Origin of the sequence: Pseudomonas sp. I8001 (genome assembly GCF_013385345.1) — a bacterium.
Classification (GTDB): Bacteria; Pseudomonadota; Gammaproteobacteria; order Pseudomonadales; family Pseudomonadaceae; genus Aquipseudomonas.
The window spans coordinates 56,397-114,067 of the sequence record NZ_JACAQC010000012.1 but is presented as its reverse complement, the minus strand read 5'-3'; the positions used below and the strand labels follow the sequence as shown (position 1 = coordinate 114,067).

At 60.7% G+C, this 57,671-nt stretch carries 49 protein-coding genes, 2 tRNA genes and 1 pseudogene (1 of these 52 only partly in view); 24 read left to right on the top strand and 28 right to left on the bottom strand.

Translation table 11 applies throughout. The annotated features are described in order from the left end of the window. Positions 1-246: 246 nt before the first annotated feature. Positions 247-1,332 (top strand): nitrogen regulation protein NR(II), encoded by a 1,086-nt coding sequence (gene glnL, locus HX839_RS12890; RefSeq protein ID WP_003218001.1) that lies wholly within the window; start codon positions 247-249, stop codon positions 1,330-1,332. After that, the gene (ntrC, locus tag HX839_RS12885) at positions 1,329-2,765 is read left to right on the top strand and encodes a nitrogen regulation protein NR(I) (protein WP_003218003.1); all 1,437 of its coding nucleotides are present in this window, start codon (positions 1,329-1,331) and stop codon (positions 2,763-2,765) included. Before glnL ends, ntrC begins: the two co-directional genes overlap by 4 nt. A gap of 624 nt (positions 2,766-3,389) precedes the next feature. On the opposite strand, the gene HX839_RS12880 is transcribed toward ntrC, so the two are convergent. Next, positions 3,390-3,830 (bottom strand): hypothetical protein, encoded by a 441-nt coding sequence (locus HX839_RS12880; RefSeq protein ID WP_003218005.1) that lies wholly within the window; start codon positions 3,828-3,830, stop codon positions 3,390-3,392. Between HX839_RS12880 and HX839_RS12875 the strand changes: the two genes are divergently transcribed. After that, positions 3,829-4,284 carry a tRNA (cytidine(34)-2'-O)-methyltransferase gene (locus tag HX839_RS12875; RefSeq protein WP_003218007.1) on the top strand — a complete coding sequence of 152 codons (456 nt, stop codon included), beginning with the start codon at positions 3,829-3,831 and terminating at the stop codon, positions 4,282-4,284. The genes HX839_RS12880 and HX839_RS12875 overlap by 2 nt on opposite strands. A gap of 132 nt (positions 4,285-4,416) precedes the next feature. On the opposite strand, the gene secB is transcribed toward HX839_RS12875, so the two are convergent. Genes secB through HX839_RS12860 form a run of 3 tightly spaced genes read right to left on the bottom strand, consistent with a single transcriptional unit; the run spans position 4,417 to position 5,614 of the window. Continuing rightward, positions 4,417-4,902 (bottom strand): protein-export chaperone SecB, encoded by a 486-nt coding sequence (secB, locus tag HX839_RS12870; RefSeq protein WP_003218009.1) that lies wholly within the window; start codon positions 4,900-4,902, stop codon positions 4,417-4,419. Positions 4,903-4,944: 42 nt separating this feature from the next. After that, positions 4,945-5,199, bottom strand: coding sequence for a glutaredoxin 3 (gene grxC / locus HX839_RS12865; protein ID WP_003218011.1), 255 nt, complete (start codon positions 5,197-5,199; stop codon positions 4,945-4,947). Position 5,200: 1 nt separating this feature from the next. After that, positions 5,201-5,614, bottom strand: a complete 414-nt coding sequence (locus HX839_RS12860; protein WP_003218014.1) for a rhodanese-like domain-containing protein — start codon at positions 5,612-5,614, stop codon at positions 5,201-5,203. Between the two features lie 151 nt (positions 5,615-5,765). On the opposite strand from HX839_RS12860, the gene gpmI reads away from it, so the two are divergent. Further along, positions 5,766-7,292 (top strand): 2,3-bisphosphoglycerate-independent phosphoglycerate mutase, encoded by a 1,527-nt coding sequence (gene gpmI / locus HX839_RS12855; RefSeq protein ID WP_003218015.1) that lies wholly within the window; start codon positions 5,766-5,768, stop codon positions 7,290-7,292. Positions 7,293-7,509: 217 nt separating this feature from the next. On the opposite strand, the gene HX839_RS12850 is transcribed toward gpmI, so the two are convergent. After that, the gene (locus tag HX839_RS12850) at positions 7,510-7,941 is read right to left on the bottom strand and encodes a PBECR2 nuclease fold domain-containing protein (RefSeq protein WP_256344182.1); all 432 of its coding nucleotides are present in this window, start codon (positions 7,939-7,941) and stop codon (positions 7,510-7,512) included. Positions 7,942-8,318: 377 nt separating this feature from the next. On the opposite strand from HX839_RS12850, the gene HX839_RS12845 reads away from it, so the two are divergent. From HX839_RS12845 to HX839_RS12830, 4 genes are all read left to right on the top strand, one after another. Continuing rightward, positions 8,319-9,623, top strand: a complete 1,305-nt coding sequence (locus HX839_RS12845; RefSeq protein WP_177067131.1) for a murein hydrolase activator EnvC — start codon at positions 8,319-8,321, stop codon at positions 9,621-9,623. A 31-nt stretch (positions 9,624-9,654) separates the two neighbouring features. Beyond that, on the top strand, positions 9,655-10,962 hold the full coding sequence (locus HX839_RS12840; protein WP_003218023.1) for a S41 family peptidase: 1,308 nt from the start codon (positions 9,655-9,657) through the stop codon (positions 10,960-10,962). 1 nt (position 10,963) lies between these two features. Then, positions 10,964-11,746 carry a divergent polysaccharide deacetylase family protein gene (locus HX839_RS12835; protein ID WP_008435686.1) on the top strand — a complete coding sequence of 261 codons (783 nt, stop codon included), beginning with the start codon at positions 10,964-10,966 and terminating at the stop codon, positions 11,744-11,746. 74 nt (positions 11,747-11,820) lie between these two features. Beyond that, positions 11,821-13,125, top strand: coding sequence for a Vps62-related protein (locus tag HX839_RS12830; RefSeq protein ID WP_177067130.1), 1,305 nt, complete (start codon positions 11,821-11,823; stop codon positions 13,123-13,125). On the opposite strand, the gene HX839_RS12825 is transcribed toward HX839_RS12830, so the two are convergent. The 7 genes from HX839_RS12825 to HX839_RS12795 form a co-directional block, all read right to left on the bottom strand. Continuing rightward, positions 13,078-13,836 carry an ABC transporter substrate-binding protein gene (locus tag HX839_RS12825; RefSeq protein WP_003218028.1) on the bottom strand — a complete coding sequence of 253 codons (759 nt, stop codon included), beginning with the start codon at positions 13,834-13,836 and terminating at the stop codon, positions 13,078-13,080. The genes HX839_RS12830 and HX839_RS12825 overlap by 48 nt on opposite strands. 66 nt (positions 13,837-13,902) lie before the next feature. Next, positions 13,903-14,673 (bottom strand): imidazole glycerol phosphate synthase subunit HisF, encoded by a 771-nt coding sequence (gene hisF / locus HX839_RS12820; protein WP_003218030.1) that lies wholly within the window; start codon positions 14,671-14,673, stop codon positions 13,903-13,905. Between the two features lie 9 nt (positions 14,674-14,682). Beyond that, on the bottom strand, positions 14,683-15,420 hold the full coding sequence (gene hisA, locus HX839_RS12815; RefSeq protein ID WP_008435688.1) for a 1-(5-phosphoribosyl)-5-[(5-phosphoribosylamino)methylideneamino]imidazole-4-carboxamide isomerase: 738 nt from the start codon (positions 15,418-15,420) through the stop codon (positions 14,683-14,685). 39 nt (positions 15,421-15,459) lie between these two features. Then, positions 15,460-15,717 carry a DUF2164 domain-containing protein gene (locus tag HX839_RS12810; protein WP_003218033.1) on the bottom strand — a complete coding sequence of 86 codons (258 nt, stop codon included), beginning with the start codon at positions 15,715-15,717 and terminating at the stop codon, positions 15,460-15,462. Beyond that, positions 15,717-16,355, bottom strand: a complete 639-nt coding sequence (gene hisH, locus HX839_RS12805; RefSeq protein ID WP_003218034.1) for an imidazole glycerol phosphate synthase subunit HisH — start codon at positions 16,353-16,355, stop codon at positions 15,717-15,719. The genes HX839_RS12810 and hisH overlap by 1 nt, the downstream gene beginning before the upstream one ends. After that, positions 16,355-16,948 (bottom strand): imidazoleglycerol-phosphate dehydratase HisB, encoded by a 594-nt coding sequence (gene hisB, locus HX839_RS12800; protein ID WP_003218037.1) that lies wholly within the window; start codon positions 16,946-16,948, stop codon positions 16,355-16,357. The genes hisH and hisB overlap by 1 nt, the downstream gene beginning before the upstream one ends. 240 nt (positions 16,949-17,188) lie before the next feature. After that, positions 17,189-18,850, bottom strand: a complete 1,662-nt coding sequence (locus tag HX839_RS12795; RefSeq protein ID WP_003218039.1) for an OFA family MFS transporter — start codon at positions 18,848-18,850, stop codon at positions 17,189-17,191. Between the two features lie 295 nt (positions 18,851-19,145). Between HX839_RS12795 and HX839_RS12790 the strand changes: the two genes are divergently transcribed. The 4 genes from HX839_RS12790 (at position 19,146) to HX839_RS12775 (ending at position 22,874) form a co-directional block, all read left to right on the top strand. Next, positions 19,146-21,362 carry an AsmA family protein gene (locus tag HX839_RS12790; protein WP_177067129.1) on the top strand — a complete coding sequence of 739 codons (2,217 nt, stop codon included), beginning with the start codon at positions 19,146-19,148 and terminating at the stop codon, positions 21,360-21,362. Next, positions 21,359-22,426, top strand: a complete 1,068-nt coding sequence (mutY, locus tag HX839_RS12785; RefSeq protein ID WP_087693328.1) for an A/G-specific adenine glycosylase — start codon at positions 21,359-21,361, stop codon at positions 22,424-22,426. Before HX839_RS12790 ends, mutY begins: the two co-directional genes overlap by 4 nt. Next, complete coding sequence (locus HX839_RS12780) at positions 22,423-22,695, top strand: oxidative damage protection protein (protein WP_087693327.1); 273 nt, start codon at positions 22,423-22,425, stop codon at positions 22,693-22,695. Before mutY ends, HX839_RS12780 begins: the two co-directional genes overlap by 4 nt. A 103-nt stretch (positions 22,696-22,798) precedes the next feature. Then, positions 22,799-22,874 (top strand) — tRNA-Phe (locus tag HX839_RS12775). A gap of 91 nt (positions 22,875-22,965) precedes the next feature. On the opposite strand, the gene HX839_RS12770 is transcribed toward HX839_RS12775, so the two are convergent. From HX839_RS12770 to HX839_RS12760, 3 genes are all read right to left on the bottom strand, one after another. After that, positions 22,966-23,367 (bottom strand): hypothetical protein, encoded by a 402-nt coding sequence (locus HX839_RS12770; protein WP_256344708.1) that lies wholly within the window; start codon positions 23,365-23,367, stop codon positions 22,966-22,968. 126 nt (positions 23,368-23,493) lie between these two features. After that, a complete protein-coding gene (locus tag HX839_RS12765; RefSeq protein ID WP_177067128.1) occupies positions 23,494-25,134 on the bottom strand; it encodes a glycosyltransferase family 39 protein in 1,641 nt (546 codons plus the stop codon). Between the two features lie 87 nt (positions 25,135-25,221). Beyond that, positions 25,222-26,187 (bottom strand): arsenic resistance protein, encoded by a 966-nt coding sequence (locus tag HX839_RS12760; protein WP_177067127.1) that lies wholly within the window; start codon positions 26,185-26,187, stop codon positions 25,222-25,224. Positions 26,188-26,359: 172 nt separating this feature from the next. Between HX839_RS12760 and HX839_RS12755 the strand changes: the two genes are divergently transcribed. Further along, positions 26,360-27,280, top strand: coding sequence for an alpha/beta fold hydrolase (locus HX839_RS12755; RefSeq protein ID WP_177067126.1), 921 nt, complete (start codon positions 26,360-26,362; stop codon positions 27,278-27,280). 73 nt (positions 27,281-27,353) lie between these two features. Further along, the gene (locus HX839_RS12750; protein WP_008435696.1) at positions 27,354-27,767 is read left to right on the top strand and encodes a hypothetical protein; all 414 of its coding nucleotides are present in this window, start codon (positions 27,354-27,356) and stop codon (positions 27,765-27,767) included. 135 nt (positions 27,768-27,902) lie between these two features. On the opposite strand, the gene gabP is transcribed toward HX839_RS12750, so the two are convergent. Then, positions 27,903-29,294 (bottom strand): GABA permease, encoded by a 1,392-nt coding sequence (gabP, locus tag HX839_RS12745; RefSeq protein ID WP_003218057.1) that lies wholly within the window; start codon positions 29,292-29,294, stop codon positions 27,903-27,905. Between the two features lie 554 nt (positions 29,295-29,848). Here gabP and HX839_RS12740 point away from each other — a divergent pair. From HX839_RS12740 to HX839_RS12720, 5 genes are all read left to right on the top strand, one after another. Continuing rightward, a complete protein-coding gene (locus tag HX839_RS12740) occupies positions 29,849-30,622 on the top strand; it encodes an ABC transporter ATP-binding protein (protein ID WP_134325578.1) in 774 nt (257 codons plus the stop codon). A gap of 13 nt (positions 30,623-30,635) precedes the next feature. Further along, positions 30,636-31,388 carry an ABC transporter substrate-binding protein gene (locus HX839_RS12735; protein ID WP_003218061.1) on the top strand — a complete coding sequence of 251 codons (753 nt, stop codon included), beginning with the start codon at positions 30,636-30,638 and terminating at the stop codon, positions 31,386-31,388. A 73-nt stretch (positions 31,389-31,461) separates the two neighbouring features. Continuing rightward, positions 31,462-32,157 carry an ABC transporter permease gene (locus tag HX839_RS12730; RefSeq protein ID WP_003218063.1) on the top strand — a complete coding sequence of 232 codons (696 nt, stop codon included), beginning with the start codon at positions 31,462-31,464 and terminating at the stop codon, positions 32,155-32,157. 38 nt (positions 32,158-32,195) lie between these two features. Then, positions 32,196-32,885 (top strand): ABC transporter permease, encoded by a 690-nt coding sequence (locus HX839_RS12725; protein WP_032899447.1) that lies wholly within the window; start codon positions 32,196-32,198, stop codon positions 32,883-32,885. Next, a complete protein-coding gene (locus HX839_RS12720; protein WP_177067125.1) occupies positions 32,866-34,080 on the top strand; it encodes a methyltransferase in 1,215 nt (404 codons plus the stop codon). The genes HX839_RS12725 and HX839_RS12720 overlap by 20 nt, the downstream gene beginning before the upstream one ends. Before the next feature lie 242 nt (positions 34,081-34,322). On the opposite strand, the gene bcsQ (HX839_RS12715) is transcribed toward HX839_RS12720, so the two are convergent. The 10 genes from bcsQ (HX839_RS12715) to bcsQ (HX839_RS12670) all read right to left on the bottom strand — a co-directional run bounded on the left by bcsQ (HX839_RS12715) (position 34,323) and on the right by bcsQ (HX839_RS12670) (position 49,845). Then, positions 34,323-35,264, bottom strand: a complete 942-nt coding sequence (gene bcsQ, locus HX839_RS12715; protein ID WP_177067124.1) for a cellulose biosynthesis protein BcsQ — start codon at positions 35,262-35,264, stop codon at positions 34,323-34,325. Between the two features lie 173 nt (positions 35,265-35,437). After that, a complete protein-coding gene (locus tag HX839_RS12710) occupies positions 35,438-36,565 on the bottom strand; it encodes a cell division protein FtsQ (protein ID WP_008435708.1) in 1,128 nt (375 codons plus the stop codon). 12 nt (positions 36,566-36,577) lie between these two features. Further along, positions 36,578-37,993, bottom strand: coding sequence for an MBOAT family protein (locus tag HX839_RS12705; RefSeq protein WP_177067123.1), 1,416 nt, complete (start codon positions 37,991-37,993; stop codon positions 36,578-36,580). Between the two features lie 17 nt (positions 37,994-38,010). Continuing rightward, a complete protein-coding gene (locus HX839_RS12700; protein ID WP_177041013.1) occupies positions 38,011-38,676 on the bottom strand; it encodes an alginate O-acetyltransferase AlgF in 666 nt (221 codons plus the stop codon). Continuing rightward, on the bottom strand, positions 38,676-39,347 hold the full coding sequence (locus HX839_RS12695; RefSeq protein ID WP_003218072.1) for an SGNH/GDSL hydrolase family protein: 672 nt from the start codon (positions 39,345-39,347) through the stop codon (positions 38,676-38,678). Before HX839_RS12695 ends, HX839_RS12700 begins: the two co-directional genes overlap by 1 nt. A gap of 17 nt (positions 39,348-39,364) precedes the next feature. Next, complete coding sequence (locus HX839_RS12690; protein WP_177067122.1) at positions 39,365-43,216, bottom strand: cellulose biosynthesis protein BcsC; 3,852 nt, start codon at positions 43,214-43,216, stop codon at positions 39,365-39,367. Continuing rightward, the gene (bcsZ, locus tag HX839_RS12685) at positions 43,198-44,394 is read right to left on the bottom strand and encodes a cellulose synthase complex periplasmic endoglucanase BcsZ (protein ID WP_177040770.1); all 1,197 of its coding nucleotides are present in this window, start codon (positions 44,392-44,394) and stop codon (positions 43,198-43,200) included. The genes HX839_RS12690 and bcsZ overlap by 19 nt, the downstream gene beginning before the upstream one ends. Continuing rightward, positions 44,391-46,649: a cellulose biosynthesis cyclic di-GMP-binding regulatory protein BcsB gene (gene bcsB, locus HX839_RS12680; RefSeq protein ID WP_134325575.1), complete on the bottom strand. Its 2,259-nt coding sequence runs from the start codon at positions 46,647-46,649 to the stop codon at positions 44,391-44,393. The genes bcsZ and bcsB overlap by 4 nt, the downstream gene beginning before the upstream one ends. Then, on the bottom strand, positions 46,646-48,865 hold the full coding sequence (gene bcsA, locus HX839_RS12675) for a UDP-forming cellulose synthase catalytic subunit (protein ID WP_177067121.1): 2,220 nt from the start codon (positions 48,863-48,865) through the stop codon (positions 46,646-46,648). Before bcsA ends, bcsB begins: the two co-directional genes overlap by 4 nt. Beyond that, a complete protein-coding gene (gene bcsQ / locus HX839_RS12670) occupies positions 48,862-49,845 on the bottom strand; it encodes a cellulose biosynthesis protein BcsQ (RefSeq protein ID WP_177067120.1) in 984 nt (327 codons plus the stop codon). The genes bcsA and bcsQ (HX839_RS12670) overlap by 4 nt, the downstream gene beginning before the upstream one ends. 691 nt (positions 49,846-50,536) lie before the next feature. Between bcsQ (HX839_RS12670) and HX839_RS12665 the strand changes: the two genes are divergently transcribed. Next, a complete protein-coding gene (locus tag HX839_RS12665) occupies positions 50,537-50,767 on the top strand; it encodes a DUF2790 domain-containing protein (RefSeq protein ID WP_177067119.1) in 231 nt (76 codons plus the stop codon). 138 nt (positions 50,768-50,905) lie between these two features. On the opposite strand, the pseudogene HX839_RS31575 reads toward HX839_RS12665, so the two are convergent. Further along, positions 50,906-51,209, bottom strand: a pseudogene (locus HX839_RS31575) (hypothetical protein). A gap of 45 nt (positions 51,210-51,254) precedes the next feature. Here HX839_RS31575 and HX839_RS12655 point away from each other — a divergent pair. Both HX839_RS12655 and HX839_RS12650 read left to right on the top strand, forming a co-directional pair. Continuing rightward, a tRNA-Thr gene (locus HX839_RS12655) sits at positions 51,255-51,330 on the top strand. 172 nt (positions 51,331-51,502) lie between these two features. Next, positions 51,503-52,825, top strand: coding sequence for an integrase arm-type DNA-binding domain-containing protein (locus HX839_RS12650; RefSeq protein ID WP_177067117.1), 1,323 nt, complete (start codon positions 51,503-51,505; stop codon positions 52,823-52,825). Between the two features lie 9 nt (positions 52,826-52,834). Here the strand turns inward: HX839_RS12650 and HX839_RS12645 are convergent, their stop codons facing one another. Beyond that, positions 52,835-54,823: an RNA-binding domain-containing protein gene (locus tag HX839_RS12645; RefSeq protein WP_177067116.1), complete on the bottom strand. Its 1,989-nt coding sequence runs from the start codon at positions 54,821-54,823 to the stop codon at positions 52,835-52,837. Between the two features lie 1,138 nt (positions 54,824-55,961). On the opposite strand from HX839_RS12645, the gene HX839_RS12640 reads away from it, so the two are divergent. Next, positions 55,962-56,942 (top strand): integrase domain-containing protein, encoded by a 981-nt coding sequence (locus HX839_RS12640; protein WP_177067115.1) that lies wholly within the window; start codon positions 55,962-55,964, stop codon positions 56,940-56,942. A gap of 449 nt (positions 56,943-57,391) precedes the next feature. Then, on the top strand, positions 57,392-57,671 hold the start of the coding sequence (locus HX839_RS12635) for a hypothetical protein (RefSeq protein ID WP_177067114.1). Its footprint extends 554 nt past the window's final position; only the first 280 of its 834 coding nucleotides appear in the window; it begins with the start codon at positions 57,392-57,394; its stop codon lies beyond the right edge, outside the window.

Sequence of the window (57,671 nt, the reverse complement as noted above, 5' to 3'; positions counted from 1 at the left end):
CACCAGCTTCCTGAACAGACTTTTCAAAACCGCACTATATTGGTGCGATACGCTGCACCCTTCCCACTTACGCAACCCATTTTGGTTCGAAACTTCCCGTCCAAGCTGGCAGAACGCCACAGTTTCGCGCCTTAAGCCCCCATTTCAGGGCTTTAACGCTTCTTTTCGGAGCTTTGGTTTGGTTTTTGCATTTTCCTTGTATCAGCGTGTGCCTCAAGCCCGCGCCTTGCTCCAAAAGAGGTCCTAATGACCATCAGCGACGCACTGCACCGCCTGTTACTCGACAACCTGACCACCGCGACCATTCTGCTCAATGACGAACTGCGCCTTGAGTACATGAACCCGGCGGCGGAGATGCTGCTGGCCATCAGCGGGCAGCGCAGCCATGGGCAATTCATCAGTGAGCTGTTCACTGAGTCGGCCGAGGCCTTGAGCTCGTTGCGCCAGGCCGTGGAGCAGGCGCACCCGTTCACCAAGCGCGAAGCGATGCTCACCGCCCTCACCGGCCAGACCCTCACCGTCGACTACGCGGTAACACCGATCCTCAGCCACGGCGCCACCTTGTTGCTGCTGGAGGTGCATCCCCGCGATCGCCTGCTGCGCATCACCAAGGAAGAGGCGCAACTGTCCAAGCAGGAAACCAGCAAGATGCTGGTGCGCGGCCTGGCCCATGAGATCAAGAACCCCCTGGGCGGGATTCGCGGCGCCGCACAGCTGCTGGCTCGCGAGCTGCCGGACGAAAACCTCAAGGACTACACCAACGTCATCATCGAGGAAGCCGACCGCCTGCGTAACCTGGTAGACCGCATGCTCGGCTCCAACAAGCTGCCGTCTCTGGCAATGACCAACGTGCACGAAGTGCTGGAGCGGGTTTGCCAGTTGGTGGAGGCCGAAAGCCAGGGCTGCATCACCTTGGTGCGCGACTACGACCCAAGCATTCCCGACGTATTGATCGACCGCGAGCAGATGATCCAGGCGGTGCTCAATATCGTGCGTAACGCCATGCAGGCCATCAGCAGCCAGAACGAGCTGCGCCTGGGGCGCATCAGCCTGCGCACCCGTGCCCTGCGCCAGTTCACCATTGGCCACGTGCGCCATCGCCTGGTGACCAAGGTCGAGATCATCGACAACGGCCCCGGCATCCCTGCAGAACTGCAGGAAACCATCTTTTTCCCAATGGTCAGCGGCCGCCCGGACGGTACCGGGCTCGGCCTGGCCATTACCCAGAACATCATCAGCCAGCACCAGGGTTTGATCGAATGTGAGAGCCATCCCGGTCACACCACCTTCTCGATCTTTCTGCCACTGGAACAAGGAGCCCCATCGACATGAGCCGTAGTGAAACTGTCTGGATCGTCGATGACGACCGTTCTATCCGCTGGGTCCTGGAGAAAGCCTTGCAACAGGAAGGCATGACCACCCAGAGCTTCGACAGCGCCGACGGGGTGATGAGCCGCCTGGCTCGCCAGCAGCCCGACGTGATCATCTCCGACATCCGCATGCCCGGCGCCAGTGGCCTGGACTTGCTGGCGCGGATTCGCGAGCAGCACCCGCGCCTGCCGGTGATCATCATGACCGCGCACTCGGACCTGGACAGCGCTGTCGCGTCCTATCAGGGCGGCGCCTTTGAATACCTGCCAAAACCGTTCGACGTGGACGAAGCGGTGGCGCTGGTAAAACGCGCCAACCAGCACGCCCAGGAACAGCAGAACCAGGAAGCCCCGCCGGCCCTGACCCGTACCCCGGAAATCATCGGCGAAGCGCCGGCGATGCAGGAAGTGTTTCGCGCCATCGGGCGCTTGAGCCACTCCAACATCACCGTGCTGATCAACGGCGAGTCGGGTACCGGTAAAGAACTGGTGGCTCACGCCCTGCACCGTCACAGCCCACGGGCGGCGTCGCCGTTCATTGCGCTGAACATGGCGGCGATTCCGAAGGACTTGATGGAATCGGAACTGTTCGGCCATGAAAAAGGCGCGTTCACCGGTGCGGCCAACCTGCGCCGTGGCCGTTTTGAACAGGCCGACGGCGGCACGCTGTTCCTCGATGAAATCGGCGACATGCCGGCCGACACCCAGACGCGCTTGCTGCGGGTCCTGGCCGACGGCGAGTTTTATCGGGTAGGCGGGCACACGCCAGTCAAGGTCGACGTACGTATCATCGCGGCGACGCACCAGAACCTGGAAACCCTGGTGCACGCCGGGAAATTCCGTGAAGACTTGTTCCACCGCCTGAACGTGATCCGCATCCACATCCCACGGATGTCGGACCGTCGCGAGGACATCCCGACCCTGGCCCGTCACTTCCTCAGCCGCGCCGCCCAGGAGCTGGCCGTCGAGCCGAAGCTGCTGAAAAGCGAGACCGAGGAATACCTGAAGAACCTGCCATGGCCGGGCAACGTGCGTCAGCTGGAGAACACCTGCCGCTGGATCACGGTGATGGCTTCGGGGCGCGAAGTGCATATCAGCGACCTGCCGCCTGAGCTGCTGAGCCTGCCGCAGGATTCGGCACCGGTGACCAACTGGGAGCAGGCGCTGCGCCAATGGGCCGACCAGGCCCTGGCACGTGGCCAGTCGAACCTGCTGGACAGCGCTGTGCCGGCTTTCGAGCGGATCATGATCGAAACCGCCCTCAAGCATACCGCTGGACGTCGTCGCGACGCCGCCGTGCTGCTGGGCTGGGGCCGCAATACGCTGACACGCAAGATCAAGGAGCTGGGGATGAAGGTTGACGGTGGGGATGATGATGAGGGCGATGAAGGCTGATTGATCCCTCAAGTACACCGAAGATCCAGTGTGGGAGCGGGCTCGCTCGCGAAGGCGATGGTTCAGTCAACATACGTATCGACTGACGCGCCGCCTTCGCGAGCAAGCCCGCTCCCACATTTGGATCTCCACAAGGTTTCAGCACTGTGCACCGCTTCAATGCACCACGAACCGGCATCGCGCACTTATCCAACGCCTGAAACACATGCCTTGTTAAGAAAATATTAAAACCCAAAAAAGCCAAAGCCCCGTATTCCGGGGCTTTGCGCTTTCTGAAGAAATTTTTTGGCGCCACTTCGCAATTCTGGCACGCGCCCTGCAATAACCCTGTCACTACCCAGTTTCGGGGACCTTGGTACAGGCAGGCCGAGAATCCCCTCTTTAACACCCGGGGTGCTTGATGCGGATCGCGTCGCGCCCCACACCCGTTTCGGGAACCTCGGTACAGGCAGGCCGGGGATTCCCTCTTTAACACCGAAGCCTTTGGCTTCACCCCGTTTTGGGAGCCCTGGTACAGGCAGGCCGGGAACTCCCTTCTTTACACCCGGGGCTTATGAGGCAACGCGCCCATAGCCCCAGCCCGTTTTGGGAACCTTGGTACAGGCAGGCCGGGGATTCCCTCTTTTATTGCTCCTGGAGATGGATCTCCACCCGCCAGCGTCCATCGGCCTTCTCTCCCGACCACTCCCCGCGCAACGGCCGAGCCGCCACCAGGTTCAGCAGCAAGCCGCCATCGGTCTTGCGTACGCGCCAGTTCACATCCTTGTCATTGACCTTCAATTGGCCGCCCTGGGCCTTGCCAAGCGCATCGAACAGCAGCGCCACGGTGCCGTCGATATGCTCGCCGTGCAGCTTGGGTTCGCTGTTGAACCACACCACCAGGCCATCGGCGGCGGGCTCTACCTGCTGCAGCTCAACCGGGTCTGGCGTGGTCAGCCGGCCGATCATCAGGCCTACCATCAAGCCGACAATCGCCAACGAGCCTAAAACCCGTGGCAATAGCTTCGGCCTGGGGTCTTCTTCAGGGGTAGAATGCAGCGCATCTTTGCCTTCGGAGCCGTGCATGTTTCACGTCATCCTTTTTCAACCAGAAATTCCGCCGAATACCGGCAACGTTATCAGGCTGTGCGCCAACAGTGGCTGCCACCTGCATTTGATCGAGCCCCTGGGTTTCGACATGGACGACAAGCGCCTGCGCCGCGCCGGGCTGGACTACCACGAGTACGCCACCCTGCAACGCCATGCCGACCTTGCCAGCTGCCTGGAAAGCCTGAACCACCCACGGTTGTTCGCGTTTACCACCAAGGGTTCGCGGCCGTTCCATGATGCCAGCTTTGCCGAAGGCGACGCCTTCCTGTTCGGCCCGGAAAGCCGCGGCCTGCCGGCAGACGTGCTGGACGCCCTGCCCGACGGCCACCGCCTGCGCCTGCCGATGCGCGAAGGCTGCCGCAGCCTGAACCTGTCCAACACCGTGGCCGTCGCGGTTTACGAAGGTTGGCGGCAACTGGGGTTCAAGTAACACTGCATAACGAATGTGGGAGCGGGCTTGCTCGCGAAAGCGGAGTGCCAGTCAACGAAGATATCGACTGAAGTACCGCATTCGCGAGCAAGCCCGCTCCCACATTGGATCGGCGTCGTTGCTCAGAACAGCTTACTGAACCGTTGGCGAGCCTTCCTGTTGCATGCGCTGCAGCTCTTGCGCATACAGGGCATCGAAGTTCACCGGGGCCAGCATCAGCGCCGGGAACGAGCCACGGGTGACCAGGCTGTCCAGGGTCTCACGGGCATACGGGAACAGGATGTTCGGGCAGAACGCGCCCAGGGTGTGGCTCATGGACGCTTCGTCCAGGCCCTGGATCAGGAAGATACCGGCCTGTTGCACTTCAGCGATGAAGGCCACTTCTTCGCCGTTCTTGACGGTGACCGACAGGGTCAGCACGACCTCGTGGAAGTCACCTTCCAGGGCCTTCTGACGGGTGTTCAGGTCCAGCGCAACGCTCGGGGTCCATTCCTGACGGAAGATGGCCGGGCTTTTCGGCGCTTCGAACGACAAGTCACGTACGTAAATACGTTGCAGGGAAAATTGTGGGCCTTGAGCTTCTTCTGCTGCCGCTTCGGTGTTCTGTTGGTCAGTCATCGCAGATCCTTCGTGATCTTGGGGTCTTTTAGGGGTTAGGAGTCAGACGTGAAGCAGCGCATCCAGTTTACCGGCGCGCTCGAGTGCGAACAGGTCATCGCAACCACCGACATGCTTGTCACCGATCCAGATCTGCGGCACGGACGTGCGTCCCGCTTTCTTGGTCATCTCGGCGCGCACCTGGGGCTTGCCATCAACCTTGATCTCTTCGAAGACAACGCCCTTTTTCACAAGCAGGGCCTTGGCCCGCATGCAATAAGGGCAATAATCGCTGGAATAAACGACAACCTGGCTCATATCACTTCACCAGCGGCAGGTTATCGCCACGCCAGCTGGAAATACCACCCGACAGTTTGGCGGCGTTGAAGCCGGTTTTCAGCATCTCGCGGGCGTGGGTGCCGGAGTGCTGGCCCTGGGCGTCGACCAGGATAATGGTCTTGGCCTTGTGCTTTTCCAGCTCGGCCAGGCGCGAAATCAGTTTGTCCTGGGGAATGTTCAGCGCGCCGACAATGTGACCGGCGGCGAAATCCTTGGCGGGACGAATGTCCACCACTACGGCCTCATCCTTGTTGACCAGGGCGGTCAGCTCGGACGTGCTGAGGCTGCGGCCACCGCGGCTCAATTCGTGAGCGATCAGCAGCGCCAGCAGTACGACGAACGCACCAGCGAGCAAATAGTGGGTAGTGGCAAATGCAATCAGGTGATCAACCATCAAGGAGGTTCCAGGGCGTTAAAATGGCGGTAAGTATACACAGCCGTCATGGTCGGCCAACCCCCGTAAAGCGGTGACGTGGTCGGAACTTCGCTTTAAACTGCCACTCCCTTTTCTATTCCCTTCATTCATTACCGCCGCGAGAGGATCTATGACTACTACGCCTAAACCTTTGGTCCTGATAATTCTCGATGGCTTCGGACACAGTGAAAGCCACCACGACAACGCCGTGTACTCGGCCAGCAAGCCAGTACTGGACCGTCTGAGCGCTACCGTTCCGAACGGCCTGATCTCGGGCTCGGGCATGGATGTTGGCCTGCCGGACGGCCAAATGGGCAACTCGGAAGTCGGCCATATGAATCTCGGTGCCGGACGAGTGGTCTATCAAGACTTCACCCGCGTGACCAAAGCGATCCGCGACGGTGAGTTTTTCGAGAACCCAAACATCTGCGCGGCAGTGGATAAAGCGGTCAAGGCCGGCAAGGCCGTGCACTTCATGGGCCTGCTGTCGGACGGCGGCGTCCACAGCCACCAGGACCACCTGATCGCCATGGCCGAACTGGCCTTCAAGCGCGGCGCCGAGAAGATCTACCTGCACGCGTTCCTCGACGGCCGCGACACCCCGCCGAAAAGTGCCCAGTCCTCCATCGAACTGCTGGACGAAACCTTCAAGACCCTCGGCAAAGGCCGCATCGCCAGCCTGGTTGGCCGCTACTTCGCCATGGACCGCGACAACCGCTGGGACCGCGTGGCACAGGCCTACAACCTGATCGTCGACGGCCAGGCCGAATTCAACGCCGCCACCGCCCAGGAAGGCCTGGAGGCCGCCTACGCCCGTGGTGAGAGTGACGAGTTCGTCAAGGCCACCACCATCGGCGAACCGGTCAAGGTCGAAGATGGCGACGCCGTGGTGTTCATGAACTTCCGCGCCGACCGTGCCCGCGAGCTGAGCCACGTATTCGTCGATGCCGGCTTCAAGGACTTCGAGCGCGCCCGCCAGCCGAAAGTCGAATTCGTGATGCTGACCCAATACGCCGCCAACATCCCGGCCCCGTCGGCATTCGCCCCGGGCAGCCTGGAAAACGTGCTGGGGGATTACCTGGCGAAAAACGGCAAGACCCAACTGCGCATTGCCGAAACCGAGAAATACGCCCACGTCACCTTCTTCTTCTCCGGCGGTCGTGAAGAACCGTTCCCGGGTGAAGAACGCATCCTGATTCCGTCGCCGAAAGTCGCCACCTACGACCTGCAGCCGGAGATGAGTGCCCCGGAAGTCACGGACAAGATCGTCGACGCCATCGAACACCAGCGCTACGACGTGATCGTGGTCAACTACGCCAACGGTGACATGGTGGGCCACAGCGGCAACCTGGAAGCGGCGGTAAAAGCCGTGGAATGCCTGGACCTGTGCGTCGGCCGCATCGTCGACGCGCTGGAAAAGGTGGGCGGCGAAGCGCTGATCACCGCTGACCACGGCAACTGCGAGCAAATGTCCGACGAATCCACCGGCCAGGCCCACACCGCCCACACCACCGAGCCGGTGCCATTCATCTACGTCGGCAAACGTGACTTTAAAGTACGTGATGGCGGCGTGCTGGCCGACGTGGCACCGACCATGTTGATGCTGATGGGGCTGGAGAAGCCGAAAGAGATGACTGGCACTTCGATTCTGGTCTGACACAGTTCAGGGGTTGCTCAAAACAGGCAGCCCGTCAATAATGGACTCGAGCGCGAAACCAGTTGCCTCCAGCGGCGATAACTGGCGTAGGAACCCCGCAGATGGCTGGATATCCGCGTAGGGTGAGACCTCCACACCCCTGCTTGAGGGTGTGTATATGAATATCAAGCAAGCACTACTTAGGGCAGTTCGAAAGAGCTGCCCTTTTCTTTGGGCGTCACAAAAGCTCGTAACGCTTGTAGAGCAACTCACCATGACGATGCTTGTTCAAGGCCTTGGCGTCTGTCTGCATGAAGTTCCACAGCACATTGCCAGCCTGAATATTGACCACCACCAGCATCTGCCTCCTGGATTCATAAGCCCCAATGAATGCTAAACGAGCGGAGCAATCGCTATAAGCAACACGCCATATTTCCAGAGGCCCCGTCAATGTGTCCAAGGCGAACCTGACATAACGCTCTCTGGCGTCCTGCCGCTTTTCAACAATGTGCTGCAGACAGCTACGCCTGATCGCTATTTGCCCCAAAGGCGAGGCAACTTCCACTTCCGAACAGCTCGAATGGGCAATGCCAAAATGCATTGCGACTATATCGATGGCCGCTTCGACATCGTTGCCGGCAGCCACTTCCTCAAGTGGACGCGCTCGCAAGGCCCGATCCAGACTACGAAGGTCGGGAAGCCCATAATCAATCCACGTTTGCTGGCCTTTTGACTCGTGAATACAAGGCATTACTGACTATGCCGACCGTCGGATTAACAGGGCCGAAGAGTCTATTCCGAGCGCAAATGCACCGTCAGGGCGGAGCATTTCAAGGCATTTCGCGAAGCACACAAAACAACTGCAGAAGCACGACACGACGCTCTCTACCGCTCGTCGCCTTCAAAGGGCTATGGGACTTGCCCACAATTGCTTGCAGAATGCGGCCACTGGGCACCTAACTTGCCTGCCAAGCCGAATTGGGCGTTTTTTTTGCAGCGCTTGGCGGGCATACTAGGCCGTCCCTTTCCCTGGTGTCGCCCGCCTCTATGCTTCGCGCCTTGATTACCCTTGCTCTTGTCTGCCTGCTCCAACCGGCGTTTGCCGATGAGCGCGCACAAACCCAACAACAGTTGGACGCTACGCGTCAGGACATTACCGAGCTGAAGAAGCTGCTCGGCAAGCTCCAGGAAGAGAAGTCCGGCGTGCAGAAAGACCTGCGCGGCACGGAAACCGAGATGGGCAAGCTGGAGAAGCAGGTCCAGGAGCTGCAAAAAGAACTAAAGAAGAGCGAGTCGGAACTGGAGCGACTCGACGCTGAGAAAAAAAAACTCCAGAGCGCACGCGTTGAACAGCAACGCCTGATCGCGATCCAGGCCCGCGCCGCTTACCAGAACGGCCGCCAGGAATACCTCAAGCTGCTGCTCAACCAGCAGAACCCGGAAAAATTCGCCCGCACCCTTACCTATTACGACTACCTGAGCAAGGCCCGCCTGGAGCAACTGAAAAGCTTCAACGAGACCCTGCGCCAGTTGGCCAACGTCGAGCAGGAAATCGCCAACCAGCAGTCGCAGCTGCTCGACCGGAAAACCGCCCTCGACAGCCAGCGCGACGAGCTGGACAAGGTCCGCAAGGAGCGCCAGCAGGCGCTGGCCAAGCTGAATGACGACGTGAAGGCCCGTGACGCCAAGCTCCAGGCCCGCGAGCAAGACCAGGCTGACCTCGGTAAAGTCCTGAAAACCATCGAGGAAACCCTGGCGCGCCAGGCCCGTGAGGCAGAGCAGGCGCGGCAAAAAGCGCTGCTGGCCCAGCAGGAAGCCGAAAAAAAGCGCGAGCGTGAAGCCGCCGAGGCAGTCGCCAGCGCCACTACCGACGCCCCGGCCCCGCGTAAACCGGCGCGTGCAGCGCCTGGCCCGCTGGTTTCCAGCGCCGGCGAATCCTTCGGCGGACCTTTTGCTTCAGCTCGGGGCAAACTTCCATGGCCAGTTGATGGTCGATTACTGGCACGCTTTGGTGAAACCCGTGGCGATGACACCCGCGCCAAGTGGGACGGTGTGATGATCAGTGCCGGTGCCGGCACCCAGGTCCACGCTATCCACGGCGGCCGCGTGGTATTCGCCGATTGGCTGCGTGGCGCAGGCTTGCTGGTGATTCTTGACCACGGTAATGGCTATTTGAGCCTTTACGGCCACAATCAAACTTTGCTTAAAGCGGCAGGTGATGTTGTAAAAGCCGGTGAATCCATCTCCACTGTCGGTAACAGTGGTGGCCAGGACACCCCGGCGCTGTACTTCGCTATTCGTCAGCAGGGCCGCCCGAGCGACCCGGCACAATGGTGCCGTACCCAAGGATAAGGGTCGCATCTACATTAGGAGTTCGTTCGACATGCTGCATTTGTCCCGCCTCACATCGCTGGCCCTGACGATCGCTCTGGTGATCGGCGCGCCTTTGGCATTCGCCGACCAGACCGCCCAGTCGGCCACGGCCGCGACCACCAAGGCCCCGCTGCCGCTGGACGAGTTGCGCACCTTTGCCGAGGTCATGGACCGGATCAAGGCCGCTTATGTCGAACCTGTGGACGACAAGACCCTGCTGGAAAATGCCATCAAGGGCATGCTCAGCAACCTTGACCCGCACTCCGCCTACCTGGGCCCGGAAGATTTCGCCGAGCTGCAGGAGAGCACAAGTGGTGAATTCGGTGGCCTGGGCATTGAAGTCGGCGCCGACGACGGCAACATCAAGGTCGTTTCGCCGATCGATGACACCCCTGCGTCCAAGGCCGGCATCCAGGCCGGTGACTTTATCGTCAAGATCAACGGCCAGCCGACCCGCGGCCAGACCATGACCGAAGCCGTCGACAAGATGCGCGGCAAGATCGGCCAGAAAATCACCCTGACCCTGGTGCGCGACGGCGGCACGCCGTTCGACGTGACCCTGACCCGCGCTACCATCACGGTCAAGAGCGTGAAGAGCCAGCTGCTGGAGTCGGGCTACGGCTACATCCGTATCACCCAGTTCCAGGTCAAGACCGGCGACGAAGTGGCCAAGGCCCTCGCCAAGCTGCGCAAAGACAACGGCAAGAAACTCAGCGGCATCGTGCTCGACCTGCGCAACAACCCGGGCGGCGTGTTGCAGGCCGCTGTGGAGGTGGTCGACCACTTCATCACCAAGGGCCTGATCGTCTACACCAAGGGCCGTATCGCCAACTCCGAGCTGCGCTTCTCGGCCACCGGCAACGACCTCAGCGAAGGCGTGCCGATGGTTGTGCTGATCAACGGCGGCAGCGCCTCGGCTTCGGAAATCGTCGCCGGCGCCCTGCAAGACCAGAAACGCGGCGTGCTGATGGGCACCACCAGCTTCGGCAAAGGCTCGGTGCAAACCGTGCTGCCGCTGAACAACGAGCGTGCCTTGAAGATCACCACGGCGCTGTACTACACGCCGAACGGCCGCTCGATCCAGGCCCAGGGCATCGTGCCGGACATCGAAGTGCGCAAGGCCAAGATCACCAACGAAGCCGACAGCGAGTTCTACAAGGAAGCGGACCTGCAAGGCCACCTGGGCAATGGCAACGGCGGCGCCGACCAGCCGACCGGCAGCGGCTCGAAAGCCAAGCCGATGCCGCAGGACGACGATTATCAGTTGGCCCAGGCGCTGAGCCTGCTCAAGGGCCTGAGCATTACGCGCAGCCGTTGATATGCGCCGTGGACTGATCATCGCTTTGCTGTGCTGTCTGGCGGGAGTCGCCCAAGGCAACCCCGCCAGTGCAGCCCCCGCTGAACACAAAGCCTACCTGACCCTGATCATCGACGACCTTGGGCAAAACCTGCCCCGGGATCGTCGTGTGCTCGCCCTGCCCGGCCCGGTGACCACGGCGATCATGCCCGACACACCCCACGCCGCCGAATTCGCCCGCGAAGCCCACAAGGCCGGCAAGATCGTCATCCTGCACATGCCCATGGACCCGGCCACCGGCCCGTTCGCCTGGCACCCCGACCTGCCTATCGAAGAGCTGGGCAAACGCCTGGACGCGGCCTTCAAGGCCGTGCCCTACACCGCCGGCATCAACAACCACATGGGCAGCCGCATGACCGCCCAGCCGGAGGCCATGGCCTGGTTGATGGGTGAGCTGCAACGACGCCACAAGTTCTTCGTCGACAGCCGCACCAGCGCTAAAACCGTCGCCGCCGCCGAGGCGCAAAAGATTGGCCTGGCCAGCGTCTCGCGGGATGTGTTCCTCGACGACGAACGCACCGAAGCGGCCATCACCACCCAGCTGCAGACCGCGATCAAGCTGGCCCACAAACAGGGGTCGGCGGTGATGATCGGCCACCCTTATCCACAGACCCTGGCGGTACTCGAACGTGAGCTGCCCAAGCTCAAGGCCCAGGGCGTCGAGTGGATCGACATCAAGTTGATGATCAGCCTGCGCAGCAACCAGGCCATGGCCGGCCACGGAAAAAACGGCACTTACCGCTAGTGCTATATAGCTACCGCGCCTGACCGAGCGGACTCTTCGATAGTGGATCTTCGTATCCACTGGAGAGTCTGTAGATGAACTCACTGCAATACAAAGACCTGCTGATCAACTTCACCACCGAGTTCGTTCCTGTATGGAACGACAAAGGCACTCGCGCCGAGAAACCCGTGACCTTCTGGCGCCCGAGCACATCCTCCGACGCGCTGGGCAACTTCGTCCCGCTGGGTGATGTGGCGGTGGCGGGTTACCACAACATCAATCAACTGAACATCGTCGCTGTTGTCAGCGAAGTTGACCGGGAGAATGGCACCGCCTTGCGGCCCCCCGTCGACTTCGAGAGAGTCTGGGAACACTCGGGACCAAGGGCACGCGCCAATTTCTCAATCTGGCGGCCCACCGCTCCAGAAGGTTATGTGGCGATGGGGCTGGTCTGTGGCCTCGGTAACGACAAACCACCACGCAATACCATCCGCTGTGTCAGAGAAGACCTGGTGACTCAGGCCTATGTCGACCAGTTGATCTGGAGCGACCAAGGCAGCGGCGCCCACCGGGACTTCAGCGCCTGGGGTGTCTCCCCGTCGCAAGCAGCTCCTGGTCAAGCCTACCTGGCACCGGGCACCTTTACCGGCGCCGAGGGCTATGCCAAGCCAACCAGGCAACACCCGGTGCACGCCCTGCGGCTGGACCTTGCGCTTCATTCCGAAGATTTGCCGCCACTTTCACCCGAAATGGCACCAGGACGCACGATGCCGGAGCAGGTAACAGAGGGCATTCATGTGTGCGAACTGCCCTGGTTTACCGTGAACGACCCGACCCTGACGCCCCTGGAAAAACTGCAAACGTGCCCGGTATATCGGTTGAAAAGAATCGACCAGTACAGCTTGGTAGCCAGCGGTCAAAACACCACGCCAGCAAGCCAAACCTTCAGTTGGGTATTCGCAAAAGGAGAGATCAGTGATTTCTCCTTGGGCCTGCGCTCCTTGACCGGCGTCGATATAAAGGCTGCCTGGGCACCCCGCCATCCGTTGAGCATCAGTGCCAACCTCAATCGCGACTTCACGCATACGGGCTTGACCGCACAAGGCTGGGAACGGGAGGGCGTGGCGGATGTGATGGCTTACATCCCGGCGAATAAATCCATCGCTGCCTACCTGGTCAAAAGCCGATACGAGCTATTGCGGGCTGACGGCAGCCAGCTCGGGCCAACCCTGACCTATGCCAGCGGAGATAACGTCTACTTCAGCGAGCTGCTGCAACCTGAAGCGGCGGTTACTGCTGTTGAGGAGCCAGAGGAAGTACCAGCAGAGGTGCCCGAGCCCACAGAAAACAACCTAGAGATAACGCCCCATGATTTCATCGACGACACCCTCCTGCCGTAACTGATCGAGGGCCGCCTGGAGTTTCGCCACTACGTCATCCGGCACGTTTTTGTTCAGCGCCAGGTACAGCTCCGCGCTGTTGAAACGCAACACAGTCTTGAGCCCGGTCACCCCGACCTGGCGTGCCAGATAACGGCCCGCCGGGTCCCCGGTGGCCCACAGGTCGATCTGGCCATCCACCAGCTTTTTCGCGTTGTCCTGATCCCGCAACACGATCACCGGCTTGAGCCCCTGCTTCTCCAGGCTCTCGGCGATGGCGTCGCCCTTGTAGGCGCCGATCTTGTAGCGCCGCGCCTGCTCAAGGTCGCTCAGCTGGATCTTGCTGTCAGCCTTGGCCAGCAGCACCCAATCGTCCGGGCCGATGGGGCCGACCCATTTGAACAGCGCCTCACGGTCCGGCAAGCGCGCCATCACGAACACGCCGTAACCGGGTTTTTCCAGGGCGAGTTTGTAGATCCGGTCCCAAGGGAACCGCAGGGTCAGGTTGTAGGAAATACCGGCACGCTGGAACGTCTCGCGGACGATGTCCACGGCAATGCCTTCGATGTTCTCTTCCTTGGCGAAGTTCTTGCCGTTTTTCGCCATGTTGTACGGCGGGAAGTTTTCCGTCAGCAACACCAGGGAAGCGCCGTCGGACGGTTCATCAGCGTAAGCCGAACCCGTCAGCAGAACGGTGGTACTGGCGAGGGCGAGCAGCAGGTCTTTGAACATGAAAGTTACCGGAATCCATGGCAAGCCCAGAGAGTGCCGCGAGCCTGCCATGGTGTCCAGTGACGTTTAGCGTACGACGATACCGCGCGCCGCCATGTAGGCCTTGGCCTCAGGCACGGTGTATTCGCCAAAGTGGAAAATACTCGCCGCCAGCACTGCGCTGGCGTGGCCTTCGATCACGCCGTCGGCCAGGTGCTGCAGGTTGCCGACGCCGCCGGAAGCAATCACCGGGATGCCCAGTGCGTCGCTGATGGCGCGGGTCACGCCCAGGTCGAAGCCGTTTTTCATGCCGTCCTGGTCCATACTGGTCAGCAGGATTTCACCGGCACCCAGGGCTTCCATCTTCATCGCCCACTGCACGGCATCCAGCCCGGTCGGCTTGCGCCCGCCGTGGGTGAAGATCTCCCAGCGCGGAGTTTCGCCCGGGCCGGAGACTTTCTTGGCGTCGATGGCAACCACGATGCATTGCGAACCGAAGTGCTGTGCGGCTTCGCCGACAAATTCCGGGTTGAACACCGCGGCGGTGTTGATCGAAACCTTGTCCGCGCCGGCATTCAGCAAGTTGCGAATGTCCTGCACGGTGCGCACGCCACCGCCCACGGTCAGCGGGATAAACACCTGGCTGGCCATGCGCTCCACGGTATGCAGCGTGGTGTCGCGACCATCGACGCTGGCGGTGATGTCGAGAAAGGTAATCTCGTCAGCACCCTGTTCGTCGTAGCGACGGGCGATCTCCACCGGGTCGCCGGCGTCACGGATGTTCTCGAACTTGACGCCCTTGACCACGCGACCGTTGTCGACGTCCAGGCAAGGGATGATGCGTTTGGCCAGCGCCATGGTCAGTCCTCAGCCGTTGTAGGCGTCGCAGTAAGCCTGGGCTTCAGCGACGTCCAGGGTGCCTTCATAGATCGCCCGGCCGGTGATGGCGCCGATGATCCCCGGCGCCTTCGCGTCCAGCAGCGACTTGATGTCGCCCAGGTTGTGGATACCGCCGGAAGCGATCACCGGGATCCTGGTGGCCGCAGCCAGCGCAGCGGTGAACGGTACGTTGCAGCCCTGCATCATGCCGTCTTTGGCGATGTCGGTATAAACGATGGCGGAGACGCCGTCGGCTTCAAACTGCTTGGCGAGGTCGATCACCTGGACGGTGCTGATCTCGGCCCAGCCGTCGGTGGCGACGAAACCGTCCTTGGCGTCCAGGCCCACGATCACTTTGCCGGGGAACGCACGGCAGGCTTCGGCGACGAAGGCCGGGTCTTTCACGGCCTTGGTGCCGATGATCACGTAGCTCACGCCTGCTTTCACGTAGTGCTCGATGGTTTCCAGGGAGCGGATACCGCCGCCGATCTGGATCGGCAGGTTCGGGTAGCGCTTGGCGATCGCCGTCACCACTTCGCCGTTGACCGGCTGGCCTTCGAACGCACCGTTCAAGTCCACCAGATGCAGACGACGGCAACCGCCTTCCACCCACTTGGCAGCCATGCTCACCGGGTCATCGGAGAACACCGTGGAATCTTCCATGCGGCCCTGGCGCAGACGTACGCAGGCGCCGTCCTTGAGATCGATAGCGGGAATAATCAGCATCTGGCAAACCTTATTCGATATTCAGCGTTGCTCGGGAAATCAGGGTTTCTCGAGCGCCCACAAGTCGCTTTCGATGCTTTCGAACCTTTCTTTAAGGTGCGTCTGCACATCGAAAATCGCCCTGTTGTAATAGTGCGGAGCAATTTCAGTGGTGAACAGTTCGAGGATTTCTGCGACCTCGAACGAGCCGAGCTTGAGCTCGAAGCGGTCTTCCATGAAACGCTTGATCTTGTCGGTGGCCTCACTCTCCTGCTGGGGAGTGAGGTTCAAGATCGGCGGCTTGACCTTCTTGGCCATTACCAGCGCCCGTCCCACGCGGCGAAGTTCTGCAGCAATTGCAGGCCATGGGTATGGCTCTTCTCCGGGTGGAATTGCACGGCAAAGCGCGAACCGTCGGCCAGGGCCGCGGCGAAGTCGACGCCATAGTGCCCGCCACCCACCACCTGGCGCGGGTTACCGGCGGCGATGTAATAGCTGTGCACGAAATAGAAACGCGCCAGGTCCGGCACTTCGTGCCACAGCGGGTGATCCACGGTCTGGCGCACTTCGTTCCAGCCCATGTGTGGCACCTTCAGGTGCTCGCCGTCTTCGTGCAGGTCCTTGCCGAAAAACTTCACCTGGCCCGGAAACAGACCGATGCAGTCGACGCCGTCGTTCTCTTCACTGCTGTCGAGCAAGGCTTGCATGCCCACGCAGATGCCGAGGAACGGCCGGTCCTGGCTGACTTCACGCACCAGGCTGTCGAAGCCCAGGCGGCGAATCTCGGCCATGCAGTCGCGAATCGCGCCAACCCCCGGGAACACCACCCGGTCGGCTTCGCGAATCACGTCGGCATCGCTGGTGATCAGCACCTTGCCGGCACCTACGTGCTCGAGGGCCTTGGCCACCGAGTGCAGGTTACCCATGCCGTAGTCGATAACCGCGACCGTCTGCATTACAGGACGCCCTTGGTCGACGGCATTTGCCCGGCCATGCGGTCATCCAGCTCCACGGCCATGCGCAGGGCACGGCCGAAAGCCTTGAACACGGTCTCGATCTGGTGGTGGGTGTTGGTGCCACGCAGGTTGTCGATGTGCAGGCTGACCAGGGCGTGGTTGACGAAACCCTGGAAGAATTCCTGGAACAGGTCGACGTCGAAGCCGCCCACGGTGGCGCGGGTGTACGGCACGTGCATCTGCAGGCCCGGGCGGCCGGAGAAGTCGATGACCACACGCGACAGCGCTTCATCCAGCGGGACATAGGCGTGGCCGTAGCGACGGATGCCTTTCTTGTCGCCGATGGCTTTGGCAAATGCCTGGCCCAACGTGATACCGACGTCTTCCACCGTGTGGTGGTCGTCGATATGCAGGTCGCCCTTGCTGACGATATCCAGGTCGATCAGCCCGTGACGGGCGATCTGGTCCAGCATGTGCTCAAGAAAAGGTACACCGATATCAAATCGGGCCTTTCCGGTGCCATCCAGGTTGATCGAGGCTTTGATCTGGGTTTCCAGAGTGTCGCGCTCGACGGACGCCTTACGTTCGGCCATCACCAGCTCCGCAAAATCATTGGGCGAAAAAGGCAGCCATTATAGGGGCGCGGGCGCTAAACAGAAACATCGGAGGGGATAAGACTGATGGAGTGTCGGGGATAGACATGTCAGTACAAGTGTGGGAGCAGCTTTGTGTGTGAGCGGGCTTGCTCGCGAAGGCGGTGGGTCAGCCAATACATGTGCTGACTGATCCATCGCATTCGCGAGCAAGCCCGCTCCCACAAGGGTTACGCGGTGTTAGTGGAACAGGACTGCGGTTTTCTGCAGGGTGACCCACACGCCCCACGCCAACGGAATGCCCACCGCCAGCCAGGCGGCAACCGCCAATGGCACGCTGCCGGAGGAGGCTTTCCACTCCAGCACGGTGCTGGAATCGGCGCCCTTGTCATGGCCCAGCGCCTGCTCGGCAGCCAGTTCGGCGTCGGTCATGAAGTACTTGTCTGCCACCGGCCGTACCAGCAGGTTGCAGATAAAGCCCAGCACCAGCAGGCCGGCGAGGATGTACAAGGTGATGTCGTAGGCGGCAGCGCGTTCAACGCCGATGCTCAACTGATACTCACGCAGGTAGTTCACCAGCACCGGACCCAGTACGCCCGCCGCTGCCCAAGCGGTCAGCAGGCGACCGTGGATCGCACCCACCATTTGCGTACCGAACAGGTCCGCCAGGTAAGCCGGCACCGTCGCAAAACCACCGCCGTACATCGACAGGATGATGCAGAACGCCGCCACGAACAGCGCGACGTTACCCAGGTGACCCAGGTTCGGGATCAACGCGTACAGGGCAAAGCCCAGGGCGAAGAACACGAAGTAGGTGTTTTTACGGCCCAGGTAGTCGGAGAACGATGCCCAGAAGAACCGGCCACCGATGTTGAACAGGCTCAACAGACCGGTAAAGCCGGCTGCGATGGCCGCGATGGAAGCCAGTTGGCCGGCATCCAGTTGGCCAAATGCCAGGCCGTTACCCAGCAACTTGCCGCCGAACACTTCCTGCAGCAGCGGCGAAGCCATGCCGAGGATGCCGATGCCGGCAGACACGTTCAGGCACAGCACCAGCCACACCAGGCGGAATTGCGGGGTTTTCCAGGCCACGTTCACGTGCACGTGACGGTGGGTGATCATCGCATTGCTGGCTTTTTTCGCCGGGGCAGTCCAGCCCTCAGGCTTCCAGCCGGTAGGCGGAACACGGTAGGACAAGGCGCCGCCGATCATGAACACGAAGTAGATCACGGCCATGACCACGAAGCTCTGCCACACGCCAACGCTGGTCGGCGAGGCAAAGTGGCCCATCAAGGCGGCTGCCAGCGGGGCACCCACCATCGCGCCGCCGCCGAAGCCCATGATCGCCATGCCGGTGGCCATGCCGCGCTTGTCCGGGAACCACTTGATCAGGGTCGAGACCGGCGAGATATAGCCCAGGCCCAGGCCGATACCGCCAATGACCCCGGAGCCGATCCACATCAGCCAGATCTGGTGGGTGTAGATCCCCAGCGCGGAGATCAGCAGGCCGCCACACCAGCACAAGGCCGAAACGACACCAGCCTTGCGTGGCCCGGCATGTTCCAGCCAGCCGCCCCAGATCGCCGCAGAGCAGCCGAGGAAGATGAAGAACAGGGTGTAGATCCAGCCCAGCATGGAGATGGGCCAGTCGCATTGCGACGAGAAGACCTGGCTGATGAAGCTCATGTCCGGCGCGCAGGCGACCGGTGCGGTGATCCCCAGCGCCTTGGACAACGGCAGCCAGAACACCGAAAAACCGTAGGCCATGCCGATACACAGGTGGATCGCCAGGGCGGCCGGTGGTACCAGCCAACGGTTGAACCCGGGCTTGGCGATAATGCGTTCCTTGGACAGGAACGCAGGCTGTGCAGCAGTATTACCCGCCGCAGTGCTAGTGCTCATTGGTGTTTCCCCCAGTTATTAGTATGTGTCCGTCGGGCGCTCTCTCCCTCGGCCTTACACGCAAGGCGTGGCCGTTTTGTTGAGTAAAGCTCCTTTTAAACGCGACGTTTAGTCGCAGACGGCAGACGAACATGCGCAGATTAGCATCTGTGGATGACAGAAAAACCAAACTGATATCACCTTTCTGGAGTTATCTGATTTGTTTGACGCCATGTAACGATCCCTAAACAGCCATAGGGCTACGAGCGTTATACTCTTCGGCTAAATTTTAAAATCGACATACAAGGACTCGCCCATGAAAGCGTTCGGCAAAATCCTGGGTCTGGTACTTCTCGGGCTGTTGCTGATCATTGTGGCTCTAGGCTTTGCCCTGACCCATCTCTTCGATCCCAACGACTACAAAGACGAGATTCGCCAGATTGCCCGCGACAAGGCCCACATCGAGCTGACGCTCAATGGCGACATCGGCTGGAGCCTGTTCCCCTGGCTCGGTCTTGAATTGCACGAGGCCAGCGTTGCGACCCTGACCAATCCGAGCCAACCGTTTGCCGACCTGCAGATGCTCGGCCTGTCGGTGCGCGTGCTGCCGCTGCTGCGCCGTGAAGTGCAGATGAGCGATGTACGTGTCGAAGGCCTGAACCTGCGCCTGAACAAAGACGTGCATGGCCACGGCAACTGGGAAGACATCGGCAAGAATGTGCCGGACCCGGCTGCCGCCGCCACCACGCCTGCCGTGACTGAAGCGGCCACACCGCCCAAGCCTGAAAAGCCGCCGCAGCCGATCCGCCTGGACATCGACAGCCTGACCATCAACAACGCCCGCGTCGAATACAACGACGAGCAGACCGGCAAGCAGTTCAGCGCCGAAAGCATCCAGCTGAGTGCCGGCGCCGTGCACGAAGGTGCAAGCATCCCGGTCAAACTCACCGCGTTCTTCGGCACCAACCAGCCGCTGATGCGCGTCAAGACCGAGGTCAACGGCAACCTGCGCATTCAGCGCGCCCTCAAGCGCTACCAGTTCGAAGACATGAAGGTCACTGGTGAAGCCACCGGCGAGCCGCTGCAAGGCAAGACCGTGACCTTTTCGACCCAGGGCCAATTGCTGGTGGACCAGTCTGCGAATATCGCCGAATGGACCGGCATGAAGTTGTCGCTGAACCAACTGCGCGCCCTGGGCGAGCTGAAGGTCAACGACCTGGACAAGACTCCACAGCTCAGCGGCGCCCTGTCGATTGCCCAGTTTGACCTGGCCAAGTTCCTCGACAGCGTCGGCAACCCGCTGCCACCGATGGCCGCCGGCAGCCTGAGCAAGGTCGAACTGGTCAGCCGCCTCAAGGGCACGCCGACCAGCCTGGCGCTTGAAGACCTCAACCTGAAACTCGACGACAGCACCTTCACCGGTCGCGTGGCCGTGGATGATTTCGCCAGGCAATCCCTGCGGGTGCAGCTCAAGGCCGATACGTTCAACGCCGACAACTACCTGCCGGCCAAGTCCGAAGCCGCCAAGGGCGCTGCGGCCGCGCGCCAGGCTGAAGTGCAGAACAGCGAAGCCGGCGCCATGGCGGCCGGTGGCACCACACCGTTGCCGGACGCCCCGACCAAAGCCGCGTGGAGTACCGACAAGCTGCTGCCGCTGACCCGCCTGCGCACCCTGGACGTAAACGCCGACCTGTCCTTTGGCCAACTGACCCTGAGCAAGCTGCCGATCCAGAATGCCGCCCTGAAAGCCTCCGGCCTCGATGGCCAGCTCAAGCTCGATACCTTGAGCGGCGGCCTCTACAACGGCACCTTCCAGGCCAACGGCAACCTTGACGTGCGCCAGGACATCCCGCTGCTGGCGCTGCAAACCCGCATCAAGCAGGTACCGGTCGAACGCATCCTGCAAGCCCAGGGGCAGAACCCGCCGGTGAAGGGCCAGCTCACCCTCGACAGCAACCTCAACGGCCGCGGCAATAGCCAGAAAGCCCTGATCGACAGCCTCAACGGTACCGCCAGCTTCGCGATCAACAACGGCGTGCTGCTCAACGCCAACATCGAGCAACAGCTGTGCACCGGCATCGCCCTGCTCAACCGCAAGACCCTCAGCGGCGACCAGCGCGGCAAGGACACCCCGTTCCAGGAACTCAAGGGCAACCTGACCTTCCGCAATGGCGTGGCCAGCAACCCCGACCTGAAAGTGCGCATCCCGGGCCTGACCGTCAACGGCGACGGTGACGTCGACCTGCGCGTGCTGGGCATGGACTACCGCGTCGGCATTATCGTCGAAGGCGACCAGCGCGACGTGCCGGACCCGGCTTGCCAGGTGGGCTCCAATTTCCAGAACATCGAAGTCCCGCTGCGCTGCCGTGGCCCGCTGGAACTGGGCGCCAAGGCCTGCCGCCTGGACAAGGACGGCTTGAGCCAGGTCGCCATCAAGGCGGCGGGCAACAAGCTCAGCGAGAAGCTTGAACAGAAGCTCGACAAGGTCAATCCACAGCTGAAAGACGCGCTTAAAGGCCTGTTCAAACGATGAGAAACGAGCAGTTTTCAACGGCGGTGCTCGACTGGTACGACCGCCACGGTCGCCATGACCTGCCCTGGCAACAGGGCATCACGCCTTACCGGGTGTGGGTCTCGGAGATCATGTTGCAGCAGACCCAGGTCAGCACCGTGCTGAACTACTTCGACCGGTTCATGGCATCCTTGCCAACGGTCGAAGCCCTGGCTGCCGCGCCGGAAGACGAAGTGCTGCACCTGTGGACCGGGCTGGGTTACTACACCCGGGCGCGCAACCTGCAAAAGACCGCGAAGATCGTCGTTGCCGAATATGGCGGCGAGTTTCCCCGTGACGTCGAAAAACTCACCGAACTGCCCGGCATTGGCCTGTCCACCGCGGGTGCGATTGCCAGCCTGAGCATGGGCCTGCGAGCGCCGATCCTCGATGGCAACGTCAAGCGCGTGCTGGCGCGCTTTACCGCGCAAGAGGGCTACCCTGGCGAGCCGAAGGTCGCCAAACAGCTGTGGGCCACCGCAGAGCGCTTTACGCCCCATGACCGCGTCAACGCCTACACCCAGGCCATGATGGACATGGGCGCCACCCTCTGCACCCGCAGCAAGCCCAGCTGCCTGCTGTGCCCGCTGGAAAAGGGCTGCGAAGCGCACCTGCTCGGCCTGGAAACCCGCTACCCGATCCCCAAGCCACGCAAGACCGTGCCCCAGAAGCGCACGCTGATGCCGTTGCTGGCCAATGACGAGGGCGCGATCCTGCTTTACCGTCGCCCCTCCACAGGCCTGTGGGGCGGTTTGTGGAGCCTGCCGGAGCTGGATGACCTGGCCGACCTGGAACACCTGGCCAACCAGCACTCGCTGGCGCTGGGCAAACACCAGGAGCTGCCGAGCCTGATCCACACCTTCAGCCACTTCCAACTGGCTATCGAACCCTGGCTGGTCCAGGTCCAGGAGTCTGCCCATCACGTGGCCGAGGCTGACTGGCTCTGGTATAACCTCGCCACCCCGCCGCGCCTGGGCCTTGCCGCCCCGGTGAAAAAACTGCTGAAGCGCGCGGCTGAAGTATTGAACGCAGGAGTTCCGTCATGACCCGCACCATCATCTGCCGCAAGTACCACGAAGAACTGCCCGCCCTGGAGCGCGCCCCGTTCCCTGGCGCCAAGGGCCAGGACATTTTCGACAACGTCTCCGCCAAGGCCTGGGCTGACTGGCAAAAGCACCAGACCCTGTTGATCAACGAAAAGCGCCTGAACATGATGAACGCCGAAGACCGCAAATACCTGCAGGGCGAGATGGACAAGTACTTTTCCGGCGAGGATTACGCCAAGGCCGACGGCTACGTGCCACCTGCTGAATAATTGATCAAATTTGGGGGTTGGCCCGTAAGCGACGGTAATAATTAAATATTTTTTGAAAACTTGCTTGACGACCCCCTGAAAAACCCGTTTAATGCGCCCCGTTGCCCAGATAGCTCAGTCGGTAGAGCAGGGGATTGAAAATCCCCGTGTCGGCGGTTCGATTCCGTCTCTGGGCACCACTAATTAGTTTCAGGTGGTGCAAATGTCATCTGAAACACACAAAAAACCCGCCTGGTGCGGGTTTTTTGTTGCCTGGCGTTTTTGACTCCTTCAGCCCCCGCCCCGCATCAACGTCAACACCGCAACCCGCTCCTGCTCGGAGATGTGAAAACCACTCTCCTCCACGCGCGCAATCCAATCCTGCGCCGAGAGCGACTCGCCAAAACGCACCAGGCGTCCGTAGCGCCTGAACACAGCCTCCAGCACGCTGATCATCGAGGGGTAGCTGCAGCCTCCGTCAAAACAGATGCTGAGGCCGCCAAGCCAGGAACGGCCGATCACGTGGGCACTACCGACGCTCTCGGCACCGGCATACTCAAAATCCATTTTTACTGCTTCCATGTCGCACCCAAACTCATCACCACGAAAGTACCCAAGCCTGGCAGGCGCCTGTTTTGCGGCAGGCTGCGAAGCGCTCCAATCAGACCAACCGGTCATCCAGGCGGCGACCATACAGTAAGACGATCCAAAGCGCCGGTTATCAACACCTCATTCCGACCCCATTGCTCCATCCTTAATTCCCCAGTGATCGCCACTCTTGTCGGCGTTACCACCGACAAGGATGTCAAGGCGACTGAGTCACTTCACCAGGAATACCAGCAGCGGGTTGTCATTCAACCGCCCATTGAACACCGGCGCCATGTGTTCCAGCGGCGTGCCGCTGAGCAATGCGGTTTGCTTGCGCTCCACAATCACCCAGGCGGGGCGCGGTAGCGTATCCACCAGCAAGGGTTGGTTGCGCCCAATGAACAGCGGCTGCTCGTCGTGATCCAGGTTCATGATGTAGCGAATCGCCCAGGTGTCCTTGGCCAGATCGACGAACACCAGGGTCCCGGGATTATCGGCACGCAGCTTTTCCACCGCGCTTACGAAGTTCCTGGTGTCGAATTGCAGGTCCTTGGCCGGCTCCACAACCTTCACCAGCACCAGCCATTGGGTGGCCAGCGCAATCACGCTGAGCACCACCAGGCGCTGGCCGAGATTGCCCTGCAAACGGCGCCAGGCAATCACGGCTGCGAGTTGCAGCACGATCAGCACACCCACCAGCGCCGGCACTGAAACGTCCGGCCAGTAGCCGTGCTTGTGCCACAGATGCCGACAGACAAACACCACGACAATGCCCAGCACCGGCAGGACCGCCACCAGCCACTCATAGCCACGCCGCACGCCGAGCAACCAACCCTGGGCCTGGAGCAAGCCATAGGCGGCCACCGCGGCAAACATCGGGACCATGGGCACGATGTAGTAGGCGCGCTTGAAGTGCGGCACCGACAAGCCCAGCAAAATCATCAGGCCGCAGGCGGCCAAGCGCAGCATCAACTGCACATCGGCATCGTCGTGGCGGGCCGACCATTTGTGGCGCAGGGCAATCATCGTCGCCAATGCCAGCGGCACCACCGGGAAATAGCGGTACAGGCTCAGCTTGAAGTAGAAGTAGAACGCCTCACCGGTTTCATCAAGGCGCCCGGTGAATTGCATCCGCAGCACATCATCGACGAAAGCATCGCCACCGCTGATCCGTGCCAGTTTCAACAGCGCCCACCAACAGCCGGCCAGCAGGATCAAACCGACCACTCCGTGGGCAATCACCTTTTTCAGCAGCGCAATCCGCTCTTGCCGCGTACGAGCGGTGCCCAGCGCCCAGTAGACACAGGCCACCCCGCACACCTCGATCAACCCCAGCGGCCCGCGAATGGCAAACGCCACCACGAACAACGGAAAGATCGCATATTGGCGCAGACGCGAGCCCAGGCGCTCACCGCTATGCAGCAGGTAGAAACACCCCAGGCACAACAACGAGATCATCTGGTCCAGGCACACCGAGCGCGACTTCTCCAGCAACTGGGCAGTCAATGCGGTGAGCAGCACCGTCAGCAATGCCCACGCCCGACCGGACGGCACCAGCAAGCGGTAGACCAGCGCCATGACCCCGGCAGACGCCAGGGCGGTGGGCATCACGTTAGCCAGGTCGTTGGGCGCGCCGAATAAACGGGCAAAGAGGTAGCTCAGGTAGGTCGCGGTGCCCGGATAGTCCGGGTAAGGCTCACCGTAGGTGGTAGGAAACAGGCTCGCACCGTGGCGAAACATCTCTTGCATGAACACGGCCCAGCGGCCGTCGAAGCCCTGTGGCTGCTGGTCCCAGATGCCCAGGGTGAACAGCAGCAAGGCGATAAGGAAAATACCCAGCGATTCCATTCGAAAGCGATTGTGTTGATCCATTATTCAGCCTGTCAGGTGGGGTAAACCGGCTCATGTTGCCGAACGCCACCCTGAATAAGCCCTGAACGGAATCAAACATTCATCCGCCTAACGACGAGCGGGCCAGACCAGCAGCGGCAGCAGGCGGATATAGAGTAGCTCCCCTACCAATTCCACCAGGGTTTGCGTGATCACCGCTGCAGCAGCGAGCCCGCGGATCTCTTCGGGCAACGCCAGCGCCAGCGGCAGCACCACCAGGGAATTACGCGTGGAGGCGCTGAAGGTGACCGCCCGCGCCGTGGGCGCCGATAGCTTGAACAGGCGCGAAGCCAGCGCCCCCATCAGCGGGGCCAGCAACAGGAAGCCGATATACACCGGGATCACCGGCGCCAGCAGGCCGATATCGCGGACCACGGCGGTGATCTGCGAACCGATCACCACCATCAGCACCAGCGCCATGGCCGGCACGGGCAGCCAGGCCCAGGCATCGTTCCAGGCACTGACGACCGGTGAGCGCCGGGACAGGGATGTGGTCAGCACCGCCAGAATCATGGGCGCAACGATCAGCAGCAGGAAGGCCTCGACAAACGGCCCCACTGCAACCACCACCTGCGACTGCGCCCCCAGCATCAACCCCAGGTAGACCGGCAACAGCAGCAGTTGCAGCAACAACAGAATCGGGGTCGCTGCCAGCATCAACCGCGAGTCACCCTTGCCGATATGGGTAAACACCACCACGTAGTCGATGCACGGCGTCAACAGCACCAGCAACGCACCCACCAGGATCGCCGGGTGTTCCACCAGGCCCCGAGTCAGCGCCCACACCAGCAGCGGAATCAGGATGAAGTTGGCCAGCAGCAACGCGGCCATGAAGTGTTTGTTGCCCAGCCCCTGGCGCAGGTCCAGAAACGGGATTTGCAGGAACATCGCGTACATCAGCACGGCGATGGCGGGCGTAACCAGGGCAGCCACACCTTGAACCATGGAGGGCGCCAGCAGGCCGACAACGGCAGCCAGCACCACGCTGGCGAAGTAGATCGGGATCTGGTTTTGTTCGAGGGTGTCGCGGGTCATGGGCCGGCTCTGGTGGGCGAAAGGGTCTAAGCCTAGGCATCTGTGCCGCTCAGGTCGAGCCTCAGAAAAATCCCCGGGGTCTTCATAGCAGAAATTTGTTAGTTTCGACTTCTCATAAAACTGCGCACGGGCCTTTGACACCCCATCGAAAGCGCAATGATCGAGCCTGTTCATGAACCTGCCAGCCCGACCTCAAGCCGAAGCATTCCGCGAGCCCACAGCCGATGGGCATTCCATCGGCGGCTTCACATGGCGCCATCCGCGCACAGACGTTGAACGCCCGGTCGTCATCATCAACGCCGCCACCTCCGTACGCTGCCGTCACTACTCACGGTTTGCCAATTACCTGTTTGCCAATGGCTTCGACGTCATCACCTACGACTACCGCGGCATCGGCGAATCCCGCAGCGGCTCGCTGAAAGGGTTCAAGGCCTCGTGGTCGGATTGGGGCGTGCTGGACTTCGAAGCGATCCTGCAGCGGGCCCAGCGGGAGTTTGCCGGCCAACCGATTGATGTGGTCGGGCACAGTTTTGGCGGATGTGCGGCGGGGCTCGGGGCTTCCGGCGCAGTGATTCGGCGCCTGGTGACGGTAGGCGCGCAGTTTGCCTACTGGCGCGACTACGAGGCGAGCGGGCGCTGGCGGATGCTTGCCAAATGGCATGTGGTGATGCCGCTGGTGACAGCGGTTTTTGGCTACTTCCCGGGCAAACGCATAGGCTGGCTGGAGGATACCCCGGCGGGCGTGGTACGCGACTGGAGTACGCCGACGCCGAGTTATGAAAAACGTCCGAGTGGGCGAGCCTTGCCCGAGTTGCCGTTTTCGCGGGTGAAGGCACAGATATTGGCCATCAGCATTACCGACGATCCGTTTGGTACCGTCGCAGCAATCGAACGCCTGCTGGGTTACTTCGACGGCAGCGAGCGCACGCATCTGCGAATCGCGCCTGAAGATATCGGCGAAAAAGAGGTCGGACACTTCGCATTCTTTCGCAGCCAGTATCAAGATCGGTTGTGGCCGATTGCATTGGCTTGGCTGCAAAGGGGAGAGTTGGCCAACGGCACGCCGGGGCGCCAAGTGACGGATCGCACCTAGAAAGCCTTGGGATTTCTCCAGACCTGCGCTTCAATACCCCACCCCCAGATCCTGACACCAAGGACGTGAGCCCATGGCTTCGCCGAACAAGCAGCAAAAACGCGCCCACCGGGCAAAAGCCAAGGCCAAGCAGAATCGCACCCAACGCGCCGTCGCCACCAAGCCGGATGCCTTTGCCGGCGATGACAGCCGCATTGATCTTGAATCGGTGGATTTGACCGAGCTGTTCCTGGAGATGCGCACCGCTGGCGAAACCAGCCAGCAGGCGCTGTGTGCCGTGTTCCTGGCGCACCCGCTGCTGGCAGTGGTACTGGAGCAGGAAGGCGAAGAAGAAGCGACGGACTTTATCCTCGCGGCGCTGATCGAGTATCGCCAGTGGGCCACGGATACCGAGGATGAAGCGGCAGCGCTGGCGTGGATTGAATCGCCGGAATTCCAGGCCGATTACGTCGCGGCGTCACAGGCGCTGGTGAATTCCGAAGACTAATACAAAACGAAATGTGGGAGCGGGCTTGCTCGCGAAGGCAGTGTGTCAGTCAGCTCAAATGTCGACTGATCCACCGCATTCGCGAGCAAGCCCGCTCCCACATTTGATCAACGGTATTGCGACGAAAGCACTCCGTCAGTTAAGCACCGCCGCCCCAACCTTCCGGCCCTTGCGCCGACGCGACACCATCAGCCCCGCCGCAACGACCAGCAAGCTCAGGATCCCGGTGGCAATGATCTCCACCTGATGCGCTTCCTGGAACAACATGATCGTCAGCACGCCCACGATGAACACGATCACCGCATACGTCAGGCCCGGGAACAGCCACATCTTGAAGGCAATCTTCTCGCCCGCTTCCGTGCGTTTCTGGCGCATGCGCAGTTGCGACACGGCGATCACCAGGTACACCAGCAGCGCGATGGCGCCGGAGCTGGCCAGCAGGAATTCAAACACCGCCGCCGGTGCCACGTAGTTGGCGAATACCGCCAGGAACGCCGCGCCGGTAGACAGCAACACCGCCCAGTAAGGCGTGCCGCTCTTGTTGGTGATCTTGGACACCGCCGGTGCATCACCGCGACGGCCCAGGGAGAACATCATGCGCGAAGCGGTGTACAGCGCCGAGTTCAGGCAACTGGTCACGGCCACCAGCACCACCAGGTCAACGATCAGCTTGGCATTCGGGATGCCCATGCGTTCCAGCACGGTCTGGTAGGAACCGACCGCTGCCAGCGCAGGATCATTCCACGGCACCAGGGCCACGACGATGAAGATCGACACCAGGTAGAACAAGCCGATCCGCCAGATCACCGAGTTGGTGGCCTTGGAAATCTGCTGGCCCGGGTTCTTCGATTCAGCGGCCGCGATGGTCACGATCTCGGTGCCCATGAACGAGAACATGGTGGTCAGGATCGCCGCCAAGACCGCGCCCATGCCGTTGGGCAGGAAGCCCTGGGTGTCGAACAGGTGCGAAACGCCGCTGACCTGGCTGCCCGGCAGGAAGCCGAAGATCGCCAGGATGCCGAGGATCACAAACCCGATGATCGCCACCACTTTGATCAGCGCAAACCAGAACTCGAACTCGCCGTAGTTCTTCACACTGAACAGGTTGGTCGCGGTCAGCAGCAAGGTAATGATCAGGGTGAAGGCCCAGATCGCCACGCCGGGGAACCAGGCGTGCAGGATGGTCGCGGCAGCGTTGGCTTCCAGCGGAATCACCAGCACCCAGAACCACCAGTACAACCAGCCGATGGTGAAACCGGCCCAGTGCCCGATCGCACGGTCGGCATAAGTAGAGAACGAACCCGTGTCCGGCGATGCCACGGCCATCTCGGCCAGCATGCGCATCACCAACACCACCAGCGTACCGGCGGCGGCATAAGCCAGCAGCACGGCCGGGCCCGCCGCAGCAATCGCGTGGCCGGAGCCCACAAACAACCCGGCACCGATAACGCCGGCAATCGACAGCATGGTGACGTGACGCGGTTTGAGCCCCTGTTCGAGGTCATTGGAGCTTTGCGTACTACTCATTGACACACCTTTGCGAGGAATTGCGAATACGGTCCACCCGGTCTGGCGTCTTTCTCGTGAAAAGAAACCAACGGGGCGTTCTTTATTTTTTACGCAAGATTTGCGCCAAAATGTTACAGAGCCGCGATTGACGCGGGCTGTAGGGAAACTCAATAGCTCTCGTAAGTCACTGACACTAATGGCATTCCGCTATAGCGTTACTGTGCGACTCACTTGAAAGACGAATCAGCGCACCAAAAACACACACAATTTGTGCGTGACGCCCCATAAAAGGGCTGATAAGGACCGTTCGCCGGTTTAACCCTTCCAACACCCGGCCAAAGCTGGCACCATCGCGCCCTTTTTTACGCGAAACCTGTAGGAATACTGGTTCAAACGGCTGTTCGGTTGTTGATGGCGCGACACACTGCTGTGCCGATGCGACACCCTGCCGCAGACCGTCTGTTTACCGCCTGCAGGGCTGTTGGCTGTCATCCGGACGCTATGCTAGCTTGGCGCCTCGCCAGGAAGGCGGGCCAACAGCAGGAGCGCAATGAACACAATGAGGACCGCACATGGCTGAGGCCACGCCCGCGCTTGAAATCCGCAACTTGCATAAACGCTATGGTGAGCTGGAGGTGCTTAAAGGTATCTCGCTGACCGCCCGCGACGGCGATGTGATCTCGATCCTGGGTTCCTCCGGTTCCGGCAAGTCCACGTTCCTGCGCTGCATCAACCTGCTGGAAAACCCGCACCAGGGGCAAATCCTGGTGGCCGGTGAAGAGCTCAAGCTCAAGGCTGCGAAAAACGGCGAACTGGTGGCCGCCGACGGCAAACAGATCAACCGCCTGCGCAGCGAAATCGGTTTTGTGTTTCAAAACTTTAACCTGTGGCCGCACATGAGCGTCCTCGACAACATCATCGAGGCCCCGCGCCGCGTGCTCGGCCAGAGCAAGGCCGAAGCCACTGAAATCGCCGAAGCCTTGCTGGCCAAGGTCGGCATCATTGACAAGCGTCATGCCTACCCCGCGCAACTGTCCGGCGGCCAGCAACAACGCGCCGCGATCGCACGCACCCTGGCCATGCAGCCCAAAGTCATCCTGTTCGACGAGCCCACATCGGCCCTTGACCCGGAAATGGTTCAGGAAGTACTTAATGTGATCCGCGCCCTGGCCGAAGAAGGCCGCACCATGCTGCTGGTCACCCATGAAATGGGCTTTGCCCGCCAGGTGTCCAGTGAAGTGGTGTTCCTGCACCAGGGCCTGGTCGAAGAGCAAGGATCGCCACAGCAGGTATTTGAAAACCCGCTTTCGGCGCGCTGCAAACAATTCATGTCCAGCAACCGCTAACGGAGCAACATGCATGCAGAACTATAAAAAATTCCTCTTGGCCGCCGCTGTTTCGATGGCGTTCAGCGCCACGGCGATGGCTGAAACCTTGAAAATGGGGATCGAAGCGGCCTACCCGCCGTTCAACAATAAAGATGCCAGCGGCAACGTCGTCGGCTTCGACAAGGACATCGGCGACGCCCTGTGCGCCAAGATGAAAGTCGAGAAGTGCGAAGTGTATGTCTCCGACTGGGACGGCATCATCCCGGCCCTGAATGCCAAGAAGTTCGACTTCCTGGTCTCCTCGCTGTCCATCACCGATGAACGCAAGCAGGCCGTCGACTTCACCGACCCGTACTACTCCAACAAGCTGCAGTTCATCGCGCCCAAAGCCAACAAAGACTTCAAGACCGACGCGGACTACCTGAAGGGCAAGATCATCGGTGCACAGCGCGCAACGCTGGCCGGTACCTACCTGGAAGACAAGCTGCCGGACACCACCGCCAAGCTCTACGACACCCAGGAAAACGCCTACCTCGACCTGACTTCCGGCCGCCTGGACGGGATGCTCGCCGACAAGTACGTGCAGTACGAGTGGCTGAAAAGCAAAGACGGCTCCGCCTACGAATTCAAGGGCGACCCGGTGGTCGAGAGCGACAAGATCGGTATCGCCGTACGCAAAGGCGACCCGCTGCGCGAGCGCTTGAACAAAGCCCTGGCTGAAATCAAGGCCGACGGCACCTACAAGAAGATCAACGACAAGTACTTCCCTTTCAGTATCGAGTGATCCTGAATGGCCTGCCCGGCGTGCTCGCTTGAGTGCGCCGGTCCTGAGCTTTGCCTTGCGAAACGACTAAACCATGAATTTCGACCTCTACGGATTCGGCCCGGCGCTCGCCGCCGGCGCGCTGATGACCGTCAAGCTGGCGCTCACCGCCCTGTGCCTCGGGCTGGTGCTCGGGCTGGCCGGCGCCCTGGCCAAGACTTCCCCGTACAAGCCGCTGCAATGGCTTGGCGGCAGCTACTCCACCCTGGTTCGCGGCATCCCGGAACTGCTGTGGGTCCTGCTGATCTACTTCGGCACGGTCAACCTGATGCGCTCCCTCGGGGAGTTTTTCGGCAACCCCGACCTTTCCCTCAGCGCTTTCGCCGCCGGGGTGATCGCCCTGGGCCTGTGCTTTGGCGCCTACGCCACGGAAGTCTTCCGCGGCGCGATCCTGGCCATTCCCAAGGGCCACCGTGAAGCCGGTGTCGCACTGGGCTTGTCGAAGGTCCGGATCTTCACCCGCTTGATCATGCCGCAGATGTGGCGCATCGCGCTGCCGGGCCTGGGCAACCTGTTCATGATTCTGATGAAGGACACCGCGCTGGTCTCGGTGATCGGCCTGGAAGAAATCATGCGCCACGCGCAGATCGGCGTGACCGTCACCAAGCAGCCCTTCACCTTCTTTATGGTCGCGGCCTTCATGTACCTGGGCCTCACTGTCCTGGCGATGACCGGCATGCACTTCCTGGAAAAACGTGCCGCGCGCGGCTTTGCGAGGAGCACGCAATGAGTGGCGACTACAGCTGGCTGTCGCATTTCGACCTGGGCCTGAACTGGGCCGTGATCATCAAATGGCTGCCGAAACTGGCCCAGGGCGCAACCCTGACCCTGGAGCTGGTGGCCATCGCCGTGATCGCCGGCCTGCTGCTGGCAATCCCGCTGGGCATCGCCCGCTCGTCACGCCTGTGGTACGTGCGCACCCTGCCCTACTGCTACATTTTCTTCTTCCGCGGCACGCCGCTGCTGGTGCAGCTGTTCCTGGTGTACTACGGCCTGGCACAGTTCGACGCCGTGCGTGAAAGCTTCATGTGGCCGTACCTGCGGGACCCGTTCTGGTGCGCCACCGCCACCATGACCCTGCACACCGCCGCCTATATCGCCGAGATCCTGCGCGGCGCGATCCAGGCCATCCCGCCGGGTGAAATCGAAGCCGCGCGGGCGCTGGGCATGTCCAGGCCCAAGGCGCTGTTCTACATCATCCTGCCGCGTGCCGCGCGCATCGGCCTGCCGGCCTACAGCAACGAAGTGATCCTGATGCTCAAGGCCAGCGCCCTGGCCAGTACCGTGACCCTGCTGGAACTGACCGGCATGGCCCGCACGATCATTGCCCGCACCTACCTGCCGGTGGAGATCTTCTTCGCTGCCGGCTTGTTCTACCTGCTGATGTCCTACGTCCTGGTGCGCTTCTTCAAGCTGCTGGAGCGCTGGTTGCGGGTCGATGCCTGCCAGGGCCGCTGACGCCTTGTTGACGGGTGAGCACCTGCTCGCCCGCTTCCAGGCGCTGGATACGTTCCTCACCGAACATCAAGGGCTGTGGCGACCACGGCCCTTTACCCATCTGCAATTGCCGTGGGAAACCCAGCATCCCGAACTGGCCCATTGGTTGCGCCAGCGCTCGCTGGCCGAAGCGGAAACCAGCCATAACCAGCCTCACCACTTGCCGGCGCCTGCGCCTTTCCCTGAGCTGGCCATGCAGTCGCTGAATCTCAGCGCTGTGGATAACTTACCATCCCGCCCGCTACCCGCCGCCCGCCATCGCCTGAACGTCGATGTACCCGGCCGCAAATGGCAGCAGATCGAAGCCTTCGGCGCCGCACTGCAATTTCGCCAAACCCCCGAACACTGGCTCGACTGGTGTGCCGGCAAGGGCCACCTCGGCCGCCGCCTGTTGCAACCCGGGCAGCAACTGACCTGCCTGGAATACGACCCGGCCCTCATCGCCTCAGGGCAAGCCCTCAGCGAACACCATCAATTGCCCATCACCCATCGCCTGCAAGACGTGATGGCCGACGTGCAGATCAACCGTGACCAAACCCCAGTGGCACTGCACGCCTGCGGCGACCTGCATGTGCGCCTGCTCCGACTGGCCAGCGCCGCCGGCTGCCAGCAGTTGGCCGTGGCGCCCTGCTGCTACAACCGCATCCGCGCCGAGCAGTACCCGCCGCTGTCGATTGCCGCCCAGGCGTCGTCACTGCATTTATCGGTGGAAGACCTCGGCCTGCCGCTGAGCGAAACCGTTACCGCCGGCGCTCGGGTGCGTCAGCAGCGCGATACGTCGATGGCCAGGCGCCTGGGTTTTGATGTTCTGCAGCGGCAACTGCGCGGGAGCGATGCTTACCTGCCCACTCCGTCCCTGCCCGCGAGTTGGCTGGCCAAGCCGTTCGCCGACTACTGCCGCGAACTGGCGGCCCTCAAGGGATTATCCACAGGGGAACAGCATTGGTCGGCACTGGAGGCCCAAGGCTGGCAGCGCTTGGCGCAGGTGCGAAACCTGGAATTAGTGCGTGGTCTGTTTCGGCGCCCGCTGGAAATGTGGCTGGTGCTGGACCGGGCATTGTTTCTCGAAGAAAACGGTTACAGGGTTCAAGTCGGCAGCTTCTGCGAAACACCGCTCACCCCGCGCAACCTGATGCTGCTCGCCGAGCGCAATTAAAGGGCATTTTGTCGCAGTGTGCCCTGTGGATAACTCTGTTGATGGAATTCTGGCAGAGGCCCTGCCGGCAAGCTTCGCGGGGCAAAATGCTGACTGGTCATTTTTTGTTCACAAAATAAAACGCACGCAAAACAGGCAGTTGCAGCGTGATGAGAACCGCTCCGCAAAATTGCGGTTTGATGACAGGTCGAACCAACCGATTGTGCATAAGCATCTGAGGTTAGCGGCATAACCCGGGCTTTTCAGTGGGCAACCAGCAGGCGGCAAAGCGCGTTTATATCGTCACAGGCCATGCTTGCGGCTTGGTTATCCAGCGGATCGCTGCCAAAAGCCAGGGCCTCGCTGATCGCCGGATCCCGATGCACCACCTCCAACAGGCTGTCACCCAGGCGCTTCCTGAACACCTCGACCATGTCCAGGCTAAAGCCCGAGGTCTCGTCGAGTTGGTTGATCACGAAGTGGCAACGCAGCGCCGGCCGATCATCAAGGTGTGGCGCCAGCAACTGCTCCATCTGCTCCAGGGTGCCAAGGGAGGCCGCATCCGCCTGGGCGATGACCAGCACCACATCGGCCACGTTCAGTGCCTGATGCAGGTAGACGTTATTGCCCGCCGGGGTGTCGATGATCACCGTGTCCTGCTCACTCAAGCCCAGGGCCGACAAATGTTGCGCCAGCCAATGCGGCTCCTGTTTCAGCCAGCGCTGGAGGTCTTCCTGCTGACGGATATCGGTTTCGCCAAACGTGATCACCTGGCAACCGGCAAAGCCTGAATGAAGGATCTGGCTCCAGCGCTCGTTGTGCAGGCTGGTGCGCCCGATGCCGGGCAAGGTATGGCTCAGGCCGAAGTGGTGATAGAGCGCGTTTTGCGGGTCCAGGTCCAGCGCCACCACTGGCTGTCCCAGGCGCTGCAAACCGCTGCTCAGCGCGGTGGCCAGGGTGCTGCGGCCGACGCCGCCATTGACCGAAACCAGCGCTACCACCTTCGCCCGGATGTTCGCGGCTTCGCGGGACTGCTCGTTGGCACAAGGGGAATGTCGGGAGAACGACGCGCCACTGCCCATATTGAGGCTGGCACTGTCGTCGACCGGCATGTCTTCGAAGAACTGCAGCATCGAATCCATCCCTTGAACATCACTGGCAGTCGTCTTATCGAACAACACAAAAAGATCATCGGTACGGCTCATCGCCAACACTCCCTCACGACGCATCTTAAAGACGTGAAAGGTCAGCTGTACTGATGCTTACCGCAGGTCTTTTTGTGGGCGCCTTTGTGTACGCATTCTGTGACAAAGGAATGAAGGTGTCATTATTTTGGTGTTTCTGAAGAAATCTTTAAGACGAGCGGTAAATGGTCAATTTACTGACTAATCTTTATCGGGTCGTAAGGTGTTTGCAAATCCCGCTCCGGGATCTCCCAGATCAGCAGCTTGGGCGGCGTCTGCTTGAACGCCGGGCTGTCGAAATAAGCCTTGGCGGCGCCTGAAAATTCGCCGCCGTCCTTGCTGAAGTTACCCACCGGAGCGTTCAGGGCTTTTTGCAGGAAACCCACGAAATTCGAATTGCGCGAAAACGAGGTACCGATCAGTGCCACGTTCGGCAGGCCGGCGTCACCAAACAAATCGTCAGGGTTACTCGACGCCGCCGGGCCGTTCTCATGCGCGGTGCTGGCCGCAACCTGCTCGCCCACCGGCTGTAACTTCGGCGGCAACCAGTCGAGACCGGCCAGGCGCACCAGGTCACCCGGACGCGGTGCGAGCGGTGCCTGGGTAATGTCGAAGGCTTGCTCCGGCGTGGCCTGGATACCGCGCTGCTGGATGCGCAGGGCCACGGCGCGGGCGCCGGCATTCGAGCCGATTTCGCTCCAGTGCGTGTCGGTACGCAGGTAGGCATCCGGGCCGAGGGGTTTCAGGGTGTCGGTCAAATCCAGCACTTCAACGCCCGCCGCTTGCAACAGCGTGCTCCATTGCTGGATCCGGCCATCCAGCACGGCCGGACGATACAAGCCGCAACGCTGGGCAGCGGCGATGCGGGTTTTATCCGGCACCACCATCACTTGCAGATCTATACCGCGCTGGCCGAGCTGCTTTTTCAGGTCGATCACCGCGTCGGCCTTGGTGCGCGCATTGTCTTCGGCGTGGCGGTTGAGCTTCAGCTCATCGCTGATAAACAGCCAGCCCGGGCAGCCCTGGCGCACCCGCGGCCCGGTGTCGCCGAACGCCAGCCAACTGGCGCCGCGCTCCAGGTTTGCCGCTTCGATGGCCATCGGTGCCTTGGACAATTCCTTGGCAAACCGATGGGTCACTTCACCGTGCAGCAGCATGTCGCTGTCGACCTTGGGCGGCAGGAAACTCACCGGCCCCTTGACCATCAGCCAGACGCAAGACAACAGCCCCGCCGCCAGGAAAGGCACCAACACCCAGCCCGCCAGGGGGCTGGTGCGGACGGCCAATTCACTCGGTGGGGTCGGCGCGGTAGGGGCGGGCATCGTCAGGCTTCCTTAGAACTGAAAGTACAGAAACGGTACGGCATCGCGGCTGGCAATCAGCGCGAACGACAACACAAACCCGGCAACCGGCCACAGGGATGCGGCCACCACAAACCAAGGCTGCGTACCAAAACGCTGCTCGCAGCGGGTCTGCCAGATCGGCGCGACGATGCACACCAAACCGAGCAACGCGGCCATGCCATGAGCCGGGCGCATGGCCACGGCCAACGCATCACCCAAGGCCATGCCATGCATGCCGAATTGGCCGGCGTACATGGTCAGTGCCGAATGGAAGTCCGGTGCGCGGAACAGCGTCCAGGCCAGGCACACAAACAGCAGCGTCAAGATGTGCGACAGCACCGGCGGAATGCTCGGCAGGCTCGAGCGCGACCACGCCCGGTCAATGCACAACGCGATACCGTGGGCCGAACCCCACAACAGGTAGTTCCAACTGTCGCCGCCATGCCACAGCCCGGCAATCGCCATGGTCAGGAACAGGTTGCGGTAGGTGCGCCACACGCCATCGCGGTTACCGCCGAGGGCGATGTACAGGTAGTCCCGCAGCCAGCTGGACAACGACAAATGCCAGCGCCGCCAGAAGTCCTGGATGCTGCTGGCGAGGTACGGCCGGTTGAAGTTTTCCGGGAAGTGGAAGCCCAGCATCAGGCCCAGGCCGATGGCCATGGCACTGTAGCCGGCGAAGTCGAAAAACAGTTGCAACGAGTACGCCAGGCAGCCGATCCAGGCATCCACCAGGCTCGGGTTTTCCAGGTGGAAGGCGATGTCCACCAGCGGCGACAAGGTATCGGCCACCAGCACTTTCATGCCCATGCCGATCATGAAACGCCGGGCGCCAAGGCTGAAATTCGGCCAGTTGAAATAACGCTGGTTCAGCTCGCGCCGCACCCAGTCATAACGAATGATCGGGCCCGCAATCGAGTGGCCGAACATCGAGATATAGGTCGCGTAATTGATGAAGCTGCGCTCCACCGGCACCGTGTGCCGGTGCACATCCACCAGGTACGAAATCGCCTGCAGCACGATGAACGACAACCCGGCCGGCAACGCCACGCGCTGCCAATCCAGCGGCATCGCGCCGTACCAGGTGATCACCTCACTCACGGTGCCCGCGACGATGTTGGCGTACTTGTACCAACACAGCACTGCGGTGTTGAACACGATCAACGCGATCAACAGCCGCACCCGGCCCTTGCCGTCTTCACGGGAACGGTCCACCAGCAAACCGCCGACCCACGCCACCACGGTCAACACCATGTGCAGGAACAGGAACAGCGGGCTCAACCAGCCGTAGAACAGCCAGCTGCCGATCAACAGGATGACGTTGCGCCAGCCCGGACGGGCCAGCGCATAAATCAACAGGAAGGCCGGCAGGAACAGCGTGAGGAATTCCAGTGAGGCAAAGACCATGGTGGTGTCGGGCCCGATCAGTTAGCGAGCGTGTCGGAGGTAAACAGCAACCTCGAACCGGCGGCCGATGGCAGTGCGAGCACGCTGTAGCGTTCGCCGGCCTTGAGGGTGAAGGTCAGCGGCTGGCCCACCGGCGCGTTGGCGCACTTGAGCTGCACCGACAGTTCCACCGGGTTGATCATGCGGCGCGAAATCGAGCCTTCGGCGACCTTCTTGAACAGCTCGGCTTTTTGCGCCACGGCTTCCAGGCTCGCGTCGGCGCAGGCGGCGTCGGCGTTGATAAAGGCCAGCGAGGCCTTCAGTGCGTTGAAGTCATCCGGCTGTTCGTGGATCACCAACTGGCGCGTGCCGCCCTTGGCGTCCGGCACGGCCACTACGGTGGCGAACTCGCCCGGCGCGACGGTCACGGCCAGCTCGGAATCCTTGCCGCCCTGGCTCAACACACCCTTGATCGGGGTCTTGCCGCCCGACACCGGCAGGTAGTCAGACACCAGTTTGTCGCCACCCAACACCAGACTGGCCTTGGAGCCCTGGGGCAGCAATTTCAGCTCGCCGTCGGTGCCGTTGGCCAGGCGCAGGAAGGCCGAATCCTTCTCCGGGCCGGTGGGGTAAAGCGGGATGTCGGCGCTGTAGGCGCTGACGCTGGCGAGCAAGGTCGCCAGGCCCAGGGTGATCCGTTTCATTATTGCGCTCCTTTGCCCACGGCGGCCGGTGGCAACTTCGCCAGGGAGTCGCCGATCGCCTTGGCCCACTTCTGGTAGCCGTCGATGGTGAAGTGTTGGCCGTCGGTGGTGATCCACTGGCCCGGCTTGGAGAAGGTCAGCGAGTCAACGTAGGTGCACGGCGCCACGTTGGTGGCGAGGAACTGCGACATCACCTTGGTGCGCGCATCATCCTTCTTGTACTGCGAACCGACCTTGCCCCACGCCGGCCCGACCCACACGCACTTGGTGCCGGTTTCGGTGATGGCCTTGGTCAGGGAAGTCACGCTTTTCCAGGCCCAGACTTTCGGGAACTGCGGCTCCGGGTACGAGGCCATGGTGTCGGCGATGATGATCACCACCAGGTCCGGCTTGTCCTTGGCGATCAGGTCTTTGATCGGGGTGGTGCTCATGGCGTTCTTGCCGAAAATCTCGGCCTTGCCAACCGGCAGGCGCTCGGCACCGCACTCGACTTTCTTCGGCACGATCCAGTCGGCTGCACCGGCGCCGCACGCGCCGATGGAGTGAACCTTGGCGCCCTGGGCGGTGAGGTTGTCCTGCAGCGGGTTGAGCAGTGAATCAGGAAAGCTCATGTGACTTTCGCCCAATACCAGCAGGGTCAGGCCGGCAATAGCAGAAGCGGAAACAGGCATGGATGACTCCTATCAAATCAATTCGAATAAGGGGAACGGTACGGACTGACCGGCAAGGGCATAGGCCCGCTCAGGTCTTCAAACAAGTAGCGCAGGTAGGCGTTACCGACGTACTGGCGATAGTCCTGGGCGTTGTCGAGACCGACTTCGCCACCCAGGTAAAAGCGCGAGCTGAGGCGGTATTCGGCGGCGGCGTTGAAGCTGTAGCCGATGCCGGTCTTGCTGTCCTTGGCGTATTTCGGATCGCCCCGGTCACTCTGGAGCTGGTCATGCCCCGGGAAATAATCGACCGCATCTTGCTCGATATGCTGGATGCCCACCGAACTTTTTATCTGGTAGCTGAACCGATCAAAACTCTGCGCCCAGCGCACCGGCACACCCAGGGAGAAGAAGCGCTGCGGGCTGAAGTAACCGCCCTGGCCGTAGGTGTAGTAACCCTGGTTTTCCTTGAAGCCCATGACCGTACCGCTGATGCCGAGGGTCAGGGTGTCTGTCGGGGTATTGCGCAGGTACCAGTAGATGCCGCTGCCCAGTTCCAGGCGGGTGTTGTCTTCGACGTTGTTGCCCAACAGCTCGTGCAACGAGGCGTAGCCATACACACCGAGCTTCTGGTTGTCGTAGCTCAGGTCGCCACGCCCGCCGTTGGCGGTCACGCCGCCCCATTTCTCGCCGGTACGCTTGTCTTCAGAACCGGCAAAGGAGGTCACACTGTCGGTGACCGGACGCCGCGAAACGTTGACCCCGTAACGGAAGTTGGAGCCCTGGGAGAACGGCCGCGAGACGCTGGCGCCACCGACGATGGTGTCGTACAGAAAGCCCAGCGGGCTCACACCGATGTCTGCCTTGAGGCCTTCATCCGGGTTCTCCACGGCAACGGCCAGACCAACGCCCGTGTCGCTCTGGGAGCCCGCCGGGTTGGCCGTGCCACCGCCAAAGCGTGTGGCAGAGTCGCTCTTCACGCTGCCGGAACTCACATGCACCGGCGTCACGCGCAGCGCAACGTTCAGATCCCCCACCGGCATCCGCGCTTCGAATGGCGCCTCGACGTCAGTGATTTTGCTCAAGCCGCTTTCGCCATTGTTGCTGCGAACGCTCAAGCCCTGCACCAGGTAACCGGTGCGATCCCGCAGGATCGTATCCAGTGCACGACGTGCCGGGCTGAGGTTGGCGGTGTCGAGTGCAGCAATGCTCGACGGTGGCTCGAACGGCTCGTTCCAGTTGTTCGACGCCGGACGCGCGGAGGCTGCCAGGGCATTGTCCGGCACGACATTGGTCGGTGCATCAATCGGCGGCGGCACGGCGCCGGCGACGGTCAGGTCGGTGACCTGGCGACGCTGGCCCGGCAAGCCGACGAAGGGGTTGTAAGGCACGCCCTGGGAGCCGGCCTGAGCCAATTGCGTCTGGCTCTTCTGGCTGTTCTCAATCGCCAACGCCTTGCGCAGCAGCGCAGCGGCTTCGTTGTTTTTGCCCAGCCCCTGATAGATGCGCGCAGCCGAGGTGAGGATCTCGGGGTTGCCCGGTTCCAGGGACAGCGCCTTTTCACTGGCGCTTTCCGCCAGGCCACGATCACGGCCTTGCAGCGCGATATCCGCCAGGCCCAGTTGCAGGCGAGCGTTGTTCGGGTTCTGCTGAATCAGCGGCGCATAAAGCTCCATGGCCTTTTTGCTATTGCCGCTGGCCGCGTACATCCGCGCCAGGGCACCTACCGCCATAGCGTCGTTGGGACGCTGGGCAAGGGCCGGCGACAGCATGTCGTAGGCCGCGACCAGGTCGTTTTTCTCACGCAGGGCATCAGCCTGTTTGACCCGGTACAGGTAGATCAAATCGTCGTAACGCTGGCGACCGGTTTCACTCAGCGGCTTGCCCTGCACTTCACGCAGGATGTCGCCCGCCTCGGTGTAGTGGTTGGCCTTGAGCAGCACATTGGCGTACAGCAGTTTCTGGTCGACAGTCGGGTTCGGATTGTTATCCAGAACCTTCTGCATGATATCCAGGCCCTGCTGCGTCGCGCCGACTTCCACATAAGCGGCCGCCAGCACCGCGAGGCGCTCAGGCTTCTGCCGGGTCATGGCTTCACTGCGGCCCAGCAGCGCGAGGGCTTCCGGGCGCTGGCCACGGCGGGCGGTCTCGATGGCGATGTCGGTCTGCTTGTGCAGCGCGATATCGATACCCAGCTCGTTCATGTCAGCGGTACGTTGCCCCGCAGGGATACGCGCCAGGGTCTCTTCAGCCTTTTTCCACTCACCCAGCTCCGCCGACAGCAGCGTGCTGGTGTACAGCGCGTCCGGCTGGTTCGGCTGCTTGGCCAGCAAGCCGTCGATCAAGGCACGGGCGTTGCGAATCTGGCCGTCGCGCAGGTAAATGCGCGCCAGGGCGAAGCGTGTCCACGGGTTTTCCGGGTCGGCATCAAGGGCTTGTTTGTAGGCGGCTTGCGCGGCTTTCAAATCGCCCCGCTGCTCGGCCAGCTTGCCGACCTGGGTAGCGCGCAACGCGGTGATTTTCACACTCGGCGCGAACTTCGCGCGCTCGGCGGGCGACACCGAGTCGATCAGCTTCAAGGCTTCTTCCGGCTGCCCGGATTGGGACAGCACGTTGATCAAGCCGCTCAGCGCGTCCGGGTCGCCAGGATGACGGGCGAGCACTTTGCGGTAGCCGGCTTCGGCGGTGTCGAACTGATTGTCCTGGGCCTGGAAACCCGCCAGTGCCACGGCAGCGCCGGGCTGGCCAGGGTTCAAGCGTTCGGCCTGGGCCACCAGGTCGCGGGCCTGGCTGCCGCGCCCGCCACGCTGGGCGTCACGGGCCTGGTTGAGCAGGTTCCAGTAGCGCACATCATTGAGCGCCGACTGCCATGCCGCGCCACCCGGCAAACGGGTGGCCTGAACCAGGTAGCTTTCAGCCTCGCTGAAGCGCTGCTGCTGTTGACGCAGCACGCCCATGCCGCCGAGGGCATCGACGTCATTGGATTTTTCATTGAGGCGCGCCGCCAATAGCGGCTCGGCGGTTTTCAGGTCGCCGTCATCCAGCGCCTTGAACGCCTTGGTCATCTGCGGATCACGCTGCCAACCGGCGCCGGTCTTGCCTTGGGCAATGCCCTTGTTCATCAGCGCACGGATTTCGCTGTCGTCCGGATGCGCAGCCAGAAACTGCTGGAACAACGGCACCTGGTCGCTCTTCGGCGGGCCGAGCCAGATCAGCGCAAAGCGCCAGGTTTCATCGGCGTTGCCGCCCACGTCGTTGTTCGGTGCCAGCTTGGCCAGGGCGCGGATGCCGTCGGCGCGGGTGGCCGGGTTACGCGCCAGATGCTTGGCCAGGAACAGCGCCACAATCGGGTCGTTCGGCCGCTCGCGAGACAAACGCTGCAAGCCGGCGATGGCCTCGTTCGTGCCCTTGGGCGTGAAGCCCAGGGTGTTGTGATACTCGCGGGCAAGCAGGCCCTGGGGCTGGCGCCCCTGGAAGATCTGGCGATACAGCGCCACCGCTTGTTCGCGCTCCTCTTCAGGCTCGCCGAGTTCACGGGCCTGTTCCAGCAACTTCGCGTTGGCCGGGATGTTGACGGTGATGTCCTGCTCCAGCAGCAAGGCCTGGCGCGGTACCGGGCTCAGCGCCTGCAGGCGGGCCAGGTACTTTTGCGCTTCGGCCGGACGCTGTTGTTGCACCTGGATCAAGCCGATGCCGTACAGCGCATCCGGCTGTTCAGGGCTCAGGCGCAGCAGTTTCTGCCAGGTCTCGAGGGCGCGTTCCGGGTTCTTTTTCGACTGCCAGTAATAGCCCTGCTCGATCAGCAGGCTTTGCGGGTCAGTGGTTTCGGCAAAGCTGGCGCTGGAAGCCAGGGCCGCCAGAATCGCAATGGCTAGCGTGTGACGGCGCATGCAGACTCCCAGGATAATTTCACCGTGCCGTCTTGTTCGAAACGGTACTTTTGATCAGCGAAGCCCTGGCCGAACAGGCTGAGCATGTAGTCGTAGTAAATCGGCTGGGCGCTGTCCGGGGCCGAAGGCGCGAGCGCCTTGGCGAGGGCGTCGTCGACTTTCTGCTTTTGCAATTGCGCCAGGGCGGTTTCGCCCCGGGCCTGGAAGAAGGCCATGGTGGAGGCCGAGAACCCCGTCGGCGTGTAGCCGTTGTTTTTCTCGACTTCACCGGTCAGCACGTGGACTTTCTCCGGCGGCAAACCGTTGACCGACGCAGCGGTGGCACGGGAAATCCCGCCCAAGGCCTTGAGCATCGGCGCGGCCAGCGGGTCGCTCTTGGCGGTCATGCCGGCCCAGAGGTAAGTGCGGATCGCGTCGTAGCTGCCCAGGTCATCGGAAAACGGGTCGACGATAAACAGCCCGGTGTTCGCGCTGGTGGCGCGATAACCGACCCAGTTGGCCGCCAAGCCATGGGGATTGCTCGGCAGGTCGGCGAGCATCTTCGCGTTGCTCTCGGCCACTTCGTTCCAGCCGGCGTTCGGGCGCTCTTTTGCAAAGCGGCGCAGTTGCGGCAGTACTTGATAGCTGGGGTTGAAGCGCCACAGGCCTCCCGCGTGTGCATAGCCTACCGGCCCCGGCAACAGCATCTTGCCCAGGCCCGGTACGCGCACGATCAGGTTGCGTTCAACGTTGGCCAACACCAGTTGCGCGTCGCTGCGGTACTGCGGTGCGTTCCACACGCGCGCGGCTTCGAGCAACGCATAGGCCATCCACAAATCGGCGTCGCTGGCGGAGTTGCTGTCGATCGCGCCCCACTTGCCATCGTCACGCTTGCCCCACAGCCAGGCCGGCAGGTTCTGGCCGATGTCGGCGCCCGCCATGTTGGACTTGGTCCAGGTCCAGAGCTTGTCGAAGGTCGCCCGGTCGTTGCCCACCAGGGCAAAGAACATCGCGTACGACTGCCCTTCCGAGCTGCTTTCCGTCGGCTTCATGGACGAGTTCAACACCCGGCCATCGTCCTGGATAAAGCGCTTGGCATAGTTCTGCCACAGCGGCCAATCGCAGGTCTGTGCCTGGGCGGCACCGGCAAGCAATGTGCTGCCAATCACCGCCAGGATCGCGCTACGCAAAGGGCTCATGCCAACCGCCGTTTTGCACGGGCACGCAGTGCCAGGTAGATCAGACAGGTCAGCACCAGCAGCCCCAGGAAGGTAATCGCCAGCATCCAGCCCAGGTTCTGGGACAGCTGCCATTGCATGAATTTGAAGTAGTTCAGGTCGCCGACGTAGTACTGCTGGTCCGCGACCAACGAGCTGATCTGCGTGCCCTGCACCACCGCCAGGCTGCCCTGGATCGAGTCTTTGTAGTCGTCACCGCCAATCAGCGCCGAGGTCGCTTCAAGCAGGCCCTGAGGCTGGTTGCTGGCGATCAGCACCACGCTGCGCCCGGCCTTGAGCGGCGATTGGAAGCCGGCGAACCAGGTGCTGTTGCTCAGGCCGCTGAAGGTGATGCCGGCATTGGCCGTATGCTGGTTGGCCGCGGCGTCCGGGCTGATCCAGCTGCGCACATAACGTGGCAGGTCAGACAACAGGAAGTGGTGCTGCAGGCCGTCACTGGTGGCCGGCAGGTATTGCTGCCATTGCTGCAGCAGCGGCTGGTTGCCGCCGGTGGCGAGCACCAGCAGGTCTTTGTCGGCAACGCTTTGCACGTCTTTGGCCTGCACCACTTTGACGGCGGTGGCCGGGTAGCCGGTGGACTCGCCGAAGCGGCCCATCACAGTCAGGTAGGCGCTCAACTCATCGGTGCCGACGTTGTCCGGCATCACCACCGCCGACTCCGAAAGGTCAGCCAGGCGGGTGAACGGGAAGCCGGAATCGTTGAACACGCCCAGGTTCGGCATGGCGATAAAGTGCTGGTAGCTGCTCAGGTCCAGGCTCGAGTCCGGGTCAATCGCACCGCGCATGTTGTCGACGATGATGTCCCGGCATTCGCCTTCCTTGATGTAGTCGTACATGAAGCGCAGTTGCAGCTTGGACTTGGGCGAGGCCGAGCTGATCGGCAACAGGGTCGTCACTTCACGGGGCAGGGTTTCGTCTTTCTTCAGCTGGTCCAGCAGGCTCTGCCCACCGCCCAGGTTGCTCACCGACGGCAACGCGACAGACTTCATGAACTGGTCGTTCAGGCCGATCAGCAAGGAGGAGTTGGTGGACACCTGCTGCGGCGTGTAGCGGTATTTGACGTTGAGCGGCACGCCCTCTTCACGCCAGTTGAACAGGTCGGGCGGCAGGCGCAGGTCGACGCTGATCGGGCCCGGGTTGTAGCCGGAGACGTTGAGCTTTTTCAGTTCTACCAGCTCGCCAAGGCGTACCGGACGGTTGCTGGGCAGCCAGTTCGGCGCGTCGTAAGGGCTGCGCGGGGCCAGGGTGTCGAGCCTGGTGATGACCACGCTATTGCCGGTCAACACCGGGTTGCCCAGCACCACGGCGGTGGCGGCACGCTTGAGTTCGGCGCCATCACGGCCGGAGACGATCAGCAGCTTGCCATTCGGGTCGTTGGGGTTGGTGATCAGGGTCAGGGTCGGCCCTTTAGGCTCAGGGACCGCCACACCGTGTACGTCCACGGCCTGGGTACTTTGCACCAGCACGATGGCGTTGCCCTTGGCCGGAATCTCGCCAAGGGTGGTCGGGAACGTCGCACCCCGGTAGCTGGCCAAGCCGCCTACCCACGACGACAGCGCACCGGCAGCTTCCAGCGCGGCGTTGTCCGGCGCGCTGGCAAACACGAACGGCAGGCTGACCTGGCGCGCATCGCGCTTGTCGAAGAACGGCAGCGGCAGCACCGACAGGTCGTCTTTCAAGACGATCGGCTGCACCTGCACTTTCAGCTCACTGCTGTTGCTGATCTTGGCCCACAGGCTGCTGTGCAGCGGGTCTTCACAGGACATGGTGTAGTGGCCGATGAACTGCAGGCTCAGGCGGTTGAATTCGGTGATCAGGTGCGCCGGAATCTGCACCAGTTTTTCCTGCTGGATGCCCGCGCCTTCCTTGGGCAGCGGCAGGCTGGCGGCGACTTCGTCGTTGACCAGCACGTTGATCTGCGACAGGTCCGCCAGCAGCGCCGGCGAGTAGCTGTACTTGAGCAACAGTTGCGCGCCCTTCACCACTTCATCGGCACGGATGTCGAAGTTGACGCTGTCGGACGCTTCCACGCCTTGCAGGTTCATGGTGTCGCGACGGCCCAGTTGCTTGAGGGTCAGGCTGTAGCCCTCGTCAGTGCTCTGCACCGCAACAGCGGGTGCAGCGGCCTGTGCCTGCGAGCCCAGGCCCAGCAGCGAAGCGATCATCAGCGCGAGCACGCCGCGCGACTGCGGGCGGGCAAATAGTGTGGAAGTCATGGCTTGTCCATCAGCGTATCGAGCGGTTGTGAGGGAGTGCGGCGCAGGGCCAGACGCAATTCATGCAGCGTGGCGCGACCCAGGGTAAACAGGCCGCCGATGCCGATGGCACCGACTTCACGCAGGGCTGACAACGGTGTATCGGGCTGGCCGGCGCCCCAACTCGCGGCCCAGGTGTCGGCGCGGGAAAACGTCAGGCGTACCAGTTCGCTTTGTTGGCGCAGGGACAGTGCATCGAATTGCGCGCCAATCTGCGCGCCCTTGCTGAACACCACCCGCGCCTGGAACAGGCTGTCTTGTCCGTTGCGCGACAGCACCAACTGCAACTGTTCGCCCTGGGCAATCTGGTGCCCATCGGCGAGGATCAGGCCGAAGCCGTTCTGCGAGAAATCCTGGGTCGTGCCTTTGAGCACACGACCGTCGGCGCAGATCACACTGACCGGCAATTTCGCGCTGACCCGCGGCTCGGAGCGCACTTGCCGCGCTTCGGAAGCCACTGCCACTGCCGCGCTGGTGATGATCAGGTTGTAGAGGGTCCAGGTCAGGTTGATCGCCACGGTGACCGCGGTGGACTCGTCGCCCCAGATCAATTGATACAGACCGAAGCACAGCCCGACCAGGTTCACCGCCAGCAGTACCAGGTACGGCCGGGCGAGTTTCCAGTCGAAGAATTGCTTGTCGATGATTCCGCCCTTGTCGGTGACGTTGAAGCCGCCCGCCTTGGGGTTGACCAGCGCAACCAATACCGGCGGCAGGATGTACCAGGCCAGTACGGTCTCGTAGACCTCGTTCCAGAACGAGTGGCGGAAGCGCCCCTGGATCCGCGAGTTGGTCAGGCTCGAATGCACGAGGTGGGGCAACACATAGGCGACAATCATCAGCGCCGAAGCGTGGAAAATCTGCGCGCCGAAAATTAGGTAGGCCAGCGGCGCGGTGAGAAACACCAGCCGCGGCAAGCCATAGAAGAAGTGCAGCATCGCGTTGGCGTAGCAGATGCGCTGCCCCCACTTCAGGCCTTTGCCCAGCAGCGGATTGTCGGTGCGGAAAATCTGCGCCATGCCCCGCGCCCAACGGATGCGCTGGTTGATGTGGCGTGACAGGCTTTCGGTGGCCAGGCCCGCGGCTTGCGGGATCGCCAGGTAAGCGGTGTTGTAGCCCAGGCGGTTGAGCTTGAGCGCGGTGTGGGCGTCTTCGGTGACGGTCTCGACGGCCACGCCGCCGATTTCCAGCAAGGGCTTGCGGCGGATCACCGCACACGAGCCGCAGAAGAACGTCGCGTTCCACAGGTCATTGCCGTCCTGCACCAGGCCGTAGAACAACTCGCCCTCATTGGGCACGGCGCGGAAGGTGTCGAGGTTCTTTTCAAACGGGTCGGGTGAAAAGAAGAAGTGCGGCGTTTGCAGCATCGCCAGCTTGGGGTCCTTGAGGAACCAGCCGAGGCTGACTTGCAGGAAGGAACGGGTCGGCACGTGGTCGGCGTCGAACAGCGCGATGTACTCGCCGTCGGTGACCTTCAACGCTTCATTGAGGTTGCCGGCCTTGGCGTGGAAATTGTTGTCGCGGCGGATGTAGTTCACGCCGATCTTGCGGCAGAAATCGCGGAAGTCGTCGCGACGGCCATCGTCGAGCACGTGGACGCGCAACTTGTCCTTGGGCCAGTCCATCGCCTGGGCGGCGAAGATGGTCAGTTTGACGATGCTCAACGCCTCGTTGTAGGTCGGGATGAACACGTCGACCGTGGGCCACTCCGACGGTTCGGTCTTGAGCCACACCGGCTCGCGGCGCAGCGGCCAGGCGGTTTGCACGTAGCCGAAGATCAGCACCACCAGCGCGTACAGCTCGGCGAGCACCAGGCCGTAGCCGAACAGCATGTCGAGCCAGGTTTCAAAACCCAGGGTGGAAGTCAGCCGCCAGTACATGTAGCGCAGCGACGCCACCAGCGACAACACCACCAGCGCGAGGATCGCCATGCGCCCGGGAATCTTGCGCAGCAGCAGCACCGCAAGGAAGCACACGGCGGCAAACAGGCATTGGCTATAGAGGTCCAGCGGGGCGCTGACAATGCTCACCAACAGCAAGGTGCCGACCACACAACTGATCACCACCAGCACTTTGCGCAGCGTATCGGGCCAGCGATTGAAGCGCGAAATCGCGGCGTCCAGCCGCTGCTCGGCGCGCCCCGGAGTGTGGGGCGTAGAGTACGTAGTGTCGGTCATGGAAGGTCCGAATCGATGCGTTCGAGCAGCGTGCGGCACAGGGCGTGAATGTCCTGGCAGCCGAGACTGTTGACGGTAGGGTCGAGGGGATCGCGGCCGCAGGCCTGGGCTTCACTGAACACCGGGTCACGGTGGACCGTGCCGAGCAGTGCATCGCCGAGGCGGGCCTTGAACACTTCGGCCATGTCCAGGCTGAAGCGGTGGGCGCCGTCGAGTTGGTTGATCACGTAGTAACGCTGTGGTGGTTTTTCGCACTCAAGGTACGGCGCCAGCACACTGTCCATCTGGGCCAGGGTGCTGAATGAGGAAACATCCGCCTGCACCGCCACCAACACCACGTCTGCCAGGGCCATGGCCTGGTGCAGGTACACCGTGTTGCCGGCGGGCACGTCGATCACCAACGTGTCCTGGCCATTCAACTGCAAACCGGCCAGGTGCCGGGGCAGCCATTGGGCGTCTTCGCCGAGCCAGCGATTGAGGTTTTTTTGCTGGTCGTTGTTGGTCTCACCGAAGGCCACCAGGCGGCAACCGGCAAAGCCGCGCTCAGCCAGGCCTTCCCAGGACTCATTGCTCAAGCTCGTCGCGCCGATGCCGGGCAAATTCAGGCCCAGGCACAAGTGATGACGCAGGGCGTTTTGCGGGTCCAGGTCCAGCGCCACGGCCGGGTGGCCTTGACGCTGCAAGCCGCTGGCAATGGCCGCGGTCAGCGTGCTGCGACCGACACCGCCCTTGAGCGAGACCACCACGATCACCTTGGGTGAGGATTGATCCGAGTACACCTCACCGGTCGGCCCTTCGACCACTTCGGGAGGTTGCAGGTGATCGGCTTCGCCCTGGGTCAGCTCTTCGAGCAAGCGCAGCAATGGCGCCGACGGCGGCTCATCCAGCGCGACGGTGCATGCGGTTTGGGCCGGGATGGGCACGGCGTCGAAACGCTCGACCACCACGTCATCCTCAAGATAATCGTGGACAGCGTACATCTCCCGGTAGCCATTTGGATTGGCGCCCAGCTTATTGAATAGTTTTGAAATATCGTCTGCGCGACTCACCCACTGCCCTCCCCGGTTATTACGCTTTAAAGGCGTTAAAAAGGTCAGCCCGTTGAGCTGACCTTGGTTTTTCTAGTTATGTGTTGGCTGGCGGCATTCTGTGATATCAGATTGATGGTGTCAGTATTTTGATGCTTTTTGATGAATTCTTTCCGACGAGCGGCTTAGTGCCGTATTTTTGACTTATTTGGAGAATTTTTATCAATTTCTTTCAGATCAGAAGCTTGCGGAGGCTTCTAACAGTTTTTCTGTCCGCCTGGTCAGGAAAAATTGCTTAGCTGACGAATCAAATTACAACTTAGTAATTAACCGCCAACGTTCCGTAAACCGGGTTAAACGATTCCGCTATTTATATGACGTTTAATATTTCGAAACAGAATACGGTAAGACTCGCCTTATTCAAGGGAAAAACGATGACCGTTATGTCGAAAACATCTAAGAGAAAGACCCTGAGGCACTAATACCTCTAATGGATAAGTTTCTGTATCAAGTTGTATGCAATCCCCTTCTCAACACATGCCGAGGCAAAACGCCGGGGTGCATGACACAGGCCGGATACCTCCCGGGCGCTCAATAGGCTCCAACGCAACACACACCCTATTGAACCTCAGAGGACACCACCATGAACCGCAACACCCTCATCGCCAGCAGCCTGTTTGCCTTGCTCAACGTTGCCGCCTTTTCGGCCCAGGCCAGCCCCAAGCTGGATGTACAGCAAGTACTGTCGACCGTGGACGATGGAGGCGCGGCGTGTGGCGTGGTGAATGCGCGGATGACCTACCTGAATTCCCATGGGCAGAAGCGGGTGTTTGAGTACAAGAAATTTGCCGATTCATGCAACGAAGGCAGCTAAAAAGCTGAACGACAAAACCTGTGGCGAGGGAGCTTGCTCCCGCTGGAGTGCGCAGTGCTCCCACTGTTTTGGGCCTGCTGCGCAGCCCAGCGGGAGCAAGCTCCCTCGCCACAAAATTTCATCTGAAGTTAAAAGGCTTTAACCACGAATACGGTGCTCGGTGAACTCATAATCCTCCTGGCAATCGCCAGTCGGGTCCGCCGCCACACCAGGTGCCGTTCTCGGTTTGAATCGGCTGGGTTTGCTGCGCATCGCGGAAAAACGTGATGGTGAAGCGGCCGTCGGGCTTGAAGTTGTTGTTCCAGGACAGGAATTGGCACTTGCCGCTTTCTGCACGCAGGCCTTTCCTGTGATCCAGCGCATGGGATTGGCGGGGCTGGGGTGGCTGAAACGAGGCCGCGCAGAGAAAACCCGGTCGGTTGCAAAAATAGTCAGAATTCAGGGGTTTACAGATGCTTGCCAATCGCTATAATCGTCGCCCTAACACGCCGGTATAGCTCAGTTGGTAGAGCAACTGACTTGTAATCAGTAGGTCCCGGGTTCGACTCCTGGTGCCGGCACCATACAAGGTTCCAGAGAAGGCTTTCAAAATCTCTAGAACCCCCGAAAAACCCGCCTTCTGGCGGGTTTTTTCGTTTTTGGGTTCCATCGGTTTCCGTCAGAAACTGGTGGATTCCAACCGTTTTAAGGGTAGAGTTTGGGATACAGGTCACTTCGATAAAAGGGAGTACCCTTATGTCGCGCACCACAGCTCCGCTCTCAGACGCAGCTTGCCGCTTGGCAAAACCTACAGACCGCGCCTACAAGCTTTTCGACGGCGATGGCCTCTATCTTCTAGTCCAACCCAATGGCCGCAAAGGCTGGCGGCTCCGTTACGTCAAACCTGACGGACGGGAAGGACTGACCTCGTTCGGTAACTACCCCGTCATTGGCCTCGCCGATGCGCGCCGCAAGCGCTTGGAAGTCAAGCGAATGCTGGCAGATGGCGTTGATCCTATAGAGACCAAGCACCAAGCTAAGGCGGAAGCCGTAATCAAAGGCAGAACCTTTGAAAGCGTTGCGCTCGACTGGCATACGGAAATGTCGGCCAAGTGGGCACCAGGCCATTCCAAGACAGTGATGAGCCGCCTCAAAACCCACGTATTCCCGCTGATCGGCGCACGCGCCATTGTTGATCTCGACACCCATGACCTTATGCAGCCCTTGGAAGCGATCAAGAAGCGCGGAACGATAGACGTTGCTTTAAGGGTACAAAACTACCTGCAGAGCATCATGCGCGAGGCAAAGCGCCTCCGGTTTATCACCATAAACCCTGCTTACGACCTCGAAGGCTCGATCAAGGCCCCGCGGGTGGTCCATCGCCCGGCTCTACCCTTATCGCGACTGCCGGAACTTCAGGAGCGGATCGACACCTATAAAGGCCGGGCACTTACCCGTCTGACGGTGATGCTGTCGCTGCATGTGTTTGTACGATCCAGCGAGCTGCGTTTCGCCCGCTGGAGCGAGTTCGACCTCAAGCGCGGCACCTGGGAGATACCGGACACTCGACCCGCGTTGGACGGAGTACCCTTTTCAACAAGGGGCACGAAGATGGCCGGGGACATCCACCTTGTACCCTTATCGCCGCAAGCCGTGGCTCTGCTTGAACAGATCCACGTCCTCACCGGCAAATTCGACCTAGTGTTTGCAGGCGACGCCAAGCCCTGGAAGCCCATGTCTGAAAACACGGTGAACAGCGCACTCAGAAAGATGGGCTACGACACCAAAACTGAAATCTGCGGCCATGGCTTTCGCTCAATGGCCTGTAGTGCGCTGATTGAATCTGGACTGTGGTCCGAGACCGCCATCGAAAGGCAGATGAGCCACAAGGAACGCAACAATGTCCGTGCCGCTTACATCCACAAGGCCGAGTTCATCGAGGAGCGCAGGCTGATCATGAACTGGTGGAGCCGGTATCTGGAGGCCAACCGACAGGAGCATGTCACCCCGCACGAATTTGCAAACCAGACCGGGACGAACGTCACGCGGCTCAAGGCGAAAAGCCGCTTGAGGGAGTAGGCCGTTAGCCTACTCCTCGTCCTGCCCACTAATGTACGCTTTGTACGCCTGCCTTTCATGAGTCGGCTTGGACGGAAATGCCAACTGAATCTGCCTGCTTTTCACCATTCCATTCAAGTACTGCTGACGGAGGGCATCTGGACTGCGCTTTACCAAATTAGCCAAAACGTTGAGCGTCAGATAGTGCTCCTTGCATAGGGTGATAATCACTTGTTGCATACGATCCTTTTGCATGCGCTCTCGATTGCGCGGCTCCTCAGCCAGTATTTCGAGCTTTTCTCGAAACCCTGCATCAAGCCTGTCCAAAGCATCGATCAGCGGCGCGTCAATATGATCGCTCAACAAGCAGCCATCATCGTTTCGCTGCATATCCAGCTCGACCTTATGTTCGGAGCTACCTGCGTTATGTTCGGAGCTAGCCCCGTTATGTTCGGAGCTGCCGGCGTAATGTTCGGAGCTCTGTAGCGGACCTGCGAACACTTGCTCCGGCGTAGGCAGTTGCTCACCCGGCAGGTGATAAATCATGCCCCGTGAGCGCCCGTCGGGCACAAGGAATCCCTCGCGTACCAACCGTGCAAGCAGTTGGCTCAAGTCATGAGCATGAGTATCACAAATCTCAAGGAGACGATTATGGCTGACCACCCGCTCAATCGCGGCCGTGGCCAAAATCAACCTGGCAGTATGTTCCAAGCTCTCGAAACGAACTCCAAATCGCTCTCGTAACTGCTCCACCACCCCTTCAGGAAGCAAGTCCAACATGCGAAGCTCAAGCAGGGTTTGCTCGGGCTCGGGCTTTTCATAAAGGGCTGGCGGTCGCCAATGCTGGCTGCGCCACCCGCTGTAGATTTTTGGAACCCCCGAACCACCGCGCTCGCCGAGACCGATAAGAAGAAACATTTGATGCATAAGCCGGTTCCGGCAATCGCTGATACCGCCCTGCAAAACCTGCTCAAGGGGTAAACGTAAGCCGCCAGGATTGCGAAAGCCAAACAAGTCTGGACGCTTCACGACTAACACAGAAACCCGCCCGGTATAGTCGGCATGGACCAAGGTATTAACCAAGGCCTCACGCAGAGCTTCGTGTACCGGCGTGTCATCCTGGCGCTGATCACCTTTGAGAGCGAACGGTACCTTTAAGTCCTCAACCAACTTGCGATAAACCCGCCGGTAGAAATCAAACAGATTTCCTGACCAGGTTCCATCAGGGACGAGCCTATCCACCCAACGCAGTTCTGTTTTGGCGTACGGCCGCTCCTGATAGTCCACAAAGTAATGCGGCACACTCTCTTGGATCGAAAGCCAGCGTCCGAACATGAGTAAACCTGCCAGAGTCAGCCCTTCGACTCCGTTCGCGCGGTCCTTACGCCAACCTCCTATCTGTCGGAGAAACTCAATCCCTTGGTGCTCCAACGCTGGATGGCCCGGTTTTATGTCGCTAAGCATCTGGCGGTAGATACGCAGACTGTCCGGATCAATGTCCGCGAAGTCGTAATTCGGCAAAATCCGCTCGTCCCGACAGTCCTCCACTTGCTCTGCGAACATGCGGCGAACATCTTCCTCAGAGCAACGCCGATCACCCTCATGTAATCGACGATAAGTGTTACCTAGCGGCTGACCATTGAGAAATACCGGCTTCTGCTTACGCGAAGCCGCCGGGATTTTCACTTCAAGTACCTGCTTGCCCTCCAGCTCTCTGACGACCACCTCCCGGTCAGTCAGCAGATTGACACTGACCTTGGCCGGATTGTTGAGGGTATTGAACAGGTCAGTACGTACTTTCTCGATATTTGATAGGCCTGCGACGCTGAACTGCCCATCCTTCTCGCGCACGCCAAGCAGTACTACCCCACCCTGAGTGTTAGCAAAAGCGGAGTAGGTTAACCAGAAATCCTTAGGCAACTCTCCCTTCCCATCCTGCCCCTGAGCAAGCTTGCATTCGAGCTCGACAGATTCAACCAGCGAGGGCAGGTCTTCAAGGGTGTGGGGATTGAGTGACATCAAAGACTTCCTAAATGATCAGCCTGCTTCACGTAGCTGCAAAAGGTCGAAGAAAAGACATACGTGCGGGGATTGTACTCAGTCTTCCATAGTCGCACGCAACTCGACGAGCGGAGACTGATCATGAACTGGTGGAGTCGATTCCCAGTCACCCATCAGCAGGAGGATGTCACTCCTCACGACTCTGCACGAATGTCACACGGCCAAAAGCCAATCGCGGCGCAGCAAAGTAAGCGTACGTTCTCGAAATCTCGATGATCCGCTTGTCCACGCGGGTCCATCCAAACAGGGCTGCAAAGCCGCCCTGCTTGGATGGACCTCACTTAAAAAATCTAAAGCCCACGCAACTGTCTGTGGAAAACCACTAATTTCCACCGGTGGATAATTTCATCCACAGCCGCAGAGTTCCCGAAAATTCGAGCCTTGACCCAAATTATCCACAGGCGTAGAAAAGATCGGGCAAGTGCTGTCGTTGACAGCAACCCAGGTAGCCAGAACCTTTAAGGCTACGCCACACCGTGGTGGTTCTCCCAAAGTGCGATTAGCGTCCGGCGGCTCGCACGGTCACTCACCGAGTGATGGATGCCTACTTCAGATCGTTGCCATTGCGGCAAATACATCCCTCCCCAGCCGCCCTGCAGCAACCTTTCCGCTTGGCCATTTCATTGCGCCAACCTGCGCCCGTCTCTTTCTCCCGGAAAGAGACGGGCGCTCCAACCGCTGCTGCAGCCCAACTCGTACAAGGCTTTGCGGCATTCCCCCTCGTGACAATCGGCGTGACAAACACCGAAGTCACCAGCAACAGCGATGCAGATGATGGTGCCGCAGCCCAAGGAATGGACTGCACCTGACTGACAGTCAGGCATGCCCCGGCCATCACCTCACTGCCTTCACCCGACTCAGGATCTCGCGGCGCTGGTCTCGTCAGCCAATGCAGCCTCCACCCGCCCACCGGTATCGGTGTTCAGGAGGCCAGATCATGGGATGCCCTCGCTCCCGGTCGTAAGGAGCCGCCAGTCCCGCGTCAGTGGACAACCTCACAGGTCGCAGGGGCCTTGATCCCTGATAACACTCAGCATTCTTGGCGGGATGACGTGGGGAAGGTTTTAGAAGTTTTGGCTTCGAGAGGAGTTCGATCATGGCACTGGTAGGTAAACGTCACGGGCGCAATTTTGGCTATGGCCGACAACTGAGTTATGCCGGGCCACAGGCGCTGAAAGATCTATTTGGCGGCGGGCATTACGGCACGGTCAAAGCGCACAGTGATCGCTGGCAGGCGTTTGTGCGCTGGTGTCGCTCGGAGGATGGGCCGGGGCTTAACGATGCGCGAAAAATTGATCGGCAGACTTTGCTGGACTACGCCGGCCATTTGCGTAAGCAAGTTGAACAAGGGGCTGTCTGCATCGCCACCGCGCAAAATAGGTTGTCCAGCGTGAACCGAACCATGGCTGCGCTTCGCGGTGATCAGTATGTGAAAGTGCCGAGTCCAAGCAAGACGCTGGGAATGCGGCGCACCAGTGTTCGTCGCTCGGTGCCGCAAGGTCAAGATCGCGAACACGTGAAGCGGATCGTCGACGTTCTCTGCGAACACCAAATGCCACGCGCGGCGGCCATCGCTCAGTTGGCGCGAGCCACCGGCATGCGCTTACGCGAGGCCATTTTGGCTGACCTACCGCGCTTAAAACGTGAGGCCGAACAATACGGCAAAATCAACATCCAGGATGGTACCAAAGGGGGCCGCTCAGGTGCCTCGGCACCTCGCTGGATCAGGGAGGATGAACATATTTGCGAAGCGCTGAGATTCGCCGAACAGGTCTCACCCGACGGCAGCCACAATCTGCTTGCGCCGAACGAAAGCTACCTCGATTTCCAACGGAAAATCGTCCGCCCCGCACGGGACCTCCTCCATAAGCACAACCTCAAAGGCTTCCACGAATTGCGGGCAGCCTATGCGTGTGAACGCTATGAGCAAATCACGCAGCACCTTGCGCCTATCAACGACGGCAAGTGCCACCAGTTCGGTCGACAATTAGATCAGGGGGCCAGAGCGCAAATCAGCTACGAATTGGGGCATAGTCGTATTGACGTGGTATCGGCTTACATTGGTGGTCGAGTATGAGCAAGCCATTCGATATGGAGCCGTTCCTGTCAGGCGTCCTGACCGGGTCGCATACCACACGCCAACGCCACCTTCGTCAGGCAAAGACTATCCAAGCAGCAATCGTTGAGCGCTGGCAACGCGACAACCCATGGACTTGGCAGAGAAAGCATCTCATTTGGTTTTTGAATCACAGACTAAACCAGCAATCAGAAGCAACTCGTTACTATTACGTATTGACTATGCAATCGATCGCAGTGCGCTTAATTAAATCTTGGAAATTCAAAAAACGCCCTAAACCCTGCAACCGGCCAAAGTCAAAGGGTAGACGAGGAAGTGGCATTTTGCTAGCTTCGAGGGAGAGACTTCAACCAATAGCAGACGGGCACTTGAAGGACGCTCAATAGCCTCTTTCTCACACCCACTTTAGTCTGTGATTTGGCATTATTTTTCCACTCAAGGACTTAAAAATGGGGAAAAACACGATCGACAAAAGCGGCTCATTCAAGCTTTATAGCAATCTCGTGAATGCAGATTCAAGTGTGCTTTATCATGAAAAACATCAAAACATACTTCCACATCCGGCTGACATTCTGACAGAAAAGCTTCAAAAATTAACCAAAGCACATAAAAAAATACTCGAATTATCAGACACAGACATTCCGCATTTCGTAGAGAGCTTAGATCACGTAGCTCAACTTATATTTTCGGTGGACGAATTCTATGACTCTCTTCCTCTTATAATAAAAT

Bases quoted from the DNA above. Each gene is read 5' to 3' on its own strand.
- hisB (WP_003218037.1), bottom strand. From the start codon at position 16,948: ATGGCCGAACGTAAGGCGTCCGTCGAGCGCGACACTCTGGAAACCCAG.
- hisH (WP_003218034.1), bottom strand. From the start codon at position 16,355: ATGCAGACGGTCGCGGTTATCGACTACGGCATGGGTAACCTGCACTCG.
- secB (WP_003218009.1), bottom strand. From the start codon at position 4,902: ATGACTGACCAACAGAACACCGAAGCGGCAGCAGAAGAAGCTCAAGGC.
- bcsB (WP_134325575.1), bottom strand. From the start codon at position 46,649: ATGACTTCCACACTATTTGCCCGCCCGCAGTCGCGCGGCGTGCTCGCG.
- HX839_RS12795 (WP_003218039.1), bottom strand. From the start codon at position 18,850: ATGAGCACTAGCACTGCGGCGGGTAATACTGCTGCACAGCCTGCGTTC.
- HX839_RS12770 (WP_256344708.1), bottom strand. From the start codon at position 23,367: ATGGTCGCCGCCTGGATGACCGGTTGGTCTGATTGGAGCGCTTCGCAG.
- HX839_RS12840 (WP_003218023.1), top strand. From the start codon at position 9,655: ATGCTGCATTTGTCCCGCCTCACATCGCTGGCCCTGACGATCGCTCTG.
- HX839_RS12690 (WP_177067122.1), bottom strand. From the start codon at position 43,216: ATGCGCCGTCACACGCTAGCCATTGCGATTCTGGCGGCCCTGGCTTCC.
- HX839_RS12875 (WP_003218007.1), top strand. From the start codon at position 3,829: ATGTTTCACGTCATCCTTTTTCAACCAGAAATTCCGCCGAATACCGGC.
- HX839_RS12645 (WP_177067116.1), bottom strand. From the start codon at position 54,823: ATGTCACTCAATCCCCACACCCTTGAAGACCTGCCCTCGCTGGTTGAA.
- HX839_RS12860 (WP_003218014.1), bottom strand. From the start codon at position 5,614: ATGGTTGATCACCTGATTGCATTTGCCACTACCCACTATTTGCTCGCT.
- HX839_RS12760 (WP_177067127.1), bottom strand. From the start codon at position 26,187: ATGACCCGCGACACCCTCGAACAAAACCAGATCCCGATCTACTTCGCC.
- HX839_RS12845 (WP_177067131.1), top strand. From the start codon at position 8,319: ATGCTTCGCGCCTTGATTACCCTTGCTCTTGTCTGCCTGCTCCAACCG.
- HX839_RS12755 (WP_177067126.1), top strand. From the start codon at position 26,360: ATGAACCTGCCAGCCCGACCTCAAGCCGAAGCATTCCGCGAGCCCACA.
- HX839_RS12740 (WP_134325578.1), top strand. From the start codon at position 29,849: ATGGCTGAGGCCACGCCCGCGCTTGAAATCCGCAACTTGCATAAACGC.
- bcsZ (WP_177040770.1), bottom strand. From the start codon at position 44,394: ATGAGCCCTTTGCGTAGCGCGATCCTGGCGGTGATTGGCAGCACATTG.
- gpmI (WP_003218015.1), top strand. From the start codon at position 5,766: ATGACTACTACGCCTAAACCTTTGGTCCTGATAATTCTCGATGGCTTC.
- HX839_RS12665 (WP_177067119.1), top strand. From the start codon at position 50,537: ATGAACCGCAACACCCTCATCGCCAGCAGCCTGTTTGCCTTGCTCAAC.
- HX839_RS12710 (WP_008435708.1), bottom strand. From the start codon at position 36,565: ATGCCCGCCCCTACCGCGCCGACCCCACCGAGTGAATTGGCCGTCCGC.
- bcsA (WP_177067121.1), bottom strand. From the start codon at position 48,865: ATGACCGACACTACGTACTCTACGCCCCACACTCCGGGGCGCGCCGAG.
- HX839_RS12700 (WP_177041013.1), bottom strand. From the start codon at position 38,676: ATGAAACGGATCACCCTGGGCCTGGCGACCTTGCTCGCCAGCGTCAGC.
- mutY (WP_087693328.1), top strand. From the start codon at position 21,359: ATGAGAAACGAGCAGTTTTCAACGGCGGTGCTCGACTGGTACGACCGC.
- HX839_RS12695 (WP_003218072.1), bottom strand. From the start codon at position 39,347: ATGCCTGTTTCCGCTTCTGCTATTGCCGGCCTGACCCTGCTGGTATTG.
- HX839_RS12765 (WP_177067128.1), bottom strand. From the start codon at position 25,134: ATGGATCAACACAATCGCTTTCGAATGGAATCGCTGGGTATTTTCCTT.
- HX839_RS12830 (WP_177067130.1), top strand. From the start codon at position 11,821: ATGAACTCACTGCAATACAAAGACCTGCTGATCAACTTCACCACCGAG.
- HX839_RS12650 (WP_177067117.1), top strand. From the start codon at position 51,503: ATGTCGCGCACCACAGCTCCGCTCTCAGACGCAGCTTGCCGCTTGGCA.
- HX839_RS12640 (WP_177067115.1), top strand. From the start codon at position 55,962: ATGGCACTGGTAGGTAAACGTCACGGGCGCAATTTTGGCTATGGCCGA.
- HX839_RS12810 (WP_003218033.1), bottom strand. From the start codon at position 15,717: ATGGCCAAGAAGGTCAAGCCGCCGATCTTGAACCTCACTCCCCAGCAG.
- glnL (WP_003218001.1), top strand. From the start codon at position 247: ATGACCATCAGCGACGCACTGCACCGCCTGTTACTCGACAACCTGACC.
- HX839_RS12720 (WP_177067125.1), top strand. From the start codon at position 32,866: ATGCCTGCCAGGGCCGCTGACGCCTTGTTGACGGGTGAGCACCTGCTC.
- HX839_RS12835 (WP_008435686.1), top strand. From the start codon at position 10,964: ATGCGCCGTGGACTGATCATCGCTTTGCTGTGCTGTCTGGCGGGAGTC.
- hisF (WP_003218030.1), bottom strand. From the start codon at position 14,673: ATGGCGCTGGCCAAACGCATCATCCCTTGCCTGGACGTCGACAACGGT.
- HX839_RS12750 (WP_008435696.1), top strand. From the start codon at position 27,354: ATGGCTTCGCCGAACAAGCAGCAAAAACGCGCCCACCGGGCAAAAGCC.
- HX839_RS12790 (WP_177067129.1), top strand. From the start codon at position 19,146: ATGAAAGCGTTCGGCAAAATCCTGGGTCTGGTACTTCTCGGGCTGTTG.
- HX839_RS12880 (WP_003218005.1), bottom strand. From the start codon at position 3,830: ATGCACGGCTCCGAAGGCAAAGATGCGCTGCATTCTACCCCTGAAGAA.
- bcsQ (WP_177067120.1), bottom strand. From the start codon at position 49,845: ATGTACGCTGTCCACGATTATCTTGAGGATGACGTGGTGGTCGAGCGT.
- HX839_RS12780 (WP_087693327.1), top strand. From the start codon at position 22,423: ATGACCCGCACCATCATCTGCCGCAAGTACCACGAAGAACTGCCCGCC.
- ntrC (WP_003218003.1), top strand. From the start codon at position 1,329: ATGAGCCGTAGTGAAACTGTCTGGATCGTCGATGACGACCGTTCTATC.
- HX839_RS12735 (WP_003218061.1), top strand. From the start codon at position 30,636: ATGCAGAACTATAAAAAATTCCTCTTGGCCGCCGCTGTTTCGATGGCG.
- grxC (WP_003218011.1), bottom strand. From the start codon at position 5,199: ATGAGCCAGGTTGTCGTTTATTCCAGCGATTATTGCCCTTATTGCATG.
- HX839_RS12825 (WP_003218028.1), bottom strand. From the start codon at position 13,836: ATGTTCAAAGACCTGCTGCTCGCCCTCGCCAGTACCACCGTTCTGCTG.
- HX839_RS12705 (WP_177067123.1), bottom strand. From the start codon at position 37,993: ATGGTCTTTGCCTCACTGGAATTCCTCACGCTGTTCCTGCCGGCCTTC.
- hisA (WP_008435688.1), bottom strand. From the start codon at position 15,420: ATGCTGATTATTCCCGCTATCGATCTCAAGGACGGCGCCTGCGTACGT.
- gabP (WP_003218057.1), bottom strand. From the start codon at position 29,294: ATGAGTAGTACGCAAAGCTCCAATGACCTCGAACAGGGGCTCAAACCG.
- HX839_RS12730 (WP_003218063.1), top strand. From the start codon at position 31,462: ATGAATTTCGACCTCTACGGATTCGGCCCGGCGCTCGCCGCCGGCGCG.
- bcsQ (WP_177067124.1), bottom strand. From the start codon at position 35,264: ATGAGCCGTACCGATGATCTTTTTGTGTTGTTCGATAAGACGACTGCC.